Genomic DNA, 56,017 nt, shown 5'->3' with positions numbered 1-56,017 from the left:
GACCGCCAGCAGGAACAATGCGCCCTTGAGCGCCCAGAACAGCATTGGCGTCATGACTCGAAGATCTCCATCAGCACCGTCTCGTAACGCAGCTTGATGCGCTCGATCAGGTCGCTCTCGTCATCCACATCGAACACGTGCAGCAGCAACTGGCTGCGGTCGACCGCCAATTCGGCCCAGGCCGTGCCGGGCGTCAGGCACAGGATCATGGCCAGCACGGCCAGGCCGTTGGGGTCGCGCATCGTCAGCGGCACGTGCACGAAGGCGGAGCGGATCTCGGGCGTGCGCCGGGTCAGCAGGGCGCGGGCGACACCCAGCGCCGACGCCAGCAGGTCGACCACCACGCGCTGGAGCAGGCGCAGCGCCAGCATCGGTTTGCGCATGCGGACGGTGGCGGGCCGCAGACCCTTGGTCAGCAGCGGCACGACCACCGCCAGCATGGCGCCCAACAGCATGGTGGCCGGATGCAGCGACTGATTGAGCAGCAGCCACACCACCCACAGTGCAATGCTGAGGGGGGGCGAGGGGATCAGGCGTCGCATCATGGGCGCACCTCGGCCGTTTTGGCAGTCGTCGGCCCCGGCTTCTGCGTGGCCGCGAAGACGGCCTCGCGGTAGTTGCGGGTATCGGCCAGGTTGGCGGCGGTGGCCTGGGCGTGCAGCAGCACCGGACCGGCGCCGATTGCCAGGGCGATGCAGGCGGCCAGCAGGCCGGCCACCGGCAACACCTCCAGCGCACGCAGCGCCGGCAGCGAGCCCTGGGTCTGGGTCCAGAAATGCCGGATGCCGCTGCGGGAGAAGGCCACGAGCATCAGGAAGCCGGAGACCAGCAGCAGCCCCATGAAGGCCCAGCCCCAGCGGCTCACCTGCTGTGCGTCCAGCAGCCCCGACAGCATGGCGAACTTGCCGATGAAGCCTGGCAGCGGCGGCAGGCCGGCCAGCAGCAGCACGCAGCACACGAAGGCCAGGCCCAGGAAGGCGACGCCGGCCGGAATGGCACGCCCGTAGAGCGCCTGCGCCTCGTCGTCGAGATTGACGTCGTCCAGGGCCTGCAGGTCCTCGGTGAGGAATGGCGTGGTCGATGCCGATTCGTGTGGCGCGATGCTGTGGCCGGCGTTGCGCCAGCGCTCGATCATGTCGATCAGCAGGAAGAGCGCGCTGGCGGCCAGCGTCGAGCCGAGCAGGTAATAAAGCGCGCCGGCCCAGACGCCTTCCTGGCCCAACCCCACCGCTGCCAGCAGCGTGCCCGCCGACACCACCACGGCAAAGCTCGCCAAGTGCGACAGCCGTTGCGATCCGAGCAGGCCGAGCGAACCCACGGTCAGCGTGGCCAGCCCCAGGCTGATGATCACGGGCTGGCCATAGAGGGCCGAAGCGCCCGCATCGGGACCGAAGAACAGCGTCCAGGTGCGCAGCACCACATACACACCCAGTTTGGTCAGCAGCGCGAATACGGCACTGACGGGCGAGACCGCGGCGCTGTAGCCGGGCACCAGCCAGAAATTGAGCGGCCAGGCGCCGGCCTTGGCGAAAAATGCCGCCGCGAGGATGGCGACACCGGCATGAAGCAGCCCGCGGTTGCCCGGTGCCACCTCGGCGATGCGCTGGCTCAGGTCGGCCAGGTTGAGTGTGCCGGTCACGCCGTAGAGCATCGCCGCGCCGATCAGGAACAGCGAGGAGGCGGCCAGGTTGATGGCGATGTAGTGCAGCCCGGCGCGCACGCGCAGGGCCCCGGAGCCGTGCAGCAGCAGCCCGTACGAGGCCGCCAGCATGACCTCGAAGAACACGAACAGGTTGAACAGGTCGCCGGTGAGGAAGGCGCCGTTCAGGCCCATCAGTTGCAGCTGCAGCAGCGGATGGAAATGCACGCCGGCCCGGTCCCAGCGCGAGGTCGAGTAGATCGAGGCCGCGAAGGCCACCACCCCCGTCAGCGCCACCATCATGGAGGACAGACGGTCGGCCACCAGCACGATGCCGAAGGGCGCCGCCCAGTTGCCGGGCAGGTAGACGCCGATGGAGCCCGGACCGCCGCCGGTGTCCGGCGTGTTCACCCAACGCAGCAGCGCGAGCGCGGCCAGAAGGCCCAGCAGGCCCGAGATCACCGTCAGCACCGACTTGGCGCGGCGGCGCTGCTCGCCCAGCAACAGCATCAGGGCCGCGGTGAGCAGAGGCAGCAGGATCGGCACCGCCACCAGGTGCGGCATGGTGAAGTCGAGCAGACGGTCGAGCAGCGAGAAGATCTCGTTCATGTCTCGTCCCGCTCCTGCCCGTCCACGTGGTCGGTGTCCGAGATGCCGCGCGAGGCCAGCATCACCACCAGGAAGAGCGCCGTCATGGCGAAGCCGATCACGATGGCGGTCAGCACCAGGGCCTGCGGCATGGGGTCGGCCGTGTTCTGCAGCGTGGCTTCCACGCCCTTGCGCAACACCGGCTCGCTGTCGACCTTGAGCCGACCCATGCTGAAGATGAACAGGTTGACGGCGTAGGAGATCAGCGTCAGGCCCATGATGACCTGGAAGGTCCGGGGACGCACCAGCAGGTACACGCCCGAACCCGTGAGCACACCGATGGCGATGGCGAGGACGGCTTCCATGTCAGACGGCCCCGCCGGTGATGCGGATGGCCTCGGCATTCGCAGCTTCGAGGGCGGCCTTGGCCGCGGCCTTTTCTTCCTGTTCTTCGGCCCAGCGGTGGCTGCGGATGGACTGGTGCGCCAGGGCTGTGAGGATCAGCAGCGTGGCGCCGAGCACCAGCGCGAAGACGCCGATGTCGAAGAACATGGCACTGGGCACATGCAGCTCACCCAGCACCGGCAGGGTGAAGTGCGCGGTGTGCGTGGTCAGGAAGGGATAGCCCATCGCCATGGCACCGGCACCCGTGGCCAGTGCGGTGAGCAATCCCAGCGCGATCCAGCGCCGCGGATAGATGCGCAGATGTTCCTCGGTCCAGGCCGCGCCGGAGACGATGAACTGCAGCATCAGCGCCGCCGACATCACCAGTCCCGCCACGAAGCCGCCGCCCGGCTGGTTGTGGCCGCGCATGAAGAAGTACACCGACACCATGGCCGCCAGCGGCAGCAGCAGGCGCACCAGCACGGCGGGCACCATCAGGTAGCCGATGGCGGTGTCGGTGGCGCGCCGGGGATTGACGAGGTCGGTGCCGCCCTGGTCCTGCTGCACCTGCTGCTGAGGGGGCAGTGCCATGGCCTCGGCGGCCGGCCGGAAGCGGCGCAGGAGTGCGTAGACCGTCAGTGCCACGATGCCCAGCACCGTGATCTCGCCGAAGGTGTCGAAGCCGCGGAAGTCGACCAGCATCACATTGACCACGTTGGTGCCACCGCCCTCGGGAACGGCCCGCTCCAGGAAGAAGGGTGAGATGCTCTGCGGAAAGGGCCGGGTCATCATGTACCAGGCCAGCGCCGCCATGCCGCACCCGGCCACTGCCGCCAGCAGCAGGTCGCGCCCCCGGCGGCCCCAGGGGCGCATGCGCTGGCGCGTGGGCTGGACTTCGGCCTTGCGCATCGGCAGCCAGCGCAGGCCCAGCAGGATGAGCAGCGTGGTCACCGTCTCGACCACCAGTTGCGTCAGCGCCAGGTCGGGCGCCGAGAACCAGATGTAGGTGATGCAGCTCACCAGCCCCGCGCCCGAGGCCAGCATCAGCGAGGCCAGCCGGTGGAACTTGGCCTGCCAGGCGGCCGCGACCGCGCAGGTGCAGCCAATGAGCCAGGTCATCAGGAACATGGGCGAGAAGGGCAGTCGCTCGCGGCTGCCGGTGTCGGCCGGCGCCAGCCAGAGCGAGGCACCCGCGCCCAATACCGCCACCATCACCAGCAGAAGCAGCTGCGGCTGCAGGCGGTTGGTGGAAAGCACGCGGCGGCCGTTGCGGCCGAGCTGGGACAGCCGCGCCAGCAGGTTCTCGAAGATGCGCTGGCCATCGAACATCCAGATGACCGGTGTCCGGTTCAGTCCACCGTGCGCACGGCGGTGGCGCTGCATCAGGTAGATGGCCGCGCCACCCGCCAACGCCACGAAGCTCATGGCCAGCGGGAGGTTGAAGCCGTGCCACACCGCAAGGCTGTACTCGGGCAGCGTGCCGCCCACCACTGGCGCTGCGGCCGTTGCCAGGAAGGCCCCCACCGACCACGCGGGCACGATGCCGACCACGAGGCACAGCAGCACCAGGAACTCGACCGGCACCCTCATCCAATGCGGCGGCTCGTGCGGTGGCTTGGGCACCTCGGTGTCGCAGCGCGGGCCGAAGAAGACGTCGAAGACGAAGCGTGCCGAATAGGCCACGCTGAATGCGCCCGCCAGGGTGGCGAGGACCGGCAGCGCGACTTCCAGCCACGGCGCGCCGTCCAGGAACACCGTCTCGGCGAAGAACATCTCCTTCGACAGGAAGCCGTTGAGCAGCGGCACGCCGGCCATGGAGGCGCTGGCGATGATGGCCAGTGCACCGGTGATCGGCATGGACTTGAGCAGCCCGCTCAGCCGGCTGATGTCGCGCGTGCCGGTCTCGTGGTCGATGATGCCCGCGGCCATGAACAGCGAGGCCTTGAAAGTGGCGTGGTTCATCACGTGGAAGACCGCCGCCACGGCCGCCAGCGGGCTGTTCATGCCCAGCAGCAGCGTGATCAGTCCGAGATGCGAGATCGTCGAATAGGCCAGCAGCGCCTTGAGGTCGCGCTGGAACATGGCGACGTAGCCGCCCAGGAGCAGCGTCACCGCGCCGGCGCCGCCGACCAGCCAGAACCACAGGTCGGTGCCCGACAGCACCGGCCACAGGCGCGCCATGAGGAACACACCCAGCTTCACCATGGTGGCCGAGTGCAGGTAGGCCGACACCGGCGTGGGCGCCGCCATGGCCCGGGGGAGCCAGAAGTGGAACGGGAACTGCGCGCTCTTGGTGAAGGCGCCGACCAGCAGCAGCACCAGTGCCAGCGGGTACAGAGGATCGGCCCGCACGACGTCGCCGGAATTCAGCACAACGTCCAGTTCGTAGCTGCCTGCGATGCGACCCAGCAGGAGCACGCCAGCCAGCAGGCAGAGGCCGCCGGCGCCTGTCACGGTGAGCGCCATCCGGGCGCCGCGCCGGGCATCGCGGCGGTGATGCCAGTAGCCGATCAGCAGGAACGAGAACAGACTCGTCAGCTCCCAGAACAGCACCAGCTGGATCAGGTTGCCCGACAGAACGACGCCCACCATCGCGCCCATGAATGCGAGAAAGAAGGCAAAGAAGCGCGGCACCGGGTCCGACGAGGACATGTAGTAGCGCCCATAGAGCACCACCAGCGCACCGATGCCCAGCACCAGCATGCAGAACAGCCAGGCGAGGCCGTCCATGCGCCAGGACAGGTCGACACCGAGGGTGGGAATCCAGCGCTGGCCTTCCTGCAGCACCTCGCCCGCGGCCAGGGCTGGAAACTGCCAAGCGACGAAGAGGGCGCACCCCAGCGCCGTGAACCCCGCGATGGCTGCTCCTCGGTTGCGAGCGCCCGACGGCATCATGGCCGCCAGGGCACTAGCAATGAACGGGAGGAGGACGAGGGCGACCAGGGGCATCTCAATCGATTCTATCGACCGACCTTTGCTTTCCCATTGCAAAAACCTCTGCACCACGGCCGGTCTTTGGAGGATGCCGCCGTGCGTCGGCGTAGGACATTTTTTTGGGGCGCCCCTGCGCAGCGGCACGATCGTGCGTCTGCGCAAGCGGCGTTGCGCGCTTGCGCGTGCCAGAACGACAAGGCCGCCCGAAGGCGGCCCGTGCTGGCGATAGAAGCGTTACTTCTTCTTGGCGTCCTTGGCGGGGGCACCGGCACCGTCGAAGGGCTTGCCGCCCACCGTCATGCCGGCAGCGGACAGCTTCGCCGCGGACTTGCTCTTGATTCCCTTCACCCGCGCCATGAGGTCGGGCCAGTCCTTGAACTCGCCTTGCTTGCGGGCATCGATGATGCGCTGTGACATGGCCGGGCCGACACCCGGCAGGGCGTCGAGTTCTGCGGCGCTGCCCTTGTTGACGTCGACGGCAGCGAAGGCTCCGAGCGCCGAAAGGCCCAGCACCAGCGCGGCCGCGAGCTTCTTGATCATCATGACTTTCCTCCTGAGATTGATTGGAATGTGCTGCGCTCTTAGCGCAGCCCAACCATCAGAAGTCAGGCGCACACAGCCTGTCAACGCATCCAGTGGCGGCCTGCGTGAAGGGCGTCACAGTTCCTCGACCCGGCGCGGGGGATAGCTGTCCCACGCCTGGCAGCCCGGGCAGTGCCAGAAGTACTGGTGGGCCTCGAAGCCGCAGGCGGCGCAGCGGTAGCGCATCTGCGGGCGGGCCACCTGGTCCAGCGCGCGCTGCACGGGCGGATGGGTGCGGGCGTCGTCGCGCAGCGTCTCACCGGCCAGCCAGCGCGAGGCCGCCATCAGTGAGCCCGGCTGGCGGGAAAGGTGCTCCAGATAGCGATCTCGTGGCGTCTCGCCGCTGGCGGATTCGAGCGCCATGAGGGCTTCGAGTACGTCGATGGAAGGTTCGGCCTCGTAGCGCGCGCGCAGGAGTCGGGCGGCGGCCGTCTGCTCGCCTGCGGCCTGGGCCGCCTGCTGCAGCGCGGCTGCGTACAGGGGCAGGGCCAGGGGGGCTGTGCGACTCAGCTCGGACAGGGTGGACCAGGCTTGCGCCGCCTGACCCTGGCGCAACTGCAGGGCTGCGGTGTCGATGGCGGGGCGAGGCGCGTCGGGCGCAAGTTGCGCGGCCTGCTGCAGCAGACGCAGCGCCCCATCCGCGTCGCCACGGGCGCCCTGCTCCGCGGCCTGTTCGCACAGGTGATGGGCACGGCGGGCGGCATAACTGGCCTGATCGGAGGCATCGAGCTTGGTCGCCACGGCCTCGGCCTGAGCCCACTCGCGAGAACGTTCGTAGATGGCCAGCAGGGCGAGGCGCGCCTCGTTCTCGTAGCGGGTGCCTTCCAGCTTCTGGAGCGCCGTCTCGGCCCGGTCGAGCAGGCCGGCGCTCAGGAAGTCCTGCGCCAGCGCATGCTGGGCGCGGTCGCGGTCGGCCCGGTTGAGGTCGGCGCGCGAGAGCAGGTGCTCGTGCACGCGCACCGCGCGCTGGTACTCGCCCCGGCGGCGGAACAGGTTGCCCAGGGCGAAGTGCAGTTCCTGCGTGTCCGGGTCGTTCTGGACGGCCTCGATGAAGGCGTCGATCGCCTGGTCCTGCTGCTCGTTGAGCAGGAAGTTCAGGCCGCGAAAGTAGGCCTTGGGCGCCTGTCTGTTCTCGAAGCGCAGTTGGCGCAGGTCCAGGCGCGAGGCCAGCCAGCCCAGCACGAAGGCCAGCGGGAGGCCCAGCAGCAGCCAACTCAGGTCAAAGTCCATGTCGTCGCGCGTGGGAAGGTTCCGCCATCGGTGCATCGGCCAGCGGCGCTTCGGCCGCGCCCTCCGGAGGCGTCGCCGGCTGGCGCAGCGCCGCGGCAGCCGAACGGTGGCGCCACCAGCCGGGCAGCATGCCGAGCGCACCGACCACCAGGCCCGCCGCGAAGGCCGCGAGCACCACCAGCACCAGCGGACCGCGCCAGGAGGTGCCGAAGAAGAAGTGCACCGTGGTCTCGTGCTGGTTGTTCAGCGCGAAGGCGAAAAGGGTAAAAAAAATGGCTGCCTTGAGCAGCCACAGGAGGTATTTCATCGCTAGGCCACTCCAGTGCAGGCTGCAATCCTTGGAGGAGGCAGCGGCGACAGGAAGCGGGGCGCGTGAAGGGGGTGTCTCGTCATGCAGATCCGGATGGCGGGACGATTCTAAGTAGGAGACCCCGGTCCACCGGCCCCGAAGGAAGGGCGGATGGACGGGTCTGGCTCATGGCTCGCTCGAACGGTCCACGGCTTCGCGCAAGGCCTTGCCCGGCTTGAAGTGCGGTACGCGCTTCTCAGGAATCTGCACGCTTTCCCCGGAACGCGGATTACGCCCCAGGCGCGGCGGGCGCCGGCTCACCGAAAAGCTGCCAAAGCCGCGGATCTCGATGCGATGCCCCCGCACCAGCGCGTCGCTCATGGCGTCAAGAATCGTCTTGACCGCCTGCTCGGCGTCGCGGTGCGTCAGCTGCGCAAAGCGGGCTGCGAGTTCTTCGACCAGATCGGAACGTGTCATTGCTGGCACACGGCGGGCCGGGGTGCTCGCGCACCCACGGCCCGCCGCAATCCGCGTCGATTACTTGTCGCTGCCGTCCAGCTTGGCGCGCAGCAGGGCGCCCAGGCTGGTGGTGCCGGCGTTTTCGCGGGCCGACTGCTGGCTCAGGCTGGCCATGGCTTCCTGCTGGTCGACCATGTCCTTCTGGCGGATCGACAGCTGGATGCTGCGGTTCTTGCGGTCCACGTTGGTGACCACGGCCGTGACTTCGTCGCCTTCCTTGAGCACGTTGCGGGCATCTTCCACGCGGTCGCGGGAGATTTCCGAAGCGCGCAGGTAGCCGACGACGTCGCCGCCCAGGTCGATCTCGGCGCCACGGGCGTCGACGGTCTTGACCTTGCCGGTCACGATCTGGCCCTTGTCATTGACGGACGAGAAGGTGGTGAACGGGTCACCGTCCAGCTGCTTGATACCCAGGCTGATGCGCTCGCGGTCCACGTCGACAGCCAGCACGATCGCGTCGACTTCCTGGCCCTTCTTGTAGTTGCGAACGGCGGTCTCGCCGGCTTCGTTCCACGACAGGTCGGACAGGTGCACCAGGCCGTCGATGCCGGCAGCCAGACCCACGAAGACGCCGAAGTCGGTGATCGACTTGATCGGGCCCTTCACGCGGTCGCCGCGCTTGGTGTTCTGCGCGAACTCTTGCCACGGGTTGGCCTTGCACTGCTTCATGCCCAGGCTGATGCGGCGCTTGTCTTCGTCGATCTCCAGGACCATGACTTCCACTTCGTCGCCCATGGAGACGATCTTGTTGGGCGCCACGTTCTTGTTGGTCCAGTCCATCTCGGACACGTGCACCAGGCCTTCGATGCCCGGTTCGAGTTCGACGAACGCGCCGTAGTCGGCGATGTTCGTGACCTTGCCGAACAGGCGCGTGCCTTGCGGATAGCGGCGCGACACGCCCAGCCACGGGTCGTCGCCCATCTGCTTGAGACCCAGCGAGACGCGGTTCTTCTCGGTGTCGAACTTGAGGATCTTGGCGGTGATTTCCTGGCCGGCCTGAACGACTTCGCTCGGGTGGCGGACACGGCGCCAGGCCATGTCCGTGATGTGCAGCAGGCCGTCGATGCCGCCGAGGTCGACGAAGGCACCGTATTCGGTGATGTTCTTGACCACCCCGCGGACGATGGCGCCTTCCTTCAGCGTCTCCATCAGCTTGGCGCGCTCTTCGCCCATCGAGGCTTCGACCACGGCACGGCGCGACAGAACGACGTTGTTGCGCTTGCGGTCGAGCTTGATGACCTTGAACTCCATCGTCTTGTTTTCGAACGGAGTCAGGTCCTTGATAGGACGGGTGTCGATCAGCGAGCCCGGCAGGAAGGCGCGGATGCCGTTGACCAGCACCGTCAGGCCGCCCTTGACCTTGCCGCTGGTCGTGCCGGTGACGAATTCACCGGATTCCAGGGCCTTCTCGAGCGCCAGCCACGAAGCCAGACGCTTGGCCGTGTCGCGCGAGAGGATGGTGTCGCCGTAGCCGTTCTCGACGGAGCCGATGGCCACGGAGACGAAGTCGCCGGCCTGGACTTCGAGTTCGCCCTTGTCGTTCTTGAACTCGTCGATCGGCACGTAGGCTTCGGACTTCAGGCCGGCATTGACCACGACGTGGTTGTGCTCGACGCGGACCACCTCGGCGGTGATCACCTCGCCCGCGCGCATTTCGGAACGCGTCAGGGACTCTTCAAAGAGGGCGGCAAAAGATTCGGACATTGAGTTTCCTTCCGGTCTCTCCAGGTTTCCAGCCGCCCATGCAACATCGCGTGCGGCTGTTTCTATGACTGGAACCGGTGGTTTGGGCAGTGAAGCCCGGGGGTTGGAGGTTGAACAACCAGCAGGCCGGTGCGCTGACGCGCGAGAGGAGCCTGCCTGGAGCGATAGGCGCACCCGGCAGGGCCGGGGCGCCGAGCCCGACGCGAGCGCTCAATGCGTCTCGAAGGGCTGCACCTGCCGCCACCAGTCCAACACCTGCTCGACCGACTGATCGATGCTGAGAAAGGAGTTGTCCAGGAGGCGGGCGTCCTGCGCGGGCTTGAGGGGAGCGACGCTGCGATTCGAGTCGCGCGCGTCGCGCGCTTCCAGGTCCGCGCGAAGGTCGGCGAGTATAGCGGGAATTCCTTTGGAAATCAATTGCTTATACCGGCGCTCCGCCCGGTGCTCGGCGCTGGCGGTCAGATAGACCTTCAGTGGCGCTTCGGGAAAGATCACCGTGCCCATGTCGCGGCCGTCGGCCACAAGGCCGGGCAGGCGGCGAAAGCTGTGCTGCAGCTCGGTGAGGGCGGCGCGCACGCCGGGCAGGGCCGACACGCGCGAGGCGTCCATGCCGGCCGCCTCGGTGCGGATGGCGTCCGTCACGTCCTCGTCGGCCAGCAGCACGCGGCCGGCGTCGAAGCGCAGGGGCAGGGCGCGGGCAAGTGCGGCGATGGCCGCCTCGTGGGCCGGTTCCGGCTCGAGGCAGGCGCGTCGCGTCGCGAGGCCCGCCACGCGGTAGAGCGTGCCCGAATCCAGGTAGTGGTAGCCCAGGCGCAGCGCCAGCTCGGCCGCCAGCGTGCCCTTGCCCGAGGCGGTGGGGCCGTCGACGCAGAGCACCGGCACCTCGTCTGCCGCAACCACCGAGAACAGGGTCTCGAAATAGTCGGGAAAGGTCTTGGCGACGCATTTCGGGTCGAGGATGCGCACTGGCCGGCGGTCGGGGTTGAAGGCCGCCAGCGAGAAGCACATGGCCACTCGGTGATCGTCGTAGGTGTGGATGGCGACCGGCTTCCATTGGCCGGCGGGCAGGGGATGCACGACGATGAAGTCCGGCCCCGACTCGACGATGGCGCCCAGCTTGCGCAGCTCGGCCTCCATGGCGTCGATGCGGTCGGTCTCCTTCACGCGCCAGCTGGCGATGTTGCGCAGCCGGCACGGGCCGTCGGCATACAGCGCCATCACGGCCAGCGTCATGGCGGCGTCGGGGATGGCATTGCAGTCCAGGTCGATGGACTTGAGCGGCCAGGCGCCGCGCCGCACCTCCAGCCAGTTGGGTCCGCTGTCCACCTGCGCGCCCATCTGCCGGGCGGCGTCGATGAAGCGGATGTCGCCCTGGATCGAATCGGCGCCCACGCCTTCGATGCGGATGCCGTTCGCGCCCGGCAGCGGCGCGGCCAGCGCGCCCAGGCCGATGAAGTAGCTGGCCGAGGACGCGTCCGCCTCCACGTGGATGCGCCCGGGCGTGACGTAGCGGCTGCCCTGCGGGATCGTGAAGCGGCGCCATTCCTCGCGCTGCACCTGGATGCCGAAGCGGGCCAGCAGGTTGAGCGTGATCTCGATGTAAGGCTTGGAGATCAGTTCGCCCACCACCTCGATCACCACGTCGCGGTTGCCGGCCGCCAGCGGCAGGGCCAGCAGCAGGGCCGTGAGGAACTGGCTCGAAACATCACCCCGAACGCGGATCGGTGTGTCGAGCTGCAGGGCCGAGATCTGGGCCGGGCGGATGCGCAGCGGCGGGTAGCCGGGGTTGCCCAGGTAGTCGATCGGGCAACCCAGCTGCACCAGGGCGTCGACCAGGTCGCCGATCGGGCGCTCGTGCATACGCGGCACGCCGCGCAGCTGGAAGTCGCCGCCCAGCAGCGCCAGCGCTGCGGTCAGCGGCCGCATCGCCGTGCCCGCATTGCCCAGGAACAGGTCGGCCTGCCGCTGCTTCACCTGGCCGCCCAGTCCCTCGATGCGCAGCACCGCGCCGTCGCGGGTGAGGGTGCAACCCAACTGAGTGAGCGCTTCCAGCATCACGCGGGTGTCGTCCGAATCCAGGAGGTCGTAGATCTCGGTCGTGCCGCTGGCCAGTGCGGCCAGCAGGAGCACGCGGTTGGAGATGCTCTTGGAGCCGGGCAGCCGCACGGTGCCGCCGGCGCCGGTCAGCGCGGGAAGGTCGAGGAACTCGGTGGCGTACATGGAAGGAGAGGAGGAGTTAGCCGCCGGGCCGGCAACTCAGCGCCCGGCGGCAAGGTCGAAAGGGGTACCCATCAGCCGATGCACGGTGGTGCGCTCAGTGCGAGAGTGCAGGCTTCAGCGACGCGCGTGCCCGGCTGGCCCGACCGATGGCGTCGACGAGGCCGTCGGCGTCGCCCGCAGCGATCCTTGCCTCGAAATCCATCAGGGCCTCGCGGAAGGCCCGCGACTGCCGCAGCACTTCTTCGCGATTGGCCAGAAGGATGTCGCGCCAGACCGTGGGTTCGCCGGCAGCGATGCGCGAGAAATCGCGGAATCCGGGCCCGGCCAACTCGAGCCATCGGGCGCCGTCAGGCTGATGTGCCACCGATTGCATGAAGGCAAACGCGAGCAGATGGGGCAGATGGCTGACGGCCGCCAGGGCAGCGTCGTGCGACGCCGCATCCATCGTCAGGACGCGGGCGCCGATGCGGCTCCAGACATCGATGGCGCGCTGCACCTGCTCTGCGCGTGAACGCTCGGTGGGCGTGAGAATCACGTGCCGACCCACGAAGAGGGCGCCCTCGGCATGCTCGACGCCCGCGACCTCCTTGCCCGCGATGGGATGGGCGGGCACGAAGTTGCCGGCCTGCTGCTGCAGTGCGCGAAGGCCGGCCTGCACCACGTCGCCCTTGGTCGAGCCCACATCCATCAGCAGCGTCTGCTCGCCCAGGCCGTGGCGGATGGCGCTCAGGGTGGATTCCGTCGCGGCCACCGGTACCGCCAGCACCACGATGTCGGCACCGGCAACGGCCTGCAAGGCGGAAGGCGCCTCGGTGTCGATCACGCCCAATTGGCGCGCGCGCTCGGTGGTGGAAGGCGACTTGCTGTAGCCGACTACCCGGCGCACCAGCCCCGCCTGACGCAGTGCCAGCGCAAAGGAGCCGCCGATGAGGCCGCAGCCGATCAGGCCGAGTTGCTGGAACATGCCCGCAGCCTCAGGCCTTGACCGGGTAGGCGCCGATGATCTTGAAGAAGGCGCACAGGCCGCGCAGCTCGGCCAGGGCGGCGGCCACGTTCGGCTGGCTGGGATGGCCGTCGAGGTCGATGTAGAAGTAGTACTCCCACTGGCCCGTGCGTGCGGGACGCGACTCGAAGCGCGTCATCGAGACCTTGTGCTCCTTCAGTGGCACGAGAAGGTCGTGCACGGCGCCCGGCTTGTTGGGCACCGAGACCACGAGGCTGGTCATGTCGCGCCCCGAAGCGGGTGGCATGGCGAGCGTATGCGGCAGGCAGATGACGGCGAAGCGCGTGCGGTTGTACGGGTCGTCCTGGATGGCATGGGCCACGATGTGCAGGCCGAACTGGGTGGCTGCACGCTCGCCGGCGATCCCTGCCCAAGCCGGATTGGTTCCGGCCAGCCGCGCGCCTTCGGCGTTGCTCGAGACGGCGCGCCGCTCCGCCTTGGGCAGGTGCTTGGACAGCCAGCCATGGCACTGTGCGAGGGCCTGCGGATGGGCCATCACCACCTCGATGTCGTCCAGCGAATTGCGGCTGCAAAGCAGGTTGTGGCGCACCAGCAGGCTGACCTCGCCGACCACGTGGGCGGGCGAATGCAGGAACAGGTCGAGCGAGCGTGCCACGGCACCTTCGGTGGAGTTCTCGACGCCCACGACGCCGTATTGCGCGCTGCCGGCAGCCGTGGCATGGAAGACTTCGTCGAAGGTGGCGCAGTACACCAGGTCGGCCGCGCCGCCGAAGTACTCGATGGCGGCCTGCTCGCAGAAGGTGCCTTCGGGACCCAGCACCGCCACACGTTGAGGCGATTCGAGTGCCAGGCAGGCCGACATGATCTCGCGCCAGATGGCTTCGACATGGGCCCCCTTGAGCGGCCCGGGGTTGTTGCGCTTGACCTTCTCGATGACCTGCGCGACGCGGTCAGGCCGGAAGTAGGGCGTACCCTCGCGCTTCTTCACCTCGCCCACCAGCTCGGCCACATGGGCGCGCTGGTTCAGCAGGTCGAGCAATTGGGCATCCAGCGCGTCGATGCGATCGCGCAGCGGCGCGAGGCTGTCGGCGGCAGAGGAAGGGTAGGGAGGAGGGGATTGGTGAGCGGTCATCGAGCGGACTCACACCTGTGTTCAGGCGTGCAGGCGCTCGAATTCTCTCATGTAGGAAACCAGTGCCTGAACGCCTTCCAGCGGCATGGCGTTGTAGATGCTGGCCCGCATGCCGCCGACGGATTTGTGGCCCTTGAGCTGCAGCAGCCCGGCCGCCTTTGCCCCTGCCAGGAAGGCCTCGTTGCGCGACTCGTCGGCCAGCAGGAAGGGGACGTTCATGCGCGAGCGGCACGACGTGTCGACCCTGCTCTCATAGAAGGCCGATGCGTCGATGAACTCGTACAGCAGCTTCGCCTTGGCGATGTTGCGCGCTTCCATGGCGGCCACACCGCTGAGCTCGCCTTCCTTCTGCTCGAGCAGCCACTGGAAGGTCAGGCCCGCGATGTAGATGCCCCAGGTCGGCGGCGTGTTGTACATCGAGTCGTTCTCCGCCACGAGCTTGTAGCTGAAGGCGCTCGGGCAGATGGGCAGGGCGCGGTCCAGCAGATCCTCGCGCACGACCACCATCGTGAGGCCGGCGGGGCCAAGGTTCTTCTGGGCGCCGCCGAAGGCCAGGCCCACGCGCTGCCAGTCCACGCTGCGCGAGGCGACATGCGAGGAGAAGTCGATGACCAACGGCGCGTCGCTGCCCAGGGCCTTCAGGTCGGGCAGTTCCTGGAATTCGATGCCGTTGATCGTTTCGTTGGAGCACAGGTGCACATAGGCGGCATCCGGGCTCAGCGACCATTGCGCAGCGTCCGGGATGGCCATATGCCCGCCTTCGGCATTGGTGGCGGCCGTGCGTGCCTTGCAATAGCGGCCAGCTTCCTTGAGCGACTTGGTGCTCCAACTGCCCGTGACCACGAAGTCGACCGTACCTCCGCGCGAGAGGTTCAGCGGCACGATCGCGTTTTCACCCAGCCCACCGCCCTGCATGAACAGGATTCGGAAGTTGGAGGGCACCGCGAGCAGCTGGCGGAAGTCCGCTTCCGCCCGACCGATGATCTCGCCGAACTCCTTGCCGCGGTGGCTCATCTCCATGACGCCCATGCCGCTGCCGTGCCAGTCGAGCATCTCCGCCGCAGCGCGTGACAGCACCGCCTCCGGCATCGCGGCAGGGCCGGCAGAGAAGTTGTAGGGACGGCTTTGGGCAGCGGGGGTCATGCGGTGGACAATCGGGCGAAAGCGAACTTACTTCTTGGCAGGCGCCTTGGGGGCTGCGCTGCTGCTGCTGGCACCGCCGTTGCCCTTGGCTGCGCCGCCGTCGGTGGGGGCGCCCAGGGCCTTGGCGACGTTGGTGTCCAGCGCGCGGAGCTTGGGTTCCACCGAGGCGCGGGTTTCAGCCACCAGCTTTTCGGTCAGCGCGTTCTGAAGCTGCGGATTGAGTTCCTGGTATTTCTTGCTCACCGGCGAGCTGACCCAGGCCACCAGCTGGCGCATCTCTTCTTCGCTGAAGTTCTGCTCCATGACCGGAGTCAGCGCCGACGGAGCCAGCTGGACGGCCTTGTCGCGCACCAGCGGATAGGTGTCGTCGAAATACTTCTTCAGCTCGGCGTCGGCAGCCTTGCCAGCGGCTTCACGCTTGGCTTCGGGCACCTGGGTCTGCAGGTAGCCTGCACCCGCGCGAGCGATGGGCAGGCTGGATTCCTCGACCAGGCCGCGCGCCAGCGCTTCCACGCCCGGCTTCTGCAGCTCGATGAACTGCTTGATGAGGGCAGCCTTGTCCTGTGCCCAGGCGCCGGAGACGGCTGCAGCGAGCGTGGCGCCGATCAGGGCGGTCTTGATGTGTTTCTTCATTGAGGGTTCTCCTGGGATGGGTCGGCGGCGTCTTCCGCATCGACGGCCGCGTTGGCGTCGTTCTCGACGATGCGCTGCAGCCCACTGAGCTGGGCGCCCTCGTCGAGGTTGATGAGCGTGACACCTTGCGTTGCACGGCCAAGTTCGCGGATTTCTGATACGCGTGTCCGTACCAGCACGCCCTTGTCGGTGATGAGCATGATCTCGTCGTCGACGTGCACCAGCGTGGCGGCCACGACCTTGCCGTTGCGCTCGCTTTGTTGAATCGCGATCATGCCTTTGGTTCCCCGGCCGTGGCGGGTGTACTCGGTGATGCTGGTGCGCTTGCCGTAGCCGTTTTCGGTGGCGGTGAGCACGCTCTGCGTCTCGTCCTCGGCCACCAGCATCGCGATCACCCCTTGGCCGTCCTCCAGCATCATGCCGCGCACGCCGCGGGCATTGCGGCCCATGGGGCGTACGTCGTTCTCGTCGAAGCGCACGGCCTTGCCGCCGTCGGAGAACAGCATCACGTCGTGCTTGCCGTCGGTCAGGGCCGCGCCGATGAGGTAGTCGCCGTCGTCCAGGTCCACGGCGATGATGCCGGCCTTGCGCGGATTGCTGAACTCGTCGAGCGCCGTCTTCTTGACGGTGCCCATCGAGGTGCCCATGAAGATGTAGCGGTCCGACGGGAAGTTGCGCGTCTCCCCGGTCAGCGGCAGCACGACGGTGATCTTCTCGCCCTCGGCCAACGGGAACATGTTGACGATCGGGCGGCCACGCGAATTGCGCGAACCCGATGGCACTTCCCACACCTTGAGCCAGTACAGGCGGCCGCGATTGGAGAAGCACAGGATGTAGTCGTGCGTGTTGGCGATGAAGAGCTGGTCGATCCAGTCGTCTTCCTTGGTGGCGGCGGCCTGCTTGCCACGCCCGCCGCGCTTCTGCGCCCGATATTCCGACAGCGGCTGGCTCTTGATGTAGCCGCTGTGCGAGAGCGTGACCACCATGTCGGTGGGCGTGATCAGGTCTTCGGTCGAGAGGTCCTGCGCGCTGTATTCGATCTCGCTGCGGCGCGCGCCCAGCTTGGTCTGGCCGAACTCGTGGCGCAGGGCGCCGAGTTCCTCGCCGATGATGACCGACACACGTTCGGGCTTGGACAGGATGTCGAGCAGGTCGTCGATCTCCGCCATCACTTCCTTGTACTCGGCGACGATCTTGTCCTGCTCAAGGCCGGTCAGGCGCTGCAGACGCATCTGCAGGATTTCCTGGGCCTGCGTCTCGGACAGGCGGTAGAGGCCGTCGCCCATCAGGCCGTAGATGCGTTCCAGGCCTTCGGGGCGGTAGTCGTCGGCATTGATGGTGCCGCCGTCGGCGCGCGAGCGGGTGAGCATCTCGCGCACCAGCTTGCTGTCCCACGAGCGGGTCATCAGCTCGGCCTTGGCCACCGGCGGCGTGGGCGACTCGCGGATGATGCGGATGAATTCGTCGATGTTGGCCAGCGCAACCGCCAGGCCTTCGAGCACGTGGCCACGCTCGCGCGCCTTGCGCAGGTTGAACACCGTGCGCCGCGTGACCACCTCGCGCCGGTGCTGCAGGAAGACCTGGACCAGGTCCTTCAGGTTGCACAGCTTGGGCTGGCCGTCGACCAGCGCCACCATGTTGATGCCGAAGGTGTCCTGCAGCTGCGTCTGCTTGTACAGGTTGTTGAGCACCACCTCGGGCACTTCGCCGCGCTTGAGCTCGATCACCAGGCGCATGCCCGACTTGTCGGATTCGTCCTGGATGTGGCTGATGCCTTCGAGCTTCTTCTCGTGCACCAGTTCAGCCATGCGCTCCTGCAGCGTCTTCTTGTTCACCTGGTAGGGCAACTCGTCGACGATGATGGCCTGACGCTGGCCGCGGTCGATGTCCTCGAAGTGGCACTTGGCGCGCATCACCACCTTGCCGCGGCCGGTGCGATAGCCTTCCTTGACGCCGTTGATGCCGTAGATGATGCCGGCGGTCGGGAAGTCGGGCGCTGGCACGATCTCCATCAGATCGTCGATGCTGGCGTCCGGATGTCGCAGCAGGTGCAGGCAGGCGTCCACCACCTCGTTCAGGTTGTGGGGAGGAATGTTGGTGGCCATGCCCACCGCAATGCCGCCGGAGCCATTGACCAGCAGGTTGGGCAGCCGACTCGGTAATACCAACGGCTCCTTTTCGCTGCCGTCGTAATTGGGGCCGAAATCGACGGTTTCCTTGTCGATATCCGCCAGCATTTCGTGCGCGATTTTGGCGAGGCGAATTTCCGTATAGCGCATCGCTGCCGCGCTGTCGCCGTCGACCGAGCCGAAATTGCCCTGGCCGTCGACAAGCATGTGGCGCATGGAAAAATCTTGCGCCAGCCGCACGATCGTGTCGTACACCGACTGGTCCCCGTGCGGGTGGTACTTGCCGATCACATCGCCGACGATACGGGCCGACTTCTTGTAAGGCCGGTTCCAGTCGTTGTTGAGCTCGTGCATCGCGAAGAGCACGCGCCGGTGTACGGGCTTGAGGCCGTCCCGCGCATCAGGCAGGGCACGCCCTACGATCACGCTCATGGCGTAATCGAGATAGCTGCGCCGCATCTCCTCTTCGAGGCTGATGGGCAGGGTTTCCTTGGCGAACGAAGTCATGAAGGGCAGCGGGTCCGTCGGGCGAAACGCTCGATTTTACGTTGCTTGTGGTGTCGCGAGACAGCAACACAAGTGCGGCTTTCCGTTGCAGTCCTACGCCTGCCAGCCCGGGCGCGCCCGGTTTGAGAAAGACCCTATGGCACAATCAACTCCAGCGTTTTGGGTGGTGGTCACTTGAGACGTCCTTGTTTCGCGGCTGCGGCTGCGGCTTTTTCCCCAAGAGGAGAACCATGAAGAAACTGAATAAAGTGGCGATGATGTTTGCAGTCGCTGCGCTCGCCACGGCCGCCGGCGCGCAGACCAAGGTCACCGCCGCGAATGGTGGTCCCGTGATCGACAATTGGCAGAACGGCACGGGCGAACTCGTCTGGAAGAACGGCACCAACGAACTGTGCTGGCGCGACGCCAACTGGACCCCCGCCACGGCCGCCGTGGGTTGCGATGGTGCTCTGGTTGCTGCTCCGGCCGCTCCGGTTGCCGCGCCTCCTGCCGCTGTGACGCCGCCGGCTCCGCCCGCGCCGCCCGCTGTCGCCGCTTCGAAGGTCACCTTCGCCGCCGACGCCTTCTTCGACTTCGACAAGTCGGTCCTGAAGCCCGAAGGCCGCGCCAAGCTGGACGACCTGGTCTCGAAGATCAAGGGCATCAACCTGGAAGTCATCATTGCCGTGGGTCACACCGACTCCATCGGTACCGATGCCTACAACCAGCGTCTGTCGGTGCGTCGTGCCGAAGCCGTGAAGGCCTATCTGGTCTCCAAGGGCATCGAGCGCAACCGCGTTTACACCGAAGGCAAGGGCGAGAAGCAGCCCGTGGCTGACAACCGCACCAAGGAAGGTCGCGCGAAGAACCGTCGCGTGGAAATCGAAGTGGTCGGCACCCGCGCCAACTGATTTCGATCAGCCCTCTGAAAACCCCGCCTCGGCGGGGTTTTTTTATGGCCTATCAGGGTCACGCCATTTGGCACGAGGCGCGGGGTGTCTGCGTCTCGCCATTCATAATTCGACCGATGACGGCGACACATCCCAATGCAGATCCGGCCGAGCTGGCCAAATTTTCGGAGCTGGCCCATCGCTGGTGGGACATGGACAGCGAATTCCGCCCCCTGCACGAGATCAACCCGCTTCGGCTGGAGTGGATCGAGAGTCAGGTGGCGTTGACGGGCAAGCGCGTGCTCGACGTGGGTTGCGGCGGCGGCATTCTCTCGGATGCCATGGCTCGCCGGGGAGCGGACGTGCTGGGCATCGATCTGGCAACCAAGGCGCTGAAGGTGGCGCAGCTTCACGCGCTTGACGCGGGCACCCCGCGGGTACGGTACCGTGAGACGTCCGTCGAGGCCCTGGCCGAAGAGGCACCGTCGAGTTTCGATGTGGTCACCTGCATGGAGATGCTCGAACATGTGCCGCAGCCAGCCTCCGTGGTGCGGGCCTGCGCCAAGCTGGTCAAGCCCGGCGGCTGGGTGTTCTTTTCCACCATCAATCGCAATGCCAAGGCCTTCATGCTGGCGATCGTGGGCGCGGAGTATGTGTTGAACATGTTGCCCAAAGGGACCCACGAGTACGCGAAGTTCATCCGGCCGGCGGAACTGGCTGCCCACTGCCGGGGTGCCGCTTTGACGATCGATCATTCGCGAGGGCTGCAGTACAACCCCTTGACCCGGCGCTACTGGCTCGACGACGACGTGAGCGTCAACTACATGGTCGCGACCCGGCGCACGGCAGGGGCGTCCCGCGAATGAGGGGGGCATCTTGGCCAGACGTTCAGGCCGTCCTGTTCGATCTCGACGGGACCTTGATCGACAGCGCGCCCGAACTGGGCGCGGCTGCAGACAGGATGCGCGTCGCGCGCGGGATGTCTTCGCTGCCTCTCTCTGCCTATCGACCGATGGCCGGGGCGGGCGCGCGCGGGATGCTCGGCGTGGCCTTCGGCTTGCGGCCGGAAGATGCGCAGTTCGCCGAACTGCGGGAAGAATTTTTCAAGACCTATGAAGCGCTCATGTTCGACGGGTCCGTCGCGTTCAGCGGCGTGGATGCTCTGATTGCGCGCTTGGTGGATCGGCGCATGCCTTGGGGCGTGGTCACCAACAAGTCGAGTCGCTTCACCGAGCCGCTCACCGCCAGCATGCCGCTGTTCGAGACGGCCGCCGCCATCGTCAGCGGAGACACCACGCCACATGCGAAGCCCCATCCCGCGCCGTTGCTCGAGGCCGCACGCCGAATCGGGGTCGACCCGGCGCGCTGTGTCTATGTCGGCGACGACCAGCGGGACATCGTCGCAGGCAAGGCTGCCGGCATGCGCACGGTTGCCGTTGCCTACGGCTATCTGGGGGCCGACGCCGACGTCACGCAGTGGCAGGCGGATGCGGTGATTTCTTTGCCCCTCGACCTCTTGCAATGGTTGCCGTTGGCCTAAACTAGGCTGTTCTGGGGCTGCATTGGTTTCGACGTGGGTTCGGGACCGCAGTGGTGCATGTCGAGCTGAATGTGCTCGTAAAACAGATTCAAACAAACTAACTGCAAACGACGAACGTTTCGCACTCGCAGCCTAATCGCTGCGAGCCTTGCAACAGTCGGCCGATGGGCTGGGCAAGGGGGCGTTAGAGCAATCTGACGCCTCCCGGCTGCAAGGTTAATCACATTGGCTGGCAGTGGTCCGGGTACCTTGGGCTGCTGCGAGATCTAAGGGTGCTGGCTGCTGGCAAAGCGTGCGTCTGCGCGTTGCCGGTTGCGAGATCCAAAACAGAGCGCTAAACATGTAGATCTGCGCGGCGAAGGCTTGCGGACGGGGGTTCAAATCCCCCCAGCTCCACCACACACCTCTCACCGTTTTCCATCGGTGGTGAACATCCGAGGCCCGAACTGCCCGTCAGTTCGGGCTTTTCTTCTTTTCGGGCACCCATGGCGGCGCGGTCTTCGAGTGCTGCCGAGGCTCGGCCCGCCCGAAAGCAAGAAGCCCGGCAGAGCCGGGCTTCTTTTCGGGGGCGCAAAGTCCGATCAGGCGGCCTTGACGCTCTTCTTGGCCTTGGCCTTGTGAGCTACCTTGTGCTTAGTGGCCTTCTTGGCATGCTTGGCCGTAGCGGCCTTGGCAGCAGGCGCTTCGGTCGGGGCAGCGGGGGCTTGAGCGAAGGCGCCGGTGGCGATCAGACCGGCGGTGGCGAAAGCGAGAAGCTTCTTCATAAGAACATCCTTTGGGATTGACGGTTTTGGGACTGCCTTGATGAGCACTCAGCCATACACAGGATCGTGGCCGGCTGCCTGTAAAACGGCGCAGCCGCGATCCGGTTGACGCAGGCCTTCGACATTTGCGCAATAGGCGCGGGTCGCTGCGTGCTGGAGGGGCGCGTCTAGAATTCCATGCCGCTCCGGCCCGCTCGTGGCCCTGTCCGACGTCGTTGGACGAGGTGGCGTTTCCTCCCACCCAAGCTCATCCATGTCCAGCTACCAGCACATCCAAGTCCCGGCTGAGGGCCGGAAGATCACCGTCAATGCCGACAACACGCTCAACGTGCCCGAGCAGGTGATCATTCCCTTCATCGAAGGCGACGGCGTCGGCCGCGACGTGACCCCGGTGATGCTCAAGGTGGTGGATGCCGCAGTGGCCCGGGCCTATGGCGGCAACCGCAAGATCCATTGGATGGAGATCTACGCTGGGGGCAAATCCACTCAGTTGTACGGTCCCGATGTGTGGCTGCCCGACGAGACGTTGGATGCGGTGCGCGACTATGTCGTCTCGATCAAAGGGCCACTGACCACTCCGGTCGGTGGCGGCATCCGCAGCCTCAACGTGGCGCTGCGTCAGCAGCTTGACCTGTACGTGTGCCTGCGTCCCGTGCGCTATTTCAATGGCGTGCCGTCGCCGCTGCGCGAGCCGAGCAAGACGGACATGGCGATCTTCCGCGAGAACTCGGAGGACATCTACGCCGGCATCGAATACGAGGCCCGCTCGGAGAAGGCCCAGAAGCTCATCCGTTTCCTGGTGGATGAACTGGGCGCCAAGACGATCCGCTTCCCCGAGACCTCGGCCATCGGCCTGAAGCCGGTCTCCATCGAAGGCACGGAGCGGCTGGTGCGCAAGGCCATCCAGTACGCCATCGACAACGACAAGCCCAGCGTCACGCTCGTGCACAAGGGCAACATCATGAAGTTCACCGAAGGTGGCTTCCGGGAGTGGGGCTATGCGCTGGCAGCCCGCGAGTTCGGTGGCCAGCCCATCGACGGCGGCCCGTGGCTGCGGGTCAAGAGCCCGAAGACCGGCAGGGACATCGTCATCAAGGACGTGATCGCCGACGCCTTCCTGCAGCAGATCCTGCTGCGGCCGGCCGAGTATTCGGTGATCGCCACGCTCAACCTCAACGGCGACTACATCTCGGACGCGCTCGCGGCGCAGGTGGGCGGCATCGGGATCGCACCGGGAGCCAACATGTCCGACACGGTGGCCATGTTCGAGGCCACGCACGGCACGGCGCCCAAGTACGCCGGCAAGGACTACGTCAATCCGGGCTCCAGCATTCTCTCGGCCGAGATGATGCTGCGGCACATGGGCTGGACGGAGGCGGCCGACCTGATCATCCGCGCCATGGAAGCGGCAATCCAGAGCAAGAAGGTCACCTACGACTTCGCCCGCCTAATGGACGGCGCCACGCAGGTCAGCTGCTCCGGGTTTGGCCAGGTGATGGTCGACGCGATGGCAGAGTAGGGCGCAGTCTGCCTGTAGGAGATGGTCGCGCACCGCGCACGCGTCCACGGGGGCGAAACGCACGCGGGGCCGCGATGCTTCCTACAGCGCAGCACATGCGCCATGACAGGGTGAGGGCTTCATCATCGAAGGAGCCCACCCATGCCCATGAAGACCATCCAGGACCTGTTCGTCCACGACCTGTCCGACACCTACAGCGCAGAGAAACAGATGACGCGCTCCCTGCCCAAGATGGCGCGTGCAGCAACGGATCCTGAACTGCAGGCCGCGTTCGAGGCCCATCTGGAGGAGACGCGCGGCCAGGTCGAGCGCCTCGAGCAGGTGGCCGAGCAATGCGGACTCAAGCTCAAGCGCATCAAGTGCGAAGGCATGGATGGATTGATCGAGGAGGCTACCTCGATGATCGACCAGATCGAGGCAGGTCCCGTCCTTGACGCGGCACTCATCGCCTCGGCCCAGAAGGCGGAGCACTATGAGATCGCCGGCTATACCTCGCTGTGTCTCGTGGCGCAGAAGCTCGGCTTCCAGGAGGCAGTCAAGTTGCTCAAGCAGACCCTGGAGGAAGAGCAGGCCACGGATCAGCGTCTAGGCACGCTGGCCGAAGCGATGCAGATCGATCAGGCACAGGCTGCAGTCTGACTCGGCGCGACTCGCGTCCAACAGAAAACCCCGCTGATGCGGGGTTTCGTGTTTTAGGACACCTCGTGCATGGATAGGCACCTAGCGCGCCGACGCCGATGCGCCGGGGTTCTCAAAGGATCCGGTTGAACCACAAAAGCGACAGCCCCGCCGCGAGCAGCGACAGCGCGGCAGCCGCAACTGCGAACAGTGCGGAGACCTCGGTTTCCTTTTTCTCCACCGTCAGGCGGGAGCTGAGGGTTTCATAGACCTTGTGGAGGTCCTGCGCCGTCCCGGCGTAGAAGTATTCGGCCGCCGTGCGGTTGGCCACGGCCTTGAGCGTCTCTTCATCGAGGCGCACCCGCATCGACCAGCCCTCGAAGCCGATGGTTTCGCCGTCGACCGTCCCGACGCCCACCGTGTACACACGCACGCCCCGGTCGGCCGCTGCCTTGGCGGCATCCAGCGGATCCACGCCGGTGGTGCGCTGCCCATCCGTCAGCATGATGATGGCCGCCGATGAATACGAGCCCGGTGGGACCGGTTTGACAGGTTCGGCGGGTTTGCGCCCCGCGCGATCCAGCGAGATGCCCTGCTGCCGGCTCTGCGGCCCGAAATCCGCGATGTCGATGCCCGCGTCCGGGAACAGTGTCGCCAGCGACACGACGATGGCATTGCCAGTGGCGGTCGCTCGCTGCAACTGGAAGGAGTCGATGGCCGCTACCAGCTCATCGCGGCTGGTGGTGGGCAACTGCGCCACGTTCGCGCTGCCGGCGAAGGCCACCACCCCCACCTTCACGTTGCGAGGCAGATCCTTGATGAAGGCCTTGGCAGCCTCCTGCGCCGCCACCAGCCGGTTGGGCTTGACGTCCTCGGCGCGCATGCTGCCCGATACATCCATGGCCAGGATGATGGTCTGCTGGTTGGAGGGCAATGTAATCACCGCCAGTGGGCGTGCAGCGGCGATCAACATGGCCGTGATCGCCAGCAGGAAGAGCACGGGGGGCAGGTGCCGGCGCAGCGACTGCCGGGCACCCAGGGCCTCGCGCACGATGGACAGGCTGGCATATCGCACCGCCAGCTTCTTCTTGCGGCGGATCAGCCACAGGTACAGCAGCACCAGCGCGGGAACCAGCAGCAGGAGCCACAGGAACTGCGGCCAGAGGAATGTCAGGGGCAGCGTGGCATTCATCTCAGTTCTCCAGCCCGTCGTGGCGGCGCGCCGGTCGCCCGCACACGGCGGCGGCGCATGTCGGCAAATCGGACGATGGCCTCGACCAGGTCATCGGCGGTGGACAGTTCCAGGGCATCGACGCCCGCGTTGGCCAGGGCCTCGCGCAGGGCGTCCTCGCGCTCGCTGGCGAGCTTGGCGAAGCGGCGACGGAAGGCCGCATCGTGGGTGTCGACCCAGACCTGTTCCCCAGTCTCGGCATCTGCAAGGGGCACCAGGCCGAGGTCAGGCAGCTCCCGCTCGAGCGGGTCAAAGAGGCGCACGGCGACGACCTCGTGCCGCTGGGCCAGGCGGGCAAGCGGCTTCTCCCAGCCTGGTTCGGTCAGAAAGTCGGAGACCACGAAGACGGTGCTGCGGCGGGGCATCAGCCCCGCGGCCGACTGCAGCATGTCGGCCAGGCGCGTCATGCCGTGGTGCGTGGTCTTGCCGCCGGCGACGCTCGGTGCGGCGCGGCGCTCCATTTCATGGAGCAGCCGCAGCACATGCGTACGGCTGCTGCGCGGTGGCAGCACCGCCTCGAGGTCGTGGCCGTAGACCAGGGCCCCCACCCTGTTGCCATGGCGTGTCAGAAGCCGCGCGAGCACGCCGACGAACCCCGCGGAGATCTCGCGCTTGGCCTTGGGGCCGGAGCCGAAATCCACCGAGCGGCTGAGGTCGAGCACGAACCACGCGGCCATCTCACGGTCTTCCGTGAAGACGCGCACATGCGGCACCTGCTGGCGTGCGGTGACGTTCCAGTCGATGTGGCGTACATCGTCGTGCATCTGGTATTCGCGCAGGTCTGCCAGATCCAGGCCTGTGCCACGCATCAACGTGCGGTAGTCGCCCTGCAGCAGGCCATCGAGCCGGCGGATGACGGTCCACTCCAGCCGGCGCAGCAGGCGGTCGGCCGCCCCCGCCTCAGGAGCCGGGTCGTTGGCCGCCGGCGCGGCGGCGGGCTTGCGGCGCCAGAGCTTCATTCAGGCCACCAGCTTGTCGTGCTCGAGCGGCCGCGGCGGCGCCGGGACGGCACGCATGATCTTCTCGATCAGCAGGTCGGGTGTGAGGCCTTCAGAGAGGCCCTCGTACGACAGCGTCACGCGGTGGCGCAACACATCGGGCACCAGGTCGCTCATGTCCTCGGGCAGCACGTAGGCCCGCCCGCGCAGCATGGCGAGCGCGCGCGCGCCCTCGGCCAGGCCGATGGTGGCGCGCGGGCTCGCGCCGAAGGTGATGAAGCGGCGCGTGTCCTTGAGGCCGAACTTCTCGGGATTTCGCGTGGCCGAGATCAGCTTGACCGCGTACTGGATCAGCGACGGATCGACGTAGACCTGCCGCGATTGCGCCTGCAGCGCCGCCAGCTGCTCGATGGTGGCGACCGGGGCAGCCTCCAGCTTCTCGCCGATCACACGCTGGACGATGACGAACTCCTCATCGTCGGTGGGGTAGTCGACCAGCACCTTCATCATGAAACGGTCCACCTGGGCCTCGGGCAAGGGATAGGTGCCTTCGGTCTCGATCGGGTTCTGCGTGGCCATGACCAGGAAGGGGCGCGGCACGCGGTGCGTCTCGCCCGCGATGGTCACCTGGCGTTCCTGCATCACCTCCAGCAGTGCGCTCTGCACCTTGGCAGGCGCGCGGTTGATTTCGTCGGCCAGCAGCAGATTGGCGAAGACGGGCCCGAGCGAAGTGGAGAAGTCGCCGGTCTTCTGGTTGTAGATGCGGGTCCCCACCAAGTCGGCCGGCACCAGGTCGGGCGTGAACTGGATGCGCTTGAAGCTGCCGCGCATGGTGTCGGCCAGCGTCTTGACGGTGAGCGTCTTGGCGAGGCCGGGCACGCCTTCCACCAGCAGGTGGCCGCCGGCCAGCATGGCGACCATCACCCGTTCGAGGAAGCGGTCCTGTCCCACCACCACGCGCTTGACCTGGTAGAGGATCTGTTCCATCAGATCGGCGGTGGTGGCGGCAGTGTCGGGCAGGGCGGTCGGTGTGGTCATGGGTCTTCCGGTGGACGCTCGGGAGAGCGGGCTGTCGATCGGTCAATCACGGCACCGGCCAGACGGACCAGCACCTGGGGCTGCGAAGCTCAGAAAGGCGGCGAGCCCACCGCGGAGGCGGCGTTCTCGATGGGCACCGCAAAGCCGATGCCGATGAAGGTGCGCTGCTGCGTCGGGTTGAGGATGGCGGTGACGATGCCCAGAACCTCGCCGTCCATGTTGATCAGCGGACCGCCGGAGTTGCCGGGATTGGCCGCTGCATCGAACTGGATCAGGTTGGACAGCTCCTGCTTGCCCTCGGGCGACTGGAAGGAGCGCTTGAGCCCGGACACCACGCCGGCCGAGACCGACGGGCCGATGCCGAAGGGAAAGCCCACTGCCACCACTTGGTCGCCGGGTCGCAGGTCGGCGGTGGACTTCATGGTGGCGGCCATCAGATCGTCCGGGATCTTCTGCGCCTGGAGCACGGCCAGGTCGTTCTCGGGCTGCACGCCAGTCACGGTGGCGATCGATTCCAGCCCGTCGAAGAAAGTCACCTTGATCTTCTGGGCGCCCGCGACCACGTGCAGGTTGGTCAGGATCACGCCCTTGTCGACGATGACCACCCCGGTGCCGATGCCGCGCTCGACCTCGCCGGGCGGGCCCGAGGCCTCGGGCGGCTTGCCGCGCGCCATGTTGCGGCCGCGCTTTTCGGTGCGGGCGGCGGGGGTTTCCTTTTCCTCGCCGTAGCTCACGACGCGCACCACCGAGGGACGGATGGTGTCGGCGGCGCGCGTCGCCTGAGAAGGAAGTGTCTGCGTCTGCAGCGTCTTGAGCACCGCGGCGTCGATGTCCTTCTGGGTGAGCTGCAGGCCGCCGGGGGGCCGCTGCCAGAGCCAGACGCTGGTGCCCCCCAGCGCCACGACGGCCAACGCCAGGGCCGCGAAGCTGCGGCGGCCCGGATGCCAAGCCGCAGGGCGTTCAGGCGGGACGCTGGACGGCGGTTCTCCGTCCCCACCCTCGGCCGGCAGGGGGGTGGACATCGGTTCGTCCTCGGCAACGGGACGACGGGGCGACGGGCTGTATCGGGCGGGCCTGCGCATCGATGCACCTCCAAGAAAGTGATGCAGGGGTTGGGGGCACCCTAGCACGCTTTGTACCGCTTTGCAGCCCCTGCGGCATGATCCCCCGCATGGCGGTCTTCATCGATACACACTGTCACCTGGATGCGCCCGAGTTCGGTGCGCAGGCGGCGCAGGTGCATGCGCGCTCCCGACGCGCCGGCGTGGCGCTGTGCCTGATCCCGTCCGTGGCGCCGTCGAACTTCGAGACGGTGCGCGCCCTGGCGCATGCGCAGCAGGACGCCTATTCGCTGGGCATTCATCCGCTGTGCACGGCCGAGGCCGGCGAGGCGGCACTCGATGTCCTGCAGGCGGCCCTGGATCTCCATGGCGACGACCCGCGTCTTGTTGCGGTCGGCGAGATCGGCCTGGATTACTTCGTGCCCGAACTCGACGGCCCGATGCAGGAGCGGCTGTTCCGACGCCAGCTGCAGATGGCCTGGCAGCGGCAGCTGCCGGTGCTGCTCCATGTGCGCCGCTCGGTCGACAAGGTGCTGCGCCAGTTGCGCGAGGTGGGCGGCGGCCGGCCATGGCACGGCATCGCCCATGCCTTCGTCGGCAGTCGCCAGCAGGCCGAGGAATGCCTCGGCCTGGGCCTCAAGCTCGGACTGGGTGGCGCGATGACCTTCGAGCGGGCGACGCGGCTGCGCGAGCTGGCGACGCAACTGCCGCTGGAATCCTTTGTCCTGGAAACCGATGCGCCGGACATTCCTCCCAGCTGGCTTTACCAGACCCGCGAGGCGCGCGAGGCGGGAAGTCCCCAAGGACGCAACGAGCCCGCCGAGGTGCCGCGCATTGCACAGGTGCTGGCCGAACTCCGGGGGCTGACCGTCGAAGTGGTCGCTGACGCCACGACGCGCAACGCGCTGGCTGCGGTGCCCCGGCTGGCCGCCTTGATGCCTGCGCGGGATGCAGGCCTCGCGGAACTGTCGGACGCGGCCGATGTGCCCCCGTAGGCCGAGGTCGCAACATGGAGTTCCAGCGATTGCAAGGCGTTCTTCGGTGTCATCCTTCGCTCACGGCCTGCCGTTTCAGGCCATACGGGGACATCACCCCGTGTGTCCCAACCGGGGCCGCCCCAGGCGGCCCGCATCACAAGGAGCGATTCCGATGACAACGTACAACCTCCGTGCCCTTCCCGCTGCCCTGATCGTCGCCCTGGCTGCGATTGGCCTGCCGGCCATGGCCCAGACCAGCGCCACCACGACCACCACCACCACGGCGACCACCCCCGCCATGCCGGCGACCACGCCCATGACGTCGCAACCGACGCTGACCGAGCGCGCCAAGGAAACCGGCAAGGAAGCCGTCGACGCCACCGAGCGCGGCGCCAAGAAGGCCTACACCGCCACCAAGAACGGTGCCGAAAGGGCCGCCGACGCCACGGAAAGCGGCACGAAGAAGGCCTATCGCAAGACCAAGAAGGTCGGTGGCGAGGCTGTCGCCGCCACCGAGCGCGGCGCCAAGAAGGCGTATGGCGCCACCAAGACCGGCGCGAAGAAGGTAGGCGATGCCACCGCCAACGTGGCCCACAAGACCGCCGACGGCATGCGCACCGCGGGCAACAAGATCGGCGAGAAGATCCCCGGCACCGAGCAGAACGAAGCTGCCAAGGCCGCTGGCAAGCAGTGATCGCGTAAGGGCGGCTTCTCCGGTCTGCCCTTAGCGGCACCGGTGCCGCCACTCGACGAAAAGCCCGCTTCCGCGGGCTTTTTGCATGGGCCAGGCGGGAACCGGAGATGGACGCGATGATGGCGGCCATGCCGGTGCCGCCTTCTCGCTCGCCCCAGCCCGAGCAGATGCTGCTCGAAGGGTTGCCGCCCATCGTTGACACGCACACGCGGCTGCTGATCCTGGGCAGCTTCCCAAGCCGGATCTCGCTCGAGAGGCGGCAGTATTATGCGAACCCCCGCAACCAGCTCTGGACCCTCTTGCAAGCCCTCTGGCCCGAGCAGCCGCTTCCCCCTTGCCACGATTACGCCGGGCGTTGCCAGTGGGTGCTGGACCGCGGACTCGGCCTGTGGGACGTGTTCGCGCGCTGCCGCCGTTCGGGCAGCCTGGATTCGGCGATCCGCGACGCCGAGCCCAACGATCTCGGCGGGCTGCGCCTTCCGCACCTCGAAGCCATAGCCCACAACGGCGCCGCCAGCCATGCCCAGGCCATGCGGTTGGCTGTGACCGGTGTGGCCGTGCATCGCCTGCCCTCGACCAGTCCGGCCCATGCCGCCTGGAGCTTGGCACGCAAGATCGAGGCGTGGCGCGAGGTCTTCGCACGGCACGGGCTCTGCGCATGAAGGCGCGCCGCAGCCAGCTCCAGGCACTGCCGGAAGTCAACTTCTCGGACTGGGGCGACATCCGCTACCTGCACCTGGGCACGGAATGGGTGCAGGGCTCCATGCGCATCGATGCGCCCTTCGAGATCGAACTGGAGTACGTGCAGCGCATGATGGCCTGGCTGCTCTTCGTCGACGCGGCCCAGGTGCCCAAGCGCCACGCCATGCAGCTGGGGCTCGGCGCGGCCTCGCTCACCAAGTTTTGCCGCAAGCAGTTGCGCATGCGGACCACCGCCGTCGAGCTGAATCCGGCCGTGGTGGCTGCCTGCCGCGGCTGGTTCAAGCTGCCGCAGGACGACGCCAAGCTCCAGGTCGTGATCGCCGACGCCGCCCAAGAGGTGCGCCAGCCCCAGTGGCAGGGCAACGTGCATGCCCTGCAGGTCGATCTGTACGACCATGAGGCGGCGGCGCCCGTGCTCGACAGCGCCGAGTTCTATGCCGACTGCCGCGGCGTCCTGGCCGAGGACGGCTGCATGACGGTCAACCTTTTCGGTCGCTCGTCCAGCTACGACCGCAGCGTCGAGAAGATCACCGAGGCCTTTGGCGCCGACGCGCTCTGGGCCTTCAAGCCCACGCGCGAGGGCAACACCATCGTCCTCGCCCAGCGGACACCTTCCCGACCCAAGCGTGATCGGCTGGCCCAGCAGGCCGAGGCGATTTCGGCGCGCTGGGGCCTGCCTGCGCCCAAGTGGCTGCGCGTGTTCAAGCCCCTTCAGCCATGACCCGGTCCGCTTCGTCCGCCCCCCACGGTCCCCTGGTGCTGCGCACGCTGGTGGAATGGCTGGCGCAGGACCGTGTCATCAGCCGCGAAGAGGCCGACCGCACCATTGCCCGCTGCGCCCAGGCTGAGAGCAGTCAGCATCCCCTGGTACGCCTGGCCAATGTGGCCATCGCGGGCGCTGCCGATGGTCGTCCGCTCGATCTCGAGACGCTGACCGAGTGGCTGGCGGGCCGCGCGGGCCTGCCCTACCTGCGAATCGATCCGCTCAAGGTGGATGTGGGCAAGGTCGCCGACGTGATGAGCGCCGCCTATGCCGAGCGCCACAAGGTGCTGCCGGTACAGGTCGGACCCACGGAGGTGATCGTGGCGACAGCCGAGCCCTTCATCGCCGACTGGGTGGCCGAGGTGGAGCGTCAGTCGCGCAGGCAGGTGCGGCGCGTGGTGGCGAACCCGGTCGACATCCACCGCTACACGGCCGAGTTCTTTGCACTCGCGCGTTCCGTGCGCGCCGCGCAGAAGGCGGGCGGGCAAGCGGCGGCGACGAGCTTCGAGCAGCTGGTGGAGCTCGGGCGCACCAACCGCCAGCTCGATGCCAACGACCAGAGCGTGGTGCAGGTGGTGGACTGGCTCTGGCAATACGCCTTCGACCAGCGTGCGTCGGACATCCACCTGGAGCCGCGGCGCGAGCAGGGCGTGATCCGCTTCCGCATCGACGGCGTGCTGCATCCGGCCTACCAGATGCCGCTGACGGTGATGAGCGCCATGATCGCCCGAATCAAGCTGCTGGGCCGCATGGACGTGGTCGAGAAGCGCCGCCCGCTCGATGGCCGCATCAAGACCCGCCGCCTGCGTCCGGCGCTGCCCGGTGCAGAGGCCGCCGGCACCGGTACCGCAGCGCACGAGGAGGTGGAGATGCGCCTGTCCACGCTGCCCACCGCCTTCGGCGAGAAGATGGTGATGCGCATCTTCGACCCCGACACGGTGGTCAAGGACCTGGACGCGCTGGGCTTCTCCGCCCACGACGCGGCGCGCTGGAAGTCGCTGGTCGCCCACCCGCACGGCATCATCCTGGTGACCGGCCCCACCGGCTCGGGCAAGACCACCACGCTGTATTCGACGCTGCGCCGCGTGGCCACCGAGGAGGTCAACGTCAGCACCATCGAGGACCCGATCGAGATGATCGAGCCCTCGTTCAACCAGACCCAGGTGCAGCACCAGCTGGACTTCGGCTTCACCGAGGGCCTGCGCGCGTTGATGCGGCAGGACCCGGACATCATCATGGTGGGCGAGATCCGCGATCTGGACACGGCCGAGATGGCCGTGCAGGCCGCGCTCACCGGCCACCTCGTCTTCAGCACGCTGCACACCAACGATGCGCCCAGCGCCATCTCGCGCCTGATGGAACTGGGCGTGCCGGCCTACTTGGTCAACGCCACGCTGCTGGGCGTGATGGCGCAGCGCCTCGTGCGCACGCTGTGCCCGCACTGCAAGCAGCCCGACGACGAGGTCACGCGCGAGACCCTCGACGAGCTGGCCGCACCCTGGCGCGTGAGCGGCGGCACCGTACGGGCCTACAAGCCCGTGGGCTGCATCGAATGCCGGATGACGGGCTACCGGGGCCGCACCGGCCTGTACGAACTGATGACCGTGAGCGAAAGCTTCCGCGGCCTCCTGGGCCAGGCGCCGGACATCGGCGGGCTGCGCCGTCAGGCGGTGGCCGACGGCATGCGCCCGCTGCGCCTAGCCGGCCTGCTGCGCGTGGCCGAGGGGCTGACGACGGTCGCCGAGGTGCTGGCTGCGACGCCGCCACTGCACGAAAGAAGCTGAGCGCGACCGGGGCAACCCCGGGCTTACCCTGAACTCAGGTTAGGTGGAATCCACATCGAAGCTGACTGGTGGCTGACCAAAAATCCGCCCACTCTTTTTCTGTGGAGACTGTTCGTGAAGATCAAAAGTCAGAAGGACTTTTTCGCGGGCCTCATGTTCACGCTGGTCGGTGCCGGGTTCGCCTGGGGCGCCACGACCTACACCGTGGGCAACGGGGCGCGCATGGGTCCGGGGTACTTCCCCCTCATGCTGGGCATCGTCCTGGCCGTCCTTGGCCTGGTGGTCGTCTTCGGTGCATTGACCGTCGAGACGGCGGATGGCGAGCCCATCGGCAAGATCGCCTGGAAGCCGCTGGTGTTCATCATCGCGGCCAACCTGGTGTTCGGCGTGTTGCTGGGTGGCCTGCCCAGCATCGGCCTGCCGGCCATGGGGCTGATCATCGGCATCTACGCGCTGGTGGTCATCGCGGCGCTGGCAGGCGCCGAGTTCTCGCTCAAGCTGGCGCTGATCCTCGGCACCATCCTCGCGGTGGGCAGCTATCTCGCATTCATCGTCGGCCTGAAGCTGCAGTTCCAGGTCTGGCCCACGTTCATCACCGGCTGATCGGCGCTCACCCATGGATCTGATTAACAACCTCTCGATCGGCTTCGGCGCGGCGTTCACGCTGCAGAACCTGATCTACGCCTTCGTCGGCTGCCTGCTGGGCACGCTGATCGGCGTGCTGCCCGGCATCGGCCCGGTGGCCACCATCGCCATGCTGCTGCCGGCGACCTACGCGCTGCCCCCGGTGGCCGCGCTGATCATGCTGGCCGGCATCTACTACGGCTCGCAGTACGGCGGGTCGACCACCGCCATCCTGGTGAATCTGCCAGGGGAATCGGCCTCAGTGGTGACCGTGATCGACGGGCATGCCATGGCCAAGGCTGGGCGCGGGGGGCCCGCGCTTGCGGCGGCCGGCCTGGGCTCCTTCTTCGCCGGTTGTGTGGGCACGCTGATCCTGGCCGCCTTCGCGCCGCCGCTGACCGAACTGGCCTTCAAGTTCGGCCCGGCCGAATACTTCAGCCTGATGATCCTGGGCCTGATCGGTGCCGTGGTGCTGGCTTCCGGCTCGCTGCTCAAGGCCATCTGCATGATCGTGCTGGGCCTGCTGCTGGGCCTGGTGGGCACGGACGTGAACTCGGGCGTGGCTCGCTACAGCTTCGACATTCCGGAACTGACCGACGGCATCGGCTTCATTGCCATCGCCATGGGTGTGTTCGGCTACGGCGAGATCATTTCCAACCTGGCCAAGCCGGAGGAAGACCGCGAGATCTTCACCGCCAAGCTGCAGGGCCTGTGGCCCACCAAGGAAGACTTCAAGCGCATGACGCCCGCCGTGCTGCGCGGCACCGCGCTGGGTTCGGCCCTGGGCATCCTGCCGGGCGGCGGCGCGCTGCTGTCCTCCTTCGCGTCATACACGCTGGAGAAGAAGCTCAAGCCGCGTCCGGGCGAAGTCCCGTTCGGCAAGGGCAACATCCGCGGCGTGGCGGGCCCCGAGTCGGCCAACAACGCCGGTGCGCAGACCTCCTTCATCCCGCTGCTGACGCTGGGCATCCCGCCCAACCCCGTCATGGCGCTGATGGTGGGCGCGATGACCATCCACAACATCCAGCCCGGCCCGCAGGTGATGACCAGCAACCCCGAGCTGTTCTGGGGCCTGATCGCCTCGATGTGGATCGGCAACCTGATGCTGATCATCCTGAACCTGCCGCTGATCGGCATGTGGATCAAGCTGCTGTCGATTCCCTACAAGTGGCTGTTCCCGGCGATCGTGCTGTTCTGCGCCATCGGCGTGTACTCGACCAACAACAACACCTTCGACGTGTGGATGGTGGCCATCTTCGGCGTGGTCGGCTATGCCTTCATCAAGATGGGCTGCGAGCCGGCCCCGCTGCTGCTGGGCTTCATCCTGGGGCCGATGATGGAGGAGAACCTGCGACGGGCGCTGCTGCTGTCGCGTGGCGAATGGAGCGTGCTGGTCACGCGGCCGATCTCGGCCGGCCTGCTGCTGCTGGCGGTGCTGCTGCTCGTGATCGTGCTGCTGCCCTCGGTCAAGTCCAAGCGCGAGGAAGCCTTCGTCGAGGAATGACGGTGTGCGGGCATGCCGCCGGCGGCACGCCCCTTGCACGAACCAACGGCACCTTCGGGTGCCGTTTTTCGTTGCTGCGGCCCACGCGGAAGGATTCATAGATCGGTTGCATGAATTCATCAACCAAATCCATTTCCTCATCAGTGCGGAAAGCGTTCCAATCGGCGCCGCGCGACCGCCGGGCTGACCGGCACCCGACCGTTGTCCTTTTCTCTTCGCCCATGACGATGCAACGCAGACATTTCCTGCAGGCCGCTTCGGCCTCCCTGCTTCCCGCCGGCGCCGCGCTGGCGCAGAGCTATCCGTCCAAGCCGATCCGGCTGATCGTGCCCTTTCCGGCAGGCGGAGCCACCGACCTGTTCGCCCGCACGCTCTCACAGAAGATGGGCGAGAAGCTCGGCAATGCCCTGGTGGTGGACAACAAGCCCGGCGCGGGCGGCGCCATCGGCTCCGACCTGGCGGCCAAGGCCCCGGCCGACGGCTACACGCTGCTGCTGGCCACCACCAGCACGCATTCGGTGGGCCCGTCCATCAATCCCAAGTTGCCCTACGACACGGTCCGCGACTTCACGCCCATCGCCCACGTGGGCAACGCGCCCAGCATCATGCTGGTGCCCAACAGCTCGCCCGCACGCAGCGTGAAGGAATGGATCGAGCTGGCCCGCAGGAACCCTGGCAAGTTCAACTACGCCTCCAGCGGCAACGGCACCGTCGTGCAGCTGACGGCGGAGCTGTTCAAGTCGATGGCGGGCGTGTTCGTCACCCACATTCCCTACAAGGGCACGGCCCTGGCCATGCCCGACCTGATGAGCGGCAAGGTGGACCTGCTGTTCGACTCTCTGCCCACGGGCCTGCCCTTCGTGCGCGACGGGCGTCTGCGCGCGCTGGCCGTCACTTCACTCAAGCGCAGCCCGCTGGTGCCCGATCTGCCGCCGGTGGCCGACACGCTGCCCGGCTTCGAGTCGGTGACCTGGTTCGGCCTGTACGGCCCCAAGGGGCTGCCGGCAGAACTGGTGGCGCGCGTCAATACCGCGGCGGCCCAGGCCATCACCGACCCGGAGGTGCGCGAGAAGCTCGACAAGCTGGGCATCGAGCCCACCACCAGCACGCCGGCCCAGTTCGCGGCCATGGTGGCGCAGGACGCCGCCAAGTGGAAGAAGATCATCGTCGAGCGCAAGATCACCAACGACTGATCGCCCTCGCCCCACAACAACAGCCTTGCAGGAGATCACCATGAAGCGCTTCGACTACGGCAATCCCTATCCCTCCACCCGCATCCCCGTCTTCGCCCGCAACGTGGTGTCGACCTCGCATCCGCTGGCTGCGCAGGCCGGCCTGCGCATGCTGCACCAGGGCGGCAACGCGGTGGACGCCGCCATCGCCACGGCCGCCGTCATGACGCTGGTGGAGCCCGTCAGCAATGGCCTGGGCAGCGATGCCTTCTGCATCCTGTGGGACGGCCAGCAACTGCACGGCCTCAACAGCTCGGGCTGCGCGCCTTCGGCCTGGACGCCCGAATACTTCCGCCGCAAGCACGGCGACGATGGCGCCACGCCGCCCATGCGCGGCATGGACTCGGTGACGGTGCCGGGCGCCGTGGGCGCCTGGGCGGCGCTGTCGGAGCGCTTCGGCAAGCTGCCCTTCGCCGACCTGATGGTGCCGGCCATCGAGGTCGCCGAGCGCGGCTACCTGATCCCGCCCGTGGTGCAGCAGAAGTGGGCTGCGGCCACGCCCATCCTGCACAACCAGCCGGGCTTCGCGCAGAGCTTCATGCCCTGGGGCCGGGCGCCCGAGGTGGGCGAGCTGTTCCGCTTCCCCGCCGCGGCGCGCGCCCTGCGCGCCATCGGCCAGACCCGCGGCGAGGCCTTCTACCGCGGCGAGATCGCTGAGGCCCTGGCCCGCTTCTCGGCGGCCAACGGCGGCAGCCTGACCACCGCCGACCTGGCCAGCTGGAAGCCCGAATGGGTCACGCCGGTGAGCAAGGACTACCGCGGCTACACGCTGCACGAGATCCCGCCCAACGGCCAGGGCATCGCGGCGCTGATCGCGCTGGGCATCCTGTCCAACTTCGACATCGGCTCAATGGCGATCGATTCGGCCCAGGCCCAGCACCTGCAGATCGAGGCCATGAAGCTGGCCTTTGCGGATGTCTACCGCTATGTGTCCGAGCCATCGTCGATGACGGTGACCCCCGAGCAAATGCTCGATGACGCCTATCTGGCGAGCCGTGCCAAACTGATCGACATGCACCGCGCACAGGACTTCCAGGCCGGCAACCCGGTCAAGGGCGGCACCATCTACCTCACGGCCGCGGATGAGAGCGGCATGATGGTCAGCTTCATCCAGAGCAACTACATGGGCTTCGGCTCGGGCTGCGTGGAGCCGGAGTTCGGCATCAGCCTGCAGAACCGCGGCCACGGCTTCAGCCTGAAGGACGGCAGCCCCAACCAGGTGGCACCGGGCAAGCGGCCCTTCCACACCATCATCCCGGGCTTCCTCACGCAGGGCGGCCAGCCGGTGATGAGCTTCGGCGTGATGGGCGGCAACATGCAGCCGCAGGGCCACATGCAGACGCTGGTGCGCATGATCGACCACCACCAGAACCCGCAGGCCGCCTGCGATGCGCCGCGCTGGCGCTTCAACGCCGGGCTGAACATCAACGTGGAGTCGGCCATGGCGCCCGGCGTGGTCGAAGGCCTGCGCGGCATGGGCCACGAGATCGACGTCATCAACGATTCGTACCAGGACTTCGGCGCCGGCCAGTTCATCTGGCGCATGGGGGATCCGAAGACCGAGGGCTACGTGATCGCCAGCGATCCGCGCCGCGACGGCCTCGCCGCCGGTTGGTGAGATGAGCAGCGGCGCGGCGTCTTCCTCCGTTTCCCCCAAGGCCCGCGCTGGCATCGGCACCGGCCTGCTGCTGGCGATGTTCGGGGCCATCGCCTTCAGCGGCAAGGCCATCATCGTCAAGCTGGCCTACCGGCATGGCGTGGACGCCGTGACGCTCATCATGCTGCGCATGCTGTTCGCGCTGCCACTCTTCGCGGTCATGGCGTGGTGGGCGGGGCGTGGCAAGCCGCCGCTCACGCAGCGCGACTGGCTGGGCGTGTTCGGGCTGGGACTCACGGGCTACTACCTGGCGAGCTTTCTCGACTTTGCCGGGTTGGCGTACATCACGGCCAGCCTGGAGCGGCTGATCCTGTATCTCAACCCGACTTTGGTGATGCTGTTCGGCTGGGCCGTCTACCGCCGCAAGGTGCGCGGCAAGCAGTTGCTGGGCGCGGCCATCAGCTATGCGGGCGTGATGCTGGTCTTCGGCCACGAGCTGGGGCTGGGGCAGGGCAGTGCGACGGCCTGGGGCGCCTTCCTCGTGTTCCTGAGCGCCATCAGCTATGCCATCTACCTCGTTTGGAGCGGCGAGTTCGTCAAGCGTCTGGGCTCGCTGCGGCTGGTCGGGCTGGCGACCACCGTGGCCTGCCTGCTGTGCATCGGCCAGTACCTGGTGCTGCGCCCCATCGGCGCGGTGCTGGAGGTGGCGCCCGAGGTGATCTGGCTGTCGGTGCTCAACGCCACGCTGTGCACGGCCGTGCCGGTGCTGGCGGTGATGATGGCCATCGAGCGCATCGGGCCGGCCGTGGCTGCGCAGACCGGCATGATCGGCCCCATGTCCACGCTGCTGATGGGCGTGGTGCTGCTGGGCGAGCCCTTCACCGTGTGGATCGCGGCGGGCACGGCGTTGGTGCTGGCGGGCATCTTCGTCTTCACCCGGCCCTGAGCGCGGATCCCCCGCCTCCGCTACCCTTGCGCCCCATCGCCGCCCGGCCGGTCCGGCGCGGCATTCACTTAGGAGTCTTCTTCACATGGATCTGGGTATTGCAGGCAAGACGGCGCTGGTGTGCGGCGCGAGCAAGGGTTTGGGCTTCGGCTGCGCGCAGGCGCTGCGGCGCGAGGGCGTCAACGTGGTGATCGTGGCGCGCGGCGCCGAGGCGCTGCAGGCCGCCGCGGCCCGGCTGGAGGCCGAGCGCCCGGCCAGCGGCGACGTCCCCTCCGTCAAATGGGTGGCGGCCGACATCACCACCGCCGAGGGCCGCGCCCAGGCCTTCGCCGCCCATGCCGACTACGACATCGTCGTCACCAATGCCGGCGGCCCGCCGCCCGGCGACTTCCGCGACTGGGACCGCGAGGCCTGGATCAAGGCCGTGGACGCCAACATGCTCACGCCCATCGAGCTGATCAAGGCCACGGTGGACGGCATGGCCGCGCGCGGCTTCGGCCGCATCGTCAACATCACCTCCAGCTCGGTGAAGGCGCCCATCGACATCCTCGGCCTGTCCAACGGCGCACGCAGCGGCCTCACGGGCTTCGTGGCCGGCGTGGCGCGCACCGGCCTGGCGGCCAAGGGCGTGACGATCAACAACCTGCTGCCGGGCAGCTTCGACACCGACCGGCTGCAGGGCACGGCCGCCGCCGCCGCCAAGAAGACCGGCCAGAGCGTGGATGCCATCCACGAGGCGCGCAAGAAGACCATCCCGGCCCGCCGCTTTGGAACGCCCGAGGAGTTTGGTGCCATCTGCGCTTTCCTGTGCAGCATGCATGCGGCCTATGTCACCGGCCAGAACTGGCTGGCGGACGGCGGCGCCTACCCGGGCACCTACTGACCCTCAGCGACCGGCGCGTTGAAGGGGCGCGCGGTCCGTCCCGCACCGGCTTCGATTCCGAACGACAACCCAAGGAGATGAACCCATGAGCCAGAAGAGCAAAGCCATCCGCATCGACCGCCAGGGCGGTCCCGAGGAACTGAAGCTGCTGGAGGTGGAGGTCGGTGAACCCGGCGCCGGCGAGATCCGCGTGCGTCACCATGCGGTCGGCCTGAACTTCATCGACGTTTACCAGCGCAATGGTCTCTATCCCTTCCCCATGCCGCTGCAACTGGGCATGGAGGCGGCGGGTGTGGTCGAGGCGGTGGGCGAGGGGGTGACGCACCTGGCCGTCGGCGACCGGGTGGCCTATGCCAGCCAGCCACCCGGCGCCTACTGCGAGCGCCGCGTGATGCCGGCGCGCTGCGTGTGCCGGCTGCCCGATGCCATCTCCTTCGAGACCGGCGCGGCCATGATGCTCAAGGGCCTGACGGCGCAGTACCTGCTCAAGAAGACGCTGCCCGCCGAAGGCCTGCAGCCGGGCGATTTCGTGCTCTTCCATGCCGCCGCGGGCGGTGTCGGCCTGATCGCCTGCCAGTGGGCCAAGGCGCTGGGCCTGCAACTGATCGGCACCGCCGGCAGCGACGCCAAGTGCGAACTGGCGCTGGCCCATGGCGCGGCCCACTGCATCAACTACAGCCGCGAGGACTTTGCCGAGCGGGTCAAGCAGATCACCGGCGGCAAGGGCGTGAAGGTGGTCTACGACTCGGTGGGTAAGGACACCTTCGAAGGCTCGTTGAACAGCCTGCGGCCCTTCGGCCTGCTGGCCAGCTTCGGCAATGGTTCGGGCCCGGTGCCGCCGGTCAACATCGGCCAGCTGGGCGCCAAGGGCTCGCTCTACATCACGCGGCCCACGCTGTTCACCCACATCGCCACGCGCGAGAGCACGCAGGCCATGGCCGACGACCTGTTCGCCGTGGTGCAGAGCGGCGCGGTGAAGATTCCCGTCGAGCAGCGCTACCGGCTGGAGGACGTGCAGCAGGCGCACCGCGACCTGGAGGCACGCAAGACCACCGGCTGCACGGTGCTCACACTGGACTGACGGCCTTCGCGGCCGTCGCGCGCACCAGCTCCCACACGCGCAACGCCAGCGGCGAAGGCTGGCGGTTGCGCCTGTGCACCAGCACGATGGCCCGTTCCACCTTGGGCGTCAGCGGCCGCACCTGCAGGCCGGCCAGCCCACCCGGCGGCAGGCCCAGGGCCGGCATCACGCTGATGCCCAGGCCCGCCACCACCATCTGGAAGACAGTGGTCGGATGGCCCAGCTCCTGCGCCACCGGGCACTGCGCACCATGCCGCGCCAGTGCCTCGTCGATGAGCCGGCGGCTGCCCGAGGCATGGTCCAGCAGCACCAGCGGCTCGCCGTCGAGTGAGGACCAGGGCACGGCGGCCTTGCGCGCCAGCCGGTGGCCGTGCGGCACCACGAGTACGAAGGGGTCGCGCATGATGGCCTCGGAATGCAGGTCCTCGTCGGCGGAGGGCTCGATCACCACGCCGAAATCCACCTCGCCAGCGCGCACACTGGTCAGCACGTCCTGCTGGATGCGGTCGAGCAGCAGCAGCTGGATGTCCGGCTCCTCGCGCACGCAGGCGGCGATGCAGGCCGGCATCAGGTAGGCCGACAGCGTCGGGCTGCTGGCCACGCGGACCTTGCCGCGGCGCAGGCGGCCCAGGTCACGCACCTCGGCCAGGGACTGGTCCAGCTCGTCCAGCACGCGCGCCAGCTTGAGCGCGAGCGCCCGACCGGCTTCGGTCAGGGCGACCTCGCGCGTGGTGCGGTCCAGCAGCTTGAGGCCCAGTTGCGACTCCAGCTCATGGATGGCGCGGCTGACGGCCGGCTGGGTCAGTCCCACCTCCTGCCCGGCGCGGCTGAAGTTGCGCAGCTGCGCCACGGCAAGGAAGACACGGAGCTGGCGCAACGACACATTCATGCGGCAGGATCATAAAACCATCAGATAAATCCATTTCCCTTGGATCGATGGCCGGCGTCCAATCGCGGCATGACATCGCTCACCCGCTTCCTGCCCGACCGCTTCACGCTGATGCTGATCGGCACCGTGACCTTGGCCAGCCTGCTGCCCGCGCAGGGGCGCGTGGCGGTCGGCATGGAAACCCTCACCACGATCGCCATCGCGGCGCTGTTCTTCCTGCACGGCGCCCGGCTGTCGCGCGAGGCCGTGCTGGCCGGCATGGGCCACTGGCGGCTGCACCTGCTGGTGCTGGCCAGCACCTTCGTGCTGTTCCCGCTGCTGGGGCTGGCGCTCAGGCCGCTGCTGCAGCCGTTGGTCACCCCCACGCTCTACACCGGCGTGCTGTACCTGTGCGTGTTGCCTTCGACGGTGCAGTCGTCCATCGCGCTCACGGCCATGGCCCGTGGCAACGTGCCGGCGGCCGTGTGCAGCGCCTCGGCCTCGACGCTGCTGGGCGTACTGATCACGCCGGTGTTGGTCAACCTGCTGGTGGTGCCCGGCCACCATGCCGATGCCTCGCTGGATGCCATCGGGCGCATCCTGCTGCAGCTGATGGTGCCCTTCGTCGCGGGCCACCTGCTGCGTCCCTGGGTCGGCGGCTTCGTGCAGCGCAACGCCAAGATGCTGAAGTGGGTGGACCAGGGCTCGATCCTGCTGGTGGTCTACACGGCCTTCAGCGCCGCGGTGGTGAAGGGCCTGTGGCACCAACTGCCGCTGTCGGCCCTGCTGGCCGTGGCGGTGGTGAGCGCGCTGCTGCTGGCACTGGCGCTGGGCGTGACCAACGCCGTCGCCAAGCGGCTGGGCTTCTCCATCGAGGACCGCATCACCATCGTGTTCTGCGGTTCCAAGAAGAGCGTGGCCAGCGGCGTGCCCATGGCCAACGTGCTGTTCCCCGCGTCGATCGTCGGACCGATCGTGCTGCCGGTGATGCTGTACCACCAGATCCAGCTGATGGTGTGCGCGGTGCTGGCGCAGCGCTATGCGCGGCGGGCCGAGCCGGCACTGGCGGATGGCGCGGCGGCTGCGGCGCCTCGGACGGCCTGAGCAGTCGTTCCTGTAGAACAGTCGCTGCGAGTCGAGTCCTTTCCAGGCCTCGACGGACCCGGTGGGCAGTGGCTGGCATGATGCCGGCCATCCTTTCTGCCCAGGCCCGTGCGGCCCCCCGCCGATGACGTCGATCTCCGCCCCCGCTCCGTCCGAAGCCGCTGCCCTGGTGGACTTCTGGCGTGCCTCGCAGCCGAACTGGTTCCGCAAGAGCGATGCCTTCGATGCGGCACTGTTCGAGCGTTACCTGGGCCTTCACCTCACGGCGGCGCGCGGTGCACTCGATGACTGGGCTGCAACGCCGACGGGCGCCCTGGCGCTGCTGATCCTGCTGGACCAGTTTCCGCGCAATGCCTTCCGCGGCACCGCCCACATGTATGCGACCGATCCGCGCGCGCGGGCCATGGCCCGCTGGGCGTTGGATCAAGGTCATGAGATGGGGGTGGAGCCGCCGTTGCGGCTCTTCTTTTGCCTGCCCTTCGCGCATTCGGAAGCGCGGGCCGACCAGCAGCGCTCGGTCGAGCTCTACCGCCGCCTTGCGCCCGAGGCCCTGCGCCATGGCGAGCAGCACCGGGACATCGTCGAGCGCTTCGGCCGGTTTCCGCACCGCAACGCGATCCTCCTGCGCCAGAGCACGCCGCAGGAGGAGGCCTTCCTGGCCGAGGGCGGCTTCGCGGGTTGATCGGCCGCCGTCGGTCGTCGGCGTTGAACCGGCGCAAGGCCTGAGCACAGGCTCCGCAGCGCTGCGTCGAAGCGCGCTGCGGGCCTTGTGCGCGATCAGCGAACTTCGGTGATGAACTGCTCGCGCGGGCGGCGCACCTTCTTCAGGTTCACCAGCCAGTCGCCGTCGGCCTGGCGGTAGCCCAGCGGCAGGATGGCGACGCTGCGCAGGCCGCGCGCGCGCAGTTGCAGGATCTCGTCCAGCGCGGCAGGGTCGAAGCCTTCCATCGGCGTGCTGTCGACCTGCTCGAAGGCGGCGGCGATGAGGGCGGCGCCCAGGCCGATGTAGGCCTGGCGGGCAGCGTGCTCGAAGTTCTGCTCGGCGGGCCGGCCCGGGTAGGCGGCCAGCAGCTTCTGGCGGTAGGCCTCCCAACCCTCGTTGCGGAAGCCACGCTCCTCGTTCACCAGGTCGAACATGTGGTTGATGCGCTCGGCCGTGTAGTGGTCCCAGGCGGCGAAGACCAGCAGGTGCGAGCCTTCGGTGACCTGGGCCTGGTTCCAGGCGATGGCCTGGATGCGCTGGCGCACTTCGGGGTTGGTCACGACGATCACTTCGAAGGGTTGCAGGCCGCTGGAGGTGGGCGCGAGGCGGATCGCTTCGAGGATGCGTTCGACCTTGTCGGCGGGCACGGCCTGGGCCGGGTCCATCTTCTTGGTGGCGTAGCGCCACTGGAGCTTGTCCAGCAGGCCGGTGGCGTCTTGGTGCTTGTGGGTCATGTCGTTCATGGCGGGCCTTCTCCCAGGCGTGGTTTCCAGAGGGCGCTGATCATCGTGCGGGTGACGATGAGTCAGTCGTGGGTCAGCTCAATATCCTGAGCGGGGCGGGTGGTCTGGGAGGCTGCCTGCAAGGGGGTGACGAATCGTGTACGCGTGGCTGGGTGAGCGCTATTTGGTGAGGAGGCCTGGTTGGGTCTGGGCGGTTTGATGGTGGGGCGGCGCGCGAGGAATGGCCCGGCGTGGGCTCATGGCGAGGCGGTCGGCACTGCGTGCCGACTCCGCTGCGATGCTCGCGAACCCGGCCCGCGGCAGAACTCGCTACGCGCTTCGCGCTGCGCTCAAACAACCGCCGCGAGTCAGATCACGAAGCAGGCCTGTCCTTCGGCAGGCCTGCGGCCGGGTCCGCTGCGCTTCTCGCCGCCTCGCAAATCGCCCACGCCGGGCCATTCCTCGCGCGCGGACACCGGGTGCTCGATCGGCCGGCATGAGTGTTGTGGGCTCTCGGTGGCGGTTCGAGGTCATAGCCAGTCGAAGTCATGCTGTGCCGCAACGATTCTTGAGCGTGCCTTGCTTTTTCAGGGCTGTGCAGGGCTTCGACAAGCTCAGCCCGAACGGTTGGGGGTGGTGACACGGACGCGTCTCCGCCTCTTCGCGCCTCGCGTCCCTGCGTCCCTACGTCCCTACGTCCCTGCGTCCCTGCGCGGGTGCGCGGGTGCGGGCGTGCGGGAGTGCAGCACCGGCGGTCAATTCCGGTCCGGGCGGGGGCGGGCACCGTGGTGTGCGCCTGTGAGGCGCCGAGAAGCGCAGCGTGCCCGGCCGCAGGCCTGCCGAAGGACAGGCCTGCTTCGTGATCTGACTCGCGGCGTTTGTTTGAGCGGAGCTGCCGTCAGGCAGCGCAGCGAGTTATGCCGCGGGCCGGGTGCGCGAGCATCGCAGGGAAGTCGGCCCGCAGGGCCGACCGCCTCACTGAAGCACGCCGCGGTGCCCGCCCCCGCCCGGACCGGCGCACCCGCCTCGACGGACACTCCGCATCGCCAAGCACCCAGTGGGGTCGTGCCAAAGCCCTCAACGCGCCTCGTCCGCCCCCACCAGCGACGACCGCAGCCGGCTTGGCGCCAGCGCCCCCGCCGAGTCCAGGATCGGGTACGCGATCGAGCAGATGTGCGAGTTGATGCGCTTCAGGTCGCTGATCAGGTCGATATGCAGCGAGCTCGTCTCCATGCTCGGCGCCGTGCGGTCCATCAGCCGCGTGAGGTGGGTGTTGGCATAGGCCCGCTCCAGATCGCGGAAGCGCACCTTCTCCTCCAGCAGCTTCTGCGCGTCGCGCACATTGCCGTTGAGGAACACGCTCATGCCCAGCCGCAGATTGGCCACCAGCCGCTCGTGCATCTCCACGATCTCGGCCATGCCCGCCTCGGAGAAATTGCGGTGAGGGCGGATCTTCTTGTCCTCGATGTCGGAGATCACCCGCTCGATGATGTCGCCGATCTGCTCCATGTTGATGGTGAAGCTGATGATGTCCGTCCAGCGGCGGCTTTCCTCTTCGCCCAGCGCCTCGCGCGAAATCTTGGTGAGGTAGTACTTGATGTCCGAGTAGAGCCGGTCGACCTGATCGTCCATCTTGCGCAGTTCCTCGGCCAGCCGCAGGTCGTTGCTGCGGATGACCGTGAGCGCGCCGATCAGCATGCTCTCGACCACATCGGCCTGGTGCAGCGCCTCGCGCGCAGCATTCGAGATGGCCAGCGTGGGCGTGGACAGCGCGGAGGGATCCAGATGCCGCGGCCGCGTGCCGGTGGCGGGCGTGCGCGGCACCGGCACCAGCTTCATCGACAGCTTGGCCACGGCCGTGGTCAGACCGATGAAGGCCACGCTCGCGATCACGTTGAAGGCCAGGTGGAACATCACGACCAGCTGCGCCGGCGAATCGGTCAGCGCCATCGGCGCATGCGTGAGCACCAGCCCGACGAAGGGCGCCGCGATCACCACGCCCAGCAGCTTGAACAGGAAGTTGCCCACGGTCACCTGCCGCACCGCCGGTGGCGACTTGGCCGTGGTCAGCACCGCGAGCAGGCCGCTGCCCAGGTTGGCGCCCAGCACCAGGCCGAGGGCCACGTCCAGCGGCACCACCGCACCGGTGGCCATGGCGGCCACCAGCAGCACCACCGCCAGGCTGGAGTAAGCGACCACGGCCAGCGCCGCGCCCACCGTGATCTCCAGCATCAGGTCGCTCGTGATCGAGGCGATCACGGCGCGCATGGCCTCGCTCTCGAACAGCGGGCCGGTGGCCTGCACCACCAGCTGCAGCGCGAGCAGCATCAGCCCCAGCCCGATCAGGATGCGGCCGAAGCGGCCGGCGGCACTGGCCGGCCGGGTGATCGACAGCACCACGCCTGTGAAGATGAAGAGTGGCGACAGCCAGGAAAGATCAGTGGAGAAGAGCACCGACATCAGCGCCGTGCCGATGTCCGCCCCACGCATCACCGCCAGGGCCGACGGCAGCGTGATCAGGCCCTGCCCCACGAAGGACGAGGTCATCAGCGAGGTCGCCGTGCTCGACTGCACCAGCGCCGTCACGCCGATGCCCGCCAGCGCCGCAGAGAAGCGGTTGCCCAGGCTGCGCTGCAACAACCTGCGCAGGTCGCCCCCGAACACGCGCAGCACGCCGGTGCGCACGAGATGGGTGCCCCACACGAGGAGGGCGACGGCGGCAAGCAGGTTCAGCAGGTGCTTCATGGACGGGGTGCGGCTCCTTCAGATAGAGAGGGCGTTAAAGGAAAAAGGGGGCACCCATTCTGCATGCAGCGTGCCGGCGCGGCCGTAGGCCGAAGACCACGCCCGGCTGTTGCCACAACAGCGCAAGGGTTGGCCCGGTCAATGCCTCAATCGATCAACGCGCCGTTGTCATGAAAGGGATACGGCCCCTCGAAAACACCGCTGGCAGCCAGGTGGGTCACCAGCCGCTGGCCGTCCCACGCATGCACGCGAAAGCCCGGGGGCTCCAGCGTCCAGGCCGAGGGCGCATCGGGCGCCAGGTCCAGGCAGACCTGGTGGGCCGGCGCCGGTGCGGTGCTGGCCACGGTGCCGCCGAAGCGCACGTCGATGGCGCGGTGCAGGTGGCCGCAGATGATGCGTTCCACGTTGGGATGCTGCCGCACCAGTGCTTCCAACTCGGCTGCCCCTTCGAGCAGGCCGATGTCGTCCATGTGGCCGATCAGCGTGCGGAAGGGCGGATGGTGCATGGCGATCACCACGGGTTGGCCGCGGCTGGCCTCCAGCTCGCGGGCCAGCCAGTCGAGGCGGCGGCTGCAGAGCGAGCCATGCGAGGCGCCGGGCGTCACCGTGTCGAGGGCGATCAGCCGCAGCGGCCCCACGGCCACGTTGAATTGCACGAACTCGCCGTCACCCAGGTACCCGTGCGTGGGAAAGCTGCGGCGCAGCTGCACCCGCTCGTCATGGTTGCCCGGCAGCAGGTAGATGGGCGTGGCGCCCAGGGGCGCCAGCAGCTCGGCCAGGTGCGCGTATTCCGCCTCGCGGCCGAAGTCGCTCAGGTCGCCGGTGATGACGATGGCGTCGGGCGCCTGTCGCAGCCGCAGCACGCTGGCCACGGCTTCGCGCAGGTAGGGCGCGGTGTCGATGCGGCCATAGGCCAGGCGACCGGGCTCGCGGATGTGCAGGTCGGTGAGCTGCACGAGGAAGGTGGGTCGGGTCATCAGGCAATCTCCGTGGCGGGCATCAGGCGGTCGGCGGTGGTGCGGATGCCCACCTGCTGGTCCTGCTGCCAGGGGCAGTCGCGGCCGGCTTCGGCCAGCAGTGTCGGCTGGTCGCCGGCGTCCAGCCGCAGCTGCACGCGCTCGCCCAGGAAGGTGCGTTGCACGACCCGGGCCTGGCCCCAGCCGGCCTGCGGCGGGCCGAGTTCGATGTCCTCGGGCCGCACCAGCAGGGCGGATTGCCCGGCCAGGCCACCGGGGCAGGGCAGGGCCACGCCGCCGAGCATCACCACGCCCTGCTGGCGCGCGGCATCGCTGCGGTCCAGCCGGTTCACGCGGCCCAGGAACTCGGCCACGAAGGGGTGGGCCGGCGTGCGGTACAGGTCCTCGCCGCGGCCCACCTGCACGATGCGGCCGCCACGCATCACGGCCAGGCGGTCGGCGATGGCCAGGGCTTCCTGCTGGTCGTGCGTGACATGCACGGCCGTGATGTGCAGCCGGCGCAGCAGCTCGGCCAGCTCGTCGCGCAGCGACTCCTTGAGCTTGGCGTCCAGCGCGGCCAGCGGCTCGTCGAGCAGCAGCACGCGCGGGCGCACGGCCACCGCGCGGGCCAGGGCCACGCGCTGGCGTTGGCCGCCGGAGAGTTCGGACGGGCGCTTGTGCTCCAGGCCAGTCAGGCGCGTCAGCTCCACCAGCTCGCCCACCGTGCGCTCGACCTCGGCCGCGGGCGTGCCGCGGATGCGCAGGCCGTAGCCGATGTTGGCCGCCACGCTCATCTGCGGAAAGAGGGCATAGCTCTGGAACACCATGCCCACGTTGCGCCGCTCCACCGGCCGGTCGCTCACGTCCTGGCCGCCGAAGAGGATGCGGCCGCCCGCGTCCATGCCCTCCAGCCCGGCGATCAGCCGCAGCAGCGTAGTCTTGCCGCAGCCCGAGGGGCCGAGCAGGGCCAGCACCTCGCCGGGTTCCACATGCAGGTCGGTGGGCTGCAGGCCGCGCGTGCCGTCGGCGTAAGTCTTGGCGCAGCGCTCGATGTCGATGGCCGTTCGTTCAAGTTCCATGGTGTTTGCGAATGAAGTCCGCGGCTGCCTGCAGGCCCCAGAGCACGGGCAGGATGACGAGGAAGAAGACGAGGGTGTAGGCCGAACCGATTTCGATGCGGGCCGAGGCATAGCTGTCGGCCAGGCCCACGGGCAGCGTGCGGGTGAGCGGCGTGTGCAGCATCCAGGTGAGGTTGAACTCGCCCACCGACAGCGTGAACACCATCAGGCAGCCCGCCACGATGGCCGGGAACACGGCCGGTACCAGCACGCCCAGGAAGCGCTGCATGAAGCTCGCGCCCAGCGTGCGCGCGGCCTCGTCCAGCGCCACCAGCTCGCGCCGCTGGAAGGCCGAGGCCACGGTGCGCACCATGAAGGGCAGGGTGAAGACGACATGGCCCACCAGGATGAAGGCATAGCTCTGGCGGAAGCCCTGCACCTGGCCGTAGGCGAGGATCAGCGCCAGCGCGGTGGCCAGACCCGGCACGGCCACGGGCAGCGTCAGCAGCTCCTCGAACAGGCGTGCCGCGCGTGTGCGGCTGCGTGCCAGCGCCCAGGCGCAGGGCACGCCCAGCAGCACGGTGCACAGCACGCAGGTGGCGGCCAGCAGCAGCGAGCCGGTGACGGTGCTGCCGTAGCTGTCCCACACCTCCACCAGCCAGCGCAGGGTGAAGCCGCTGCGCCAGCCGCGGCCGTAGTTGGTCACCAGGCCGGCCAGCACCGACAGCAGCATGGGCGCCAGCGTGAAGAAGGCCACCAGGCCGGTGAGCGTCGCCAGCACGGGCGAGCGCGATGTACCGCTGCGTGCCGTGGTCATGCGCCGGCCTCCCCACTGAAGCGCCGCGCGATGAAGAGCACGGCCCAGGTCACCAGCCCCAGTGCGATCGACAGCGAGGCCGCGAGCGCGAAGTTGGCGTAGTTGGTGAACTCGTCGTAGATGGTGATCGGGATCACCTCGAACTTGCTGGCCAGCGTGAAAGCCGTGCCGAAGGCGCCCATGGCGGTGGCGAAGACGATGGCGCCGCAGGCCAGCGTGGTGGGCGCGAGCTCGGGCACCCACACGTCGCGAGCGATGGCGATGCGAGAGGCGCCGAGCGAGCGGGCGGCTTCTTCCAGCGCCGGGTCCATGGATTCGGCCGCCGCCGTGTAGGCCGCGATGGCCCGTGGCAGCGAGAAGTACAGGTAGGCCAGGAACAGCCCCAGCAGCCCGTAGGCGAAGGTCAGCCGCTCGCCGCCCAGGCTGGACGAGATGTCGGCCACCAGCCCTTGCCGGCCGCCGAGCAGGATCACGAAGAAGCCCACGATCACGCCCGGGAAGGACAGCGGCAGCGTCAGCACCGCCAGCAGCAGCCGACGGCCGGCGAAGCGCTGGCGCGCCAGGTACAGGCCCACGGCCGCGCCGAGCACCAGCGTGGCCAGCGTCACCACCACCGACAGGGCCAGGGTCTGCAGCATGCTCGTGAGGTAGCGCGGCTGCGTCAGCACCGCGAAGTAGGCCGAAGCCCCTTCGCGCGCCGGCAGGGCCAGCAACTGCAGCGCGGGCAGCAGCCAGAAGGCCAGGAAGAAGATGCCGGCCGGCAGGGCGCAGGCCAGCAGGATCAGCTGCGGTCGCTGCATCGCCTCAGCGCGCTTCCTTCAGGTAGCGCTCGGAGAAGGCCTTCTGCACGCCGGCCATCTTCGCGTAGTCCACCGGCTTGGCGCGGGCGTACTCGCTGGCGGGCAGGAACTGCGCTTCCACGTCCTTGGGCATGGCGCTGGCGCGCACCGGCCGCAGATAGGCCTTGGCCCACACGGCCTGGCCTTCGTCGGAGAGCACGAAGTCCAGCGCCTTCTTGGCATCGGCCGCATGCGGCGCCTTGGCCACCAGGCTCATCACGTAGGGCACCACCACCGTGCCTTCGCTGGGGATCACGAAGGCCACGTTGGCGCCGTCCTTGTACTTGGCGCGGTAGGCGTTGAAGTCGTAGTCCAGCAGGATGCCGATCTCGCCCGAGAGCACGCGGGCATAGGCGGTCTGCTTGGGCACGATGGGCTCGTTCTTCTGCAGGGCCTTGAAGTAGTCGATGGCGGGCTTGAAGTCGTCCATGCTGCCGCCGCGGGCCTGGTTGACGGCCACCGCGCCCACGTAGCCAACGAAGGCCGAGGCCGGGTCCAGGTAGCCCACCAGACCCTTGTATTCGGGCTTGAGCAGGTCGGCCCAGGACTTCGGGATCGGCTTGCCCTTGAGCGCATCCACGTTGACCATGAAGCCCAGCGTGCCCGAATGGATGGTGAACCAGTGGCCTTGCGGGTCCTTCAGGCCATCGGGGATGTCCTTCCAGTTGGCGGGCTGGTAGGGCTGCACCACGCCGTCCTTCTGGGCCTGGATGGCGAAGGTCACGCCCAGGTAGGTCATGTCGGCCACGGGGCTGCCCTTCTCGGCGACGAGCTGCGCGAGGGCCTGGCCGGAGTTCTTGTTGTCGGGGGGCACGGTGACGCCGGTCTTGGCCTTGATGGCCTTGATCTGGCTGCCCCAGTCGGCCCATTCGGGCGGGCAGTTGTAGCAGATGGCCGTCTGCGCGAAGGCGGCCGTGGCGGCAAAGCCGGCAGCGGCAACCGCGAGGCGGGTGGCGGAGAGGAGCTTGGAGGTCATGGAAGCGTTCCTTTGGATGGGGGAGGGACGGACAGAGGCAGGCCGGTTCAGCGCGCGGTGCGGCGCCGGCTCTTTGGGGTTGTGGGGGAGGCGGGGTCGCTGGCCGCCGCCTCCGGCGGCGGTGCGCACGATTCGCCGGTGCGCAGGCGGTGCGGCAGCAGCAGGCTGTCGGCGGGCAGCGGCGTGCGCTGCTCGTCCAGCGCCGCCATCAGCAGCTGCGCGGCCCGGCGGCCGATGTCGGCGGCGGGCTGTTCGATGGTGCCCAGGCGCGGCGTGAGTTCGTCGCCCAGCGCGATGCCGTCGAAGCCCATCACCGACAGGTCCTGCGGCACGCGCAGGCCGGCCAGGTGCGCGGCGCGCACGGCGCGAATCGCCAGCAGGTCGTTGGAGCAGAACAGGGCGGTGGGACGGTCGCCCGCGGCCAGGCGTGCGCGCAGCGCGTCGGCCGCGGCTTCGACGAAGGGCACTTCGATCAGCGGCGGCGCATCGAGGCCGGCGGCCGCCATGCCGGCCAGGAAGCCGCGGTGCCGCTGCTGCGAGCGGTCGGACTGCGCGAGCGTGCCGCTCACCATGGCGATGCGCCGGTGGCCCAGTGCGGCCAGGTGCGCCACGGCCTCGGCCGAGGCGGCTTCGTTGTCGACCGTCACGCAGCAGTGGGCCGGATGGCGGTTGTAGGCCAGCACATAAGGCCGCTGGCGGGCCTGCAACCGGGCCAGGGCGGCAGAAGTCTGCGGGTTGGAGATGACCAGCACCATGCCTTCGACCTCGCGGGCGAGCAGCTGGTCGACCGCGCGCTGCTCGGCGTCCAGGTCGTAGCCGGTGGTCAGCGGCACGATGGCATGGCCGGCCTCGGCCGCGGCCTGGGCCAGGCCCTGCAGGCATTCGGCGAAGGTGGGGTTGAGCAAGGTGGGCAGCACCACGCCCAGCACCCGGCTGCGCTGCGTGCGCAGGGTGCGTGCGCTGGCGCTGGGCAGGTAGCCCAGCTCGCGCGCGACCGATTCCACCAGCGCGCGCGTGGCGGGCAGCACCTTGTCGGGCGCGTTGAACACGCGCGAGACGGTGGCGATGGAAACGCCGGCCTTGTCGGCAACGGCCTGGATGCTCATGCGCGGAAACCTTCGTTGGAAAACATCATGTAAACGTTTTCATTTGAAGGGGTGCATGTGACACCGTCATGACGGAATCCGGTACCGGGATTACCCGCGGGCGTGATGCCGGTCAGTTGATGAACATCCGTTCGGGCTGAGCTTGTCGAAGCCGGGGCACGGGCCCTTCGACGCGCTCAGGGCGAACGGGTTGGCTTACCTGCTTGCCCCCGGGGCGGGCCTTCGACAGGCTCAGGCCGAACGGGTTTGGGGCGGCGCGAGCGCAAAAAAAAGCGCGAGACCGAAGCCTCGCGCCGTCGTGCGCCTGCGGGGGCGCCGTGATCACGCAGGAGCGACGGGCGCGCAGCCCGCTCGTCCGCCTCAGCGCTTGCGGCGCATGCGCCGGATCTCGTCCAGCACCAGGCAGATGGCGCCCAGCGTGATGGCGCTGTCGGCCAGGTTGAAGGCCGGGAAGTGCGAGCCGGCCCAATGGAAGTCCAGGAAGTCCACCACGTAGCCGTGCATCAGGCGGTCCACCACGTTGCCGATGGCGCCGCCCAGGATGCAGGCGAGCGCGAAGCAAAACAGCTTCTGCCCCGCATGCGAGCGCAGCATCCAGACGATGAACACGGCGGCCGCCACGCCGATGCCGGTGAAGAACCAGCGCTGCCAGCCCGAGGCCCCGGCCAGGAAGGAGAAGGCCGCGCCCGTGTTGTGCGCCCGCACGATGTTGAAGAAGTCGGTGATGCGCGTGGCATCGCCGAGCTGGTAGTGGCCCAGGATCAGCGTTTTGGTGTACTGGTCGGCGATGAAGATCAGCACCGCCAGCGCCAGCCAGCCCCAGATGCCCAGGCCCGGACGGGTGGACTCGAATCCGCCGTGCGCCTTGGTCATCATGCGACGCTCCGCGCTTCGCCGGCGCCGTACAGGTTGCTGGTGCAGCGGCCGCACAGCGTGGGATGCGCACTGTCGTGCCCCACGTCGTCGCGCCAGTGCCAGCAGCGTTCGCACTTGGTGGCGGTGCTGGGCGTCACGGCGATGGCGAGCGCGTCGCCGGCCTGCAGATCCACCACCGAGGTGATGAAGACGAACTTGAGGTCGTCGCCCAGCGCGGCCAGCAGCGCATGGTCTTCCGTCGCGGCGGTAAGCAGCACGTTGGCCTGCAGCGAGGAGCCCACGCCGCCGGCGGTGCGCACGGCCTCGATCTCCTTGTTGACCGCGTCGCGGATCGCCTGGATGCGGCCCCACTTGGCCAGCAGCGCCTCGTCGGGCGTGCCCAGGTCGCAGAAGGTCTCCATGAAGATGGATTCCGACTGGCCTGCGAACTTCCATGCCTCTTCGGCCGTGAAGCTGAGGAAGGGCGCCATCCAGCGCAGCATGGCCTGGGTGATGTGCCACAGCGCCGTCTGCGCGCTGCGCCGTGCGCGCGAGCCGGGCTGCGTGGTGTAGAGCCGGTCCTTCAGCACGTCCAGGTAGAAGGCGCCCAGGTCTTCCGAGCAGAACACCTGCAGCTTGGCCACCACGGGGTGGAATTCGTAGACCTTGTAGTGGCCCAGCACCTCGGCCTGGAACTGCGCCGCGCGCGACAGGGCCCAGCGGTCGATCTCGAACAGCTCGGACAGCGGCACCGAATCCTTGGCCGGGTCGAAGTCGCTGGTGTTGGCCAGCAGGAAGCGCAGCGTGTTGCGGATGCGGCGGTAGGCATCGACCACGCGCGCCAGGATCTTGTCGTCGCCGGCGATGTCGCCCGAATAGTCGGAGGCGGCCACCCACAGGCGGATGATCTCGGCGCCCAGCTTCTTGGTGATCTCCTGCGGGTCGATGCCGTTGCCCAGCGACTTGCTCATCTTGCGGCCCTGGCTGTCCACGGTGAAGCCGTGGGTCAGCAGGCCGCGGTAGGGCGCGCGCCCTTCCAGCGCGCAGGCCAGCAGCAGGGAGCTGTGGAACCAGCCGCGGTGCTGGTCATGGCCTTCGAGGTACAGGTCGGCCTCGGGGCCCTGGTCGTGGTGCACCGTGGGGTGCGTGCCGCGCAGCACATGGAAGAAGGTGGAGCCGGAGTCGAACCACACCTCCAGGATGTCGCTGCTCTTGGTGTAGTGCGGCGCGTCCTCGGTGCCGAGGATCTCTTCGGTCGTCACGCGGCTCCATGCCTCGATGCCGCCGCGCTCGACGATCTCTGCCGCCTGGTCCAGGATCTCCATCGTGTGCGGATGCAGTTCGCCCGTGAGCTTGTGCAGGAAGAAGGGGATCGGCACGCCCCAGCTGCGCTGGCGCGAGATGCACCAGTCGGGCCGGTGCGCGATCATGTCGTGCAGCCGGGCCTTGCCGTTCTCGGGGTAGAAGCTGGTGTCTTCGATGGCTTCCAGCGCGATCTGCCGCAGCGTCTTGGCCGGCTTGGCGCCGGGCAGGGTGAACACGCCTTCGCCTTCGTCCATGCGGATGAACCACTGGGCGGCGGCGCGGTAGATCACCGGCGTCTTGTGGCGCCAGCAGTGCGGATAGCTGTGGGTGATGGTCTCGGTGGCCATCAGCCGGCCGGCCTCGCGCAGCGCCTCGATGACGTGCGGCACCGCCTTCCAGATGTGCTGGCCGCCGAAGAGGGGGAAGTCCGGCTCGTACACGCCGTTGCCCTGCACCGGGTTGAGGATGTCGTCATAGGCCATGCCATGCGCGATGCAGGACTGGAAGTCGTCCAGGCCGTAGGCGGGTGAGGAATGGACCAGACCGGTGCCGTCGGTGGCAGTGGCGTAGTCGGCCAGGTACACCGGCGACAGGCGGCGGTAGCCCTCGTGCACGTCGTACAGCGGATGCTCGAACTCAAGCCCGCCCAGCGCGCGGCCGGGGGCGATGGCGACCACCTTGCCATCCAGCGCGTAGCGGTTCAGGCAGCTCTCGACCAGCGTGTCGGCCACGATCAGCAGGCCGCGGTCGGTGTCGACCAGGGCGTAGGTCAGCTCGGGGTTGAGGTTGAGTGCCTGGTTGGCCGGGATGGTCCACGCCGTGGTGGTCCAGATGACGGCGAAGGCGTCCTTGTCGATGGCCGGCAGGCCGAAGGCGGCGGCCAGCTTTGCGCGGTCATGGGCCTTGAAGGCGACGTCCAGCGTCTGGCTCTTCTTGTCGGCGTACTCGATCTCGAATTCGGCGAGCGACGAGCCGCAGTCGAAGCACCAGTAGACCGGCTT

Annotated in this window: 51 protein-coding genes and 1 other RNA gene (2 of these 52 only partly in view); 20 read left to right on the top strand and 32 right to left on the bottom strand. The window is 67.9% G+C overall.

Annotated features, from left to right (window positions below):
* From BXA03_RS14615 to gyrA, 16 genes are all read right to left on the bottom strand, one after another.
* Positions 1-54, bottom strand: partial view of a K+/H+ antiporter subunit F gene (locus BXA03_RS14615; protein ID WP_076509036.1) — the 5' portion only. 225 nt of this gene lie to the left of the window's left edge; only the first 54 of its 279 coding nucleotides appear in the window; its start codon is at positions 52-54; the stop codon falls past the left edge of the window.
* Positions 51-542: a Na+/H+ antiporter subunit E gene (locus tag BXA03_RS14610; RefSeq protein WP_083716101.1), complete on the bottom strand. Its 492-nt coding sequence runs from the start codon at positions 540-542 to the stop codon at positions 51-53. Before BXA03_RS14610 ends, BXA03_RS14615 begins: the two co-directional genes overlap by 4 nt.
* Positions 542-2,248 (bottom strand): monovalent cation/H+ antiporter subunit D, encoded by a 1,707-nt coding sequence (locus BXA03_RS14605; protein ID WP_076509030.1) that lies wholly within the window; start codon positions 2,246-2,248, stop codon positions 542-544. The genes BXA03_RS14610 and BXA03_RS14605 overlap by 1 nt, the downstream gene beginning before the upstream one ends.
* A complete protein-coding gene (locus BXA03_RS14600; RefSeq protein WP_076509028.1) occupies positions 2,245-2,592 on the bottom strand; it encodes a Na+/H+ antiporter subunit C in 348 nt (115 codons plus the stop codon). Before BXA03_RS14600 ends, BXA03_RS14605 begins: the two co-directional genes overlap by 4 nt.
* A gap of 1 nt (position 2,593) precedes the next feature.
* Positions 2,594-5,560 (bottom strand): monovalent cation/H+ antiporter subunit A, encoded by a 2,967-nt coding sequence (locus BXA03_RS14595; protein ID WP_076509026.1) that lies wholly within the window; start codon positions 5,558-5,560, stop codon positions 2,594-2,596.
* 219 nt (positions 5,561-5,779) lie between these two features.
* Entirely contained in the window at positions 5,780-6,088 is a 309-nt protein-coding gene (locus BXA03_RS14590) for a ComEA family DNA-binding protein (protein ID WP_369822424.1), read from the bottom strand.
* A 114-nt stretch (positions 6,089-6,202) separates the two neighbouring features.
* Entirely contained in the window at positions 6,203-7,357 is a 1,155-nt protein-coding gene (gene lapB, locus BXA03_RS14585; RefSeq protein WP_076509023.1) for a lipopolysaccharide assembly protein LapB, read from the bottom strand.
* Entirely contained in the window at positions 7,347-7,664 is a 318-nt protein-coding gene (locus BXA03_RS14580; protein ID WP_076509021.1) for a LapA family protein, read from the bottom strand. The genes lapB and BXA03_RS14580 overlap by 11 nt, the downstream gene beginning before the upstream one ends.
* Before the next feature lie 168 nt (positions 7,665-7,832).
* The gene (locus BXA03_RS14575) at positions 7,833-8,123 is read right to left on the bottom strand and encodes an integration host factor subunit beta (protein WP_076509019.1); all 291 of its coding nucleotides are present in this window, start codon (positions 8,121-8,123) and stop codon (positions 7,833-7,835) included.
* Positions 8,124-8,183: 60 nt separating this feature from the next.
* Complete coding sequence (rpsA, locus tag BXA03_RS14570) at positions 8,184-9,869, bottom strand: 30S ribosomal protein S1 (RefSeq protein WP_076509018.1); 1,686 nt, start codon at positions 9,867-9,869, stop codon at positions 8,184-8,186.
* Positions 9,870-10,079: 210 nt separating this feature from the next.
* Complete coding sequence (locus tag BXA03_RS14565) at positions 10,080-12,089, bottom strand: bifunctional 3-phosphoshikimate 1-carboxyvinyltransferase/cytidylate kinase (RefSeq protein ID WP_076509016.1); 2,010 nt, start codon at positions 12,087-12,089, stop codon at positions 10,080-10,082.
* A gap of 94 nt (positions 12,090-12,183) precedes the next feature.
* A complete protein-coding gene (locus tag BXA03_RS14560) occupies positions 12,184-13,053 on the bottom strand; it encodes a prephenate dehydrogenase (RefSeq protein ID WP_076509014.1) in 870 nt (289 codons plus the stop codon).
* A gap of 10 nt (positions 13,054-13,063) precedes the next feature.
* A complete protein-coding gene (pheA, locus tag BXA03_RS14555; RefSeq protein ID WP_076509012.1) occupies positions 13,064-14,185 on the bottom strand; it encodes a prephenate dehydratase in 1,122 nt (373 codons plus the stop codon).
* Between the two features lie 21 nt (positions 14,186-14,206).
* Positions 14,207-15,328: a 3-phosphoserine/phosphohydroxythreonine transaminase gene (gene serC, locus BXA03_RS14550; RefSeq protein ID WP_076509010.1), complete on the bottom strand. Its 1,122-nt coding sequence runs from the start codon at positions 15,326-15,328 to the stop codon at positions 14,207-14,209.
* A 27-nt stretch (positions 15,329-15,355) separates the two neighbouring features.
* Entirely contained in the window at positions 15,356-15,961 is a 606-nt protein-coding gene (locus BXA03_RS14545) for a DUF2059 domain-containing protein (protein WP_076509009.1), read from the bottom strand.
* Positions 15,958-18,597, bottom strand: coding sequence for a DNA gyrase subunit A (gene gyrA / locus BXA03_RS14540; protein WP_076509007.1), 2,640 nt, complete (start codon positions 18,595-18,597; stop codon positions 15,958-15,960). The genes BXA03_RS14545 and gyrA overlap by 4 nt, the downstream gene beginning before the upstream one ends.
* A 230-nt stretch (positions 18,598-18,827) precedes the next feature.
* Here gyrA and ompA point away from each other — a divergent pair, with 230 nt between their 5' ends.
* The 4 genes from ompA to ssrA all read left to right on the top strand — a co-directional run bounded on the left by ompA (position 18,828) and on the right by ssrA (position 21,405).
* A complete protein-coding gene (gene ompA / locus BXA03_RS14535; RefSeq protein ID WP_076509005.1) occupies positions 18,828-19,487 on the top strand; it encodes an outer membrane protein OmpA in 660 nt (219 codons plus the stop codon).
* 116 nt (positions 19,488-19,603) lie between these two features.
* Positions 19,604-20,332: a bifunctional 2-polyprenyl-6-hydroxyphenol methylase/3-demethylubiquinol 3-O-methyltransferase UbiG gene (gene ubiG / locus BXA03_RS14530; protein WP_076509003.1), complete on the top strand. Its 729-nt coding sequence runs from the start codon at positions 19,604-19,606 to the stop codon at positions 20,330-20,332.
* A complete protein-coding gene (locus BXA03_RS14525; protein ID WP_076509001.1) occupies positions 20,329-21,006 on the top strand; it encodes an HAD-IA family hydrolase in 678 nt (225 codons plus the stop codon). The genes ubiG and BXA03_RS14525 overlap by 4 nt, the downstream gene beginning before the upstream one ends.
* Positions 21,007-21,019: 13 nt before the next feature.
* Positions 21,020-21,405, top strand: a transfer-messenger RNA (tmRNA) gene (ssrA, locus tag BXA03_RS14520).
* A 182-nt stretch (positions 21,406-21,587) separates the two neighbouring features.
* Here the strand turns inward: ssrA and BXA03_RS14515 are convergent.
* Positions 21,588-21,770 (bottom strand): hypothetical protein, encoded by a 183-nt coding sequence (locus tag BXA03_RS14515; RefSeq protein WP_076508999.1) that lies wholly within the window; start codon positions 21,768-21,770, stop codon positions 21,588-21,590.
* Positions 21,771-22,023: 253 nt separating this feature from the next.
* On the opposite strand from BXA03_RS14515, the gene icd reads away from it, so the two are divergent.
* Positions 22,024-23,289 carry an NADP-dependent isocitrate dehydrogenase gene (icd, locus tag BXA03_RS14510; protein ID WP_076508998.1) on the top strand — a complete coding sequence of 422 codons (1,266 nt, stop codon included), beginning with the start codon at positions 22,024-22,026 and terminating at the stop codon, positions 23,287-23,289.
* Positions 23,290-23,430: 141 nt separating this feature from the next.
* Positions 23,431-23,928 carry a YciE/YciF ferroxidase family protein gene (locus BXA03_RS14505; RefSeq protein WP_076508995.1) on the top strand — a complete coding sequence of 166 codons (498 nt, stop codon included), beginning with the start codon at positions 23,431-23,433 and terminating at the stop codon, positions 23,926-23,928.
* 112 nt (positions 23,929-24,040) lie between these two features.
* On the opposite strand, the gene BXA03_RS14500 is transcribed toward BXA03_RS14505, so the two are convergent.
* From BXA03_RS14500 to BXA03_RS14485, 4 genes are all read right to left on the bottom strand, one after another.
* Complete coding sequence (locus BXA03_RS14500; protein WP_076509330.1) at positions 24,041-25,081, bottom strand: VWA domain-containing protein; 1,041 nt, start codon at positions 25,079-25,081, stop codon at positions 24,041-24,043.
* A 14-nt stretch (positions 25,082-25,095) separates the two neighbouring features.
* Entirely contained in the window at positions 25,096-26,097 is a 1,002-nt protein-coding gene (locus BXA03_RS14495; protein WP_076508992.1) for a DUF58 domain-containing protein, read from the bottom strand.
* Positions 26,098-27,114: an AAA family ATPase gene (locus BXA03_RS14490; RefSeq protein WP_076508991.1), complete on the bottom strand. Its 1,017-nt coding sequence runs from the start codon at positions 27,112-27,114 to the stop codon at positions 26,098-26,100. It lies immediately after the preceding gene.
* Between the two features lie 89 nt (positions 27,115-27,203).
* Positions 27,204-28,196 (bottom strand): S1C family serine protease, encoded by a 993-nt coding sequence (locus tag BXA03_RS14485; RefSeq protein WP_076508989.1) that lies wholly within the window; start codon positions 28,194-28,196, stop codon positions 27,204-27,206.
* Between the two features lie 89 nt (positions 28,197-28,285).
* On the opposite strand from BXA03_RS14485, the gene BXA03_RS14480 reads away from it, so the two are divergent.
* The 12 genes from BXA03_RS14480 to BXA03_RS14425 all read left to right on the top strand — a co-directional run bounded on the left by BXA03_RS14480 (position 28,286) and on the right by BXA03_RS14425 (position 40,962).
* On the top strand, positions 28,286-29,170 hold the full coding sequence (locus tag BXA03_RS14480; RefSeq protein ID WP_076508986.1) for a TatD family hydrolase: 885 nt from the start codon (positions 28,286-28,288) through the stop codon (positions 29,168-29,170).
* A 154-nt stretch (positions 29,171-29,324) separates the two neighbouring features.
* Positions 29,325-29,846, top strand: a complete 522-nt coding sequence (locus BXA03_RS14475; protein ID WP_076508984.1) for a hypothetical protein — start codon at positions 29,325-29,327, stop codon at positions 29,844-29,846.
* A 116-nt stretch (positions 29,847-29,962) separates the two neighbouring features.
* A complete protein-coding gene (locus BXA03_RS14470; protein ID WP_369822427.1) occupies positions 29,963-30,508 on the top strand; it encodes a DNA-deoxyinosine glycosylase in 546 nt (181 codons plus the stop codon).
* A complete protein-coding gene (locus tag BXA03_RS14465; RefSeq protein ID WP_076508980.1) occupies positions 30,505-31,269 on the top strand; it encodes a class I SAM-dependent methyltransferase in 765 nt (254 codons plus the stop codon). The genes BXA03_RS14470 and BXA03_RS14465 overlap by 4 nt, the downstream gene beginning before the upstream one ends.
* Positions 31,266-33,095, top strand: a complete 1,830-nt coding sequence (locus BXA03_RS14460) for a type IV pilus assembly ATPase TfpB (protein ID WP_076508977.1) — start codon at positions 31,266-31,268, stop codon at positions 33,093-33,095. Before BXA03_RS14465 ends, BXA03_RS14460 begins: the two co-directional genes overlap by 4 nt.
* Before the next feature lie 114 nt (positions 33,096-33,209).
* Positions 33,210-33,698, top strand: a complete 489-nt coding sequence (locus BXA03_RS14455) for a tripartite tricarboxylate transporter TctB family protein (protein ID WP_076508974.1) — start codon at positions 33,210-33,212, stop codon at positions 33,696-33,698.
* A gap of 13 nt (positions 33,699-33,711) precedes the next feature.
* On the top strand, positions 33,712-35,223 hold the full coding sequence (locus BXA03_RS14450) for a tripartite tricarboxylate transporter permease (RefSeq protein ID WP_076508972.1): 1,512 nt from the start codon (positions 33,712-33,714) through the stop codon (positions 35,221-35,223).
* Positions 35,224-35,450: 227 nt separating this feature from the next.
* Entirely contained in the window at positions 35,451-36,416 is a 966-nt protein-coding gene (locus BXA03_RS14445; RefSeq protein WP_076508969.1) for a Bug family tripartite tricarboxylate transporter substrate binding protein, read from the top strand.
* Positions 36,417-36,456: 40 nt separating this feature from the next.
* A complete protein-coding gene (locus tag BXA03_RS14440) occupies positions 36,457-38,073 on the top strand; it encodes a gamma-glutamyltransferase family protein (protein WP_076508967.1) in 1,617 nt (538 codons plus the stop codon).
* Position 38,074: 1 nt separating this feature from the next.
* Positions 38,075-38,998 carry a DMT family transporter gene (locus tag BXA03_RS14435; protein WP_076508964.1) on the top strand — a complete coding sequence of 308 codons (924 nt, stop codon included), beginning with the start codon at positions 38,075-38,077 and terminating at the stop codon, positions 38,996-38,998.
* A gap of 85 nt (positions 38,999-39,083) precedes the next feature.
* Positions 39,084-39,881 carry an SDR family oxidoreductase gene (locus BXA03_RS14430; RefSeq protein ID WP_076508962.1) on the top strand — a complete coding sequence of 266 codons (798 nt, stop codon included), beginning with the start codon at positions 39,084-39,086 and terminating at the stop codon, positions 39,879-39,881.
* Positions 39,882-39,966: 85 nt separating this feature from the next.
* Complete coding sequence (locus tag BXA03_RS14425) at positions 39,967-40,962, top strand: quinone oxidoreductase family protein (RefSeq protein ID WP_076508959.1); 996 nt, start codon at positions 39,967-39,969, stop codon at positions 40,960-40,962.
* Here BXA03_RS14425 and BXA03_RS14420 read toward each other — a convergent pair.
* Entirely contained in the window at positions 40,949-41,851 is a 903-nt protein-coding gene (locus tag BXA03_RS14420; RefSeq protein WP_076508957.1) for a LysR family transcriptional regulator, read from the bottom strand. The genes BXA03_RS14425 and BXA03_RS14420 overlap by 14 nt on opposite strands.
* Before the next feature lie 69 nt (positions 41,852-41,920).
* Here BXA03_RS14420 and BXA03_RS14415 point away from each other — a divergent pair, with 69 nt between their 5' ends.
* Together BXA03_RS14415 and BXA03_RS14410 are read left to right on the top strand one after the other, a co-directional pair.
* The gene (locus BXA03_RS14415; protein WP_076508954.1) at positions 41,921-42,934 is read left to right on the top strand and encodes a bile acid:sodium symporter family protein; all 1,014 of its coding nucleotides are present in this window, start codon (positions 41,921-41,923) and stop codon (positions 42,932-42,934) included.
* Positions 42,935-43,058: 124 nt separating this feature from the next.
* The gene (locus BXA03_RS14410; RefSeq protein ID WP_076508951.1) at positions 43,059-43,616 is read left to right on the top strand and encodes a DUF924 family protein; all 558 of its coding nucleotides are present in this window, start codon (positions 43,059-43,061) and stop codon (positions 43,614-43,616) included.
* Positions 43,617-43,711: 95 nt separating this feature from the next.
* Here the strand turns inward: BXA03_RS14410 and BXA03_RS14405 are convergent, their stop codons facing one another.
* From BXA03_RS14405 to ileS, 10 genes are all read right to left on the bottom strand, one after another.
* Complete coding sequence (locus BXA03_RS14405; protein ID WP_083716092.1) at positions 43,712-44,380, bottom strand: nitroreductase family protein; 669 nt, start codon at positions 44,378-44,380, stop codon at positions 43,712-43,714.
* A 1,056-nt stretch (positions 44,381-45,436) separates the two neighbouring features.
* The gene (locus BXA03_RS14400; protein WP_076508949.1) at positions 45,437-47,104 is read right to left on the bottom strand and encodes a Na/Pi cotransporter family protein; all 1,668 of its coding nucleotides are present in this window, start codon (positions 47,102-47,104) and stop codon (positions 45,437-45,439) included.
* 146 nt (positions 47,105-47,250) lie between these two features.
* The gene (locus BXA03_RS14395; RefSeq protein ID WP_076508946.1) at positions 47,251-48,081 is read right to left on the bottom strand and encodes a phosphodiesterase; all 831 of its coding nucleotides are present in this window, start codon (positions 48,079-48,081) and stop codon (positions 47,251-47,253) included.
* On the bottom strand, positions 48,081-49,139 hold the full coding sequence (locus BXA03_RS14390) for an ABC transporter ATP-binding protein (protein ID WP_076508944.1): 1,059 nt from the start codon (positions 49,137-49,139) through the stop codon (positions 48,081-48,083). Before BXA03_RS14390 ends, BXA03_RS14395 begins: the two co-directional genes overlap by 1 nt.
* On the bottom strand, positions 49,129-49,851 hold the full coding sequence (locus BXA03_RS14385) for an ABC transporter permease (protein ID WP_369822426.1): 723 nt from the start codon (positions 49,849-49,851) through the stop codon (positions 49,129-49,131). Before BXA03_RS14385 ends, BXA03_RS14390 begins: the two co-directional genes overlap by 11 nt.
* 80 nt (positions 49,852-49,931) lie before the next feature.
* Entirely contained in the window at positions 49,932-50,735 is an 804-nt protein-coding gene (locus BXA03_RS14380; RefSeq protein ID WP_076508938.1) for an ABC transporter permease, read from the bottom strand.
* A gap of 4 nt (positions 50,736-50,739) precedes the next feature.
* Positions 50,740-51,750 (bottom strand): ABC transporter substrate-binding protein, encoded by a 1,011-nt coding sequence (locus BXA03_RS14375; protein ID WP_076508936.1) that lies wholly within the window; start codon positions 51,748-51,750, stop codon positions 50,740-50,742.
* A 47-nt stretch (positions 51,751-51,797) separates the two neighbouring features.
* Positions 51,798-52,856: a LacI family DNA-binding transcriptional regulator gene (locus BXA03_RS14370; protein WP_076508934.1), complete on the bottom strand. Its 1,059-nt coding sequence runs from the start codon at positions 52,854-52,856 to the stop codon at positions 51,798-51,800.
* A 360-nt stretch (positions 52,857-53,216) separates the two neighbouring features.
* Positions 53,217-53,729, bottom strand: a complete 513-nt coding sequence (gene lspA, locus BXA03_RS14365; protein ID WP_076509326.1) for a signal peptidase II — start codon at positions 53,727-53,729, stop codon at positions 53,217-53,219.
* Positions 53,729-56,017, bottom strand: partial view of an isoleucine--tRNA ligase gene (gene ileS / locus BXA03_RS14360; RefSeq protein WP_076508932.1) — the 3' portion only. The gene runs 564 nt beyond the window's last position; the window shows 2,289 of its 2,853 coding nt (coding positions 565-2,853); the start codon falls outside the window, past its right edge — the gene reads right to left on this strand; it ends in the stop codon at positions 53,729-53,731. The genes lspA and ileS overlap by 1 nt, the downstream gene beginning before the upstream one ends.

This window comes from Pseudacidovorax sp. RU35E (assembly GCF_900156165.1).
In the GTDB taxonomy this organism is placed as follows: Bacteria; Pseudomonadota; Gammaproteobacteria; order Burkholderiales; family Burkholderiaceae_C; genus Xenophilus.
Note: the sequence above shows the minus strand (reverse complement) of the source record. Positions and strands in the feature narration are given on the sequence as shown.

Excerpts from the sequence above, each read along its gene's own strand:
- BXA03_RS14465 (WP_076508980.1), top strand. The coding sequence starts at position 30,505 with ATGAAGGCGCGCCGCAGCCAGCTCCAGGCACTGCCGGAAGTCAACTTC.
- ubiG (WP_076509003.1), top strand. The coding sequence starts at position 19,604 with ATGACGGCGACACATCCCAATGCAGATCCGGCCGAGCTGGCCAAATTT.
- BXA03_RS14425 (WP_076508959.1), top strand. The coding sequence starts at position 39,967 with ATGAGCCAGAAGAGCAAAGCCATCCGCATCGACCGCCAGGGCGGTCCC.
- BXA03_RS14430 (WP_076508962.1), top strand. The coding sequence starts at position 39,084 with ATGGATCTGGGTATTGCAGGCAAGACGGCGCTGGTGTGCGGCGCGAGC.
- BXA03_RS14600 (WP_076509028.1), bottom strand. The coding sequence starts at position 2,592 with ATGGAAGCCGTCCTCGCCATCGCCATCGGTGTGCTCACGGGTTCGGGC.
- BXA03_RS14460 (WP_076508977.1), top strand. The coding sequence starts at position 31,266 with ATGACCCGGTCCGCTTCGTCCGCCCCCCACGGTCCCCTGGTGCTGCGC.
- BXA03_RS14370 (WP_076508934.1), bottom strand. The coding sequence starts at position 52,856 with ATGAGCATCCAGGCCGTTGCCGACAAGGCCGGCGTTTCCATCGCCACC.
- BXA03_RS14560 (WP_076509014.1), bottom strand. The coding sequence starts at position 13,053 with ATGTTCCAGCAACTCGGCCTGATCGGCTGCGGCCTCATCGGCGGCTCC.
- ompA (WP_076509005.1), top strand. The coding sequence starts at position 18,828 with ATGAAGAAACTGAATAAAGTGGCGATGATGTTTGCAGTCGCTGCGCTC.
- BXA03_RS14415 (WP_076508954.1), top strand. The coding sequence starts at position 41,921 with ATGACATCGCTCACCCGCTTCCTGCCCGACCGCTTCACGCTGATGCTG.
- BXA03_RS14490 (WP_076508991.1), bottom strand. The coding sequence starts at position 27,114 with ATGACCACACCGACCGCCCTGCCCGACACTGCCGCCACCACCGCCGAT.
- BXA03_RS14595 (WP_076509026.1), bottom strand. The coding sequence starts at position 5,560 with ATGCCCCTGGTCGCCCTCGTCCTCCTCCCGTTCATTGCTAGTGCCCTG.
- BXA03_RS14475 (WP_076508984.1), top strand. The coding sequence starts at position 29,325 with ATGACAACGTACAACCTCCGTGCCCTTCCCGCTGCCCTGATCGTCGCC.
- rpsA (WP_076509018.1), bottom strand. The coding sequence starts at position 9,869 with ATGTCCGAATCTTTTGCCGCCCTCTTTGAAGAGTCCCTGACGCGTTCC.
- lapB (WP_076509023.1), bottom strand. The coding sequence starts at position 7,357 with ATGGACTTTGACCTGAGTTGGCTGCTGCTGGGCCTCCCGCTGGCCTTC.
- BXA03_RS14450 (WP_076508972.1), top strand. The coding sequence starts at position 33,712 with ATGGATCTGATTAACAACCTCTCGATCGGCTTCGGCGCGGCGTTCACG.
- BXA03_RS14590 (WP_369822424.1), bottom strand. The coding sequence starts at position 6,088 with ATGATGATCAAGAAGCTCGCGGCCGCGCTGGTGCTGGGCCTTTCGGCG.
- BXA03_RS14480 (WP_076508986.1), top strand. The coding sequence starts at position 28,286 with ATGGCGGTCTTCATCGATACACACTGTCACCTGGATGCGCCCGAGTTC.
- icd (WP_076508998.1), top strand. The coding sequence starts at position 22,024 with ATGTCCAGCTACCAGCACATCCAAGTCCCGGCTGAGGGCCGGAAGATC.
- BXA03_RS14525 (WP_076509001.1), top strand. The coding sequence starts at position 20,329 with ATGAGGGGGGCATCTTGGCCAGACGTTCAGGCCGTCCTGTTCGATCTC.
- BXA03_RS14440 (WP_076508967.1), top strand. The coding sequence starts at position 36,457 with ATGAAGCGCTTCGACTACGGCAATCCCTATCCCTCCACCCGCATCCCC.
- gyrA (WP_076509007.1), bottom strand. The coding sequence starts at position 18,597 with ATGACTTCGTTCGCCAAGGAAACCCTGCCCATCAGCCTCGAAGAGGAG.
- BXA03_RS14410 (WP_076508951.1), top strand. The coding sequence starts at position 43,059 with ATGACGTCGATCTCCGCCCCCGCTCCGTCCGAAGCCGCTGCCCTGGTG.
- BXA03_RS14575 (WP_076509019.1), bottom strand. The coding sequence starts at position 8,123 with ATGACACGTTCCGATCTGGTCGAAGAACTCGCAGCCCGCTTTGCGCAG.
- BXA03_RS14395 (WP_076508946.1), bottom strand. The coding sequence starts at position 48,081 with ATGACCCGACCCACCTTCCTCGTGCAGCTCACCGACCTGCACATCCGC.
- BXA03_RS14400 (WP_076508949.1), bottom strand. The coding sequence starts at position 47,104 with ATGAAGCACCTGCTGAACCTGCTTGCCGCCGTCGCCCTCCTCGTGTGG.
- BXA03_RS14390 (WP_076508944.1), bottom strand. The coding sequence starts at position 49,139 with ATGGAACTTGAACGAACGGCCATCGACATCGAGCGCTGCGCCAAGACT.
- BXA03_RS14445 (WP_076508969.1), top strand. The coding sequence starts at position 35,451 with ATGCAACGCAGACATTTCCTGCAGGCCGCTTCGGCCTCCCTGCTTCCC.
- BXA03_RS14610 (WP_083716101.1), bottom strand. The coding sequence starts at position 542 with ATGCGACGCCTGATCCCCTCGCCCCCCCTCAGCATTGCACTGTGGGTG.
- BXA03_RS14420 (WP_076508957.1), bottom strand. The coding sequence starts at position 41,851 with ATGAATGTGTCGTTGCGCCAGCTCCGTGTCTTCCTTGCCGTGGCGCAG.
- BXA03_RS14405 (WP_083716092.1), bottom strand. The coding sequence starts at position 44,380 with ATGAACGACATGACCCACAAGCACCAAGACGCCACCGGCCTGCTGGAC.
- BXA03_RS14580 (WP_076509021.1), bottom strand. The coding sequence starts at position 7,664 with ATGAAATACCTCCTGTGGCTGCTCAAGGCAGCCATTTTTTTTACCCTT.
- BXA03_RS14470 (WP_369822427.1), top strand. The coding sequence starts at position 29,963 with ATGATGGCGGCCATGCCGGTGCCGCCTTCTCGCTCGCCCCAGCCCGAG.
- BXA03_RS14605 (WP_076509030.1), bottom strand. The coding sequence starts at position 2,248 with ATGAACGAGATCTTCTCGCTGCTCGACCGTCTGCTCGACTTCACCATG.
- BXA03_RS14515 (WP_076508999.1), bottom strand. The coding sequence starts at position 21,770 with ATGAAGAAGCTTCTCGCTTTCGCCACCGCCGGTCTGATCGCCACCGGC.
- BXA03_RS14485 (WP_076508989.1), bottom strand. The coding sequence starts at position 28,196 with ATGCGCAGGCCCGCCCGATACAGCCCGTCGCCCCGTCGTCCCGTTGCC.
- BXA03_RS14495 (WP_076508992.1), bottom strand. The coding sequence starts at position 26,097 with ATGAAGCTCTGGCGCCGCAAGCCCGCCGCCGCGCCGGCGGCCAACGAC.
- BXA03_RS14380 (WP_076508938.1), bottom strand. The coding sequence starts at position 50,735 with ATGCAGCGACCGCAGCTGATCCTGCTGGCCTGCGCCCTGCCGGCCGGC.
- BXA03_RS14375 (WP_076508936.1), bottom strand. The coding sequence starts at position 51,750 with ATGACCTCCAAGCTCCTCTCCGCCACCCGCCTCGCGGTTGCCGCTGCC.
- pheA (WP_076509012.1), bottom strand. The coding sequence starts at position 14,185 with ATGACCGCTCACCAATCCCCTCCTCCCTACCCTTCCTCTGCCGCCGAC.
- BXA03_RS14435 (WP_076508964.1), top strand. The coding sequence starts at position 38,075 with ATGAGCAGCGGCGCGGCGTCTTCCTCCGTTTCCCCCAAGGCCCGCGCT.
- BXA03_RS14385 (WP_369822426.1), bottom strand. The coding sequence starts at position 49,851 with ATGCTGCTGTCGGTGCTGGCCGGCCTGGTGACCAACTACGGCCGCGGC.
- serC (WP_076509010.1), bottom strand. The coding sequence starts at position 15,328 with ATGACCCCCGCTGCCCAAAGCCGTCCCTACAACTTCTCTGCCGGCCCT.
- BXA03_RS14545 (WP_076509009.1), bottom strand. The coding sequence starts at position 15,961 with ATGAAGAAACACATCAAGACCGCCCTGATCGGCGCCACGCTCGCTGCA.
- BXA03_RS14505 (WP_076508995.1), top strand. The coding sequence starts at position 23,431 with ATGCCCATGAAGACCATCCAGGACCTGTTCGTCCACGACCTGTCCGAC.
- BXA03_RS14565 (WP_076509016.1), bottom strand. The coding sequence starts at position 12,089 with ATGTACGCCACCGAGTTCCTCGACCTTCCCGCGCTGACCGGCGCCGGC.
- lspA (WP_076509326.1), bottom strand. The coding sequence starts at position 53,729 with ATGACCAAGGCGCACGGCGGATTCGAGTCCACCCGTCCGGGCCTGGGC.